Consider the following 57671-nt stretch of genomic DNA (forward strand, 5'->3'; position numbering starts at 1 on the left):
ACGCCGCGGCCATCCGTGTAGCGCGCGCCGATTTCGAACAGAGCGACGGGGTCGCCGGATTTGGCGGCGGAAACGAGGGTCGGCGGCTGGATGCCGTCAGGCACGGTGATCGCGGTGGCCGGCGGGGATGCCTCAGCCCCGGCAGGTGCCGGGGTTGCCGTGGTGTTGGCGGGAACGAAGGCTGCGGTTTGCTGAGCCGGTGCGGCGCTGCTGGCCGGCGTCAGGGTTTCGCTGGTGGAGTTGCCGTCGAGCGGTGCTGCGGCCGTCAGATGATCGTTCGTCGGCGCGACGACCGGATTTGCCGGCGTTGCGGAGGATTGCGCGGCTCCTCCGGCATCGGCGACCGAAGCCTGTGTCGCCGGTGCCTGTGTCGTGGACGTATTCGTTGCCGCCTGAGCCGCCGATGCCGGCATCTGAGCTGCATTGGCGGCTGTGCCGCTTGTCGTCGTACTTTCGGCAGCCGAGGTCAGCACCGAGACTTCGGCCGGTGGTGGCGCCTTCTGGCCGCGCGTCAGCGTGTTAACGAGCGGGAAGGCCATAATGGCGAGCAGGGCCGCACCGACCGCGAGCAGGATCGGCCGGCGGAAGCGCGAGAATGCGCCGCGTTTCTTCTCGCCGCTCTTGGGGGTGGGAGCCGAGCGCTGCGTCTGGTCCACTTCCATCGCGGCCGCCTGCGCGGCGCGGCGAGCGGCGGCGATATAGTCGGCGCGCTCGTTTTCGCTCGGTTGTTTGACGGTGCCATTGCGTGCGGCATTCTGGCTGGCGCGCACGCGTTCCAGGATCTTCTTGATATCAGGCGCGCCCGAGCCCGGCTCGAGCAGCTCATTCGCTTCCTCGGCGGGCATCATGTCGACCGGATCGATCGACGGCGCCTGCTCGATGACGGGCCGGTCGGGCAGGAAGATGGGTTCGGCCTTCTCGGGCATGAAGAAACGTCTGCCGAGGCTGGCGAGCAGGCTGGTTTTCCCCCCATCCTTCTTTGCCGCGGCCTTGATCTCCGCCTTGGTGACGGCATCGACCGCTTGCGCGACGACGGCTTCCGGCGATGCTGCGGTTTCGGCAGGCGCGACGGTACGGATGACCGGCCCGGCCTTCTGCGGTGCGGCCGAAGGCGGCTTCACCGCCGTCGTGTCGGAAGGGGCAAAAGCGTCGCTCTCGAAATTTGCGGCGGGCATGGCAGGCGCCGGCTGGCGATGTTCCATGTGGTCCAGCCGGTCGGCGATCTGCAGCAACGTGTCGTGCAGCGCCTCGAAGGTGCGGTGGGTGCGTTCGTCGCTGCTGCGGCTGAGGTCTTCGAGATGGCGAAGGTCTTCCGCAAGCGCGGTCATCGCCGACATGTCGGCGGACGCTACGCCGTGTCCGAGCATGCCTTCACGCGAGTAGGCCTCAACGACGGCTTCCGCCGCATGGCGGGCAGCCTCGATGATGTACTCGTCATTGGTCGCCATATAATCTTCGATCGCGCTCATGCGGCGGTCGAGATCGGCGGGAATTTGGTCGGCAACGGCGCGCGGCTCGTTCGTCAGCAGCGTCGACAGATGGGCGATCTGCTCTTCGAGATTGCGCAGCGCCTGTGTATCGGTCGGCGGTGCTGCCGTGCTCGCCTCCAGCCGCATGGCGATATCGGAGAGACGGCCTTCCAGCCGGCGGACGGCACCATCGTCGAGGTTTGCGGCCGGATGCGGCGGATGGAAGTCGATTTCGTCGATGCGCCGGGCCAGGTAATCCAGCCGTTCGGCCAGTGCATGGTCGACCGAGCCCTGTTCCAGCGCATCGATCTTGCGGGAGATATCGGCGAGGTGGTTGATCAGTTCCGGTTGCGGCGCCGACTTCTGCGAGCGCTCCATCAGGTAGGAAAGCTGATCCAAGCGCTCTTCCAGCCGGGCAGCCGCTTTGGCATTGCCGAGTTCATCGATGCGCATCGCCAGCGCCTCGAGGCGTCCGGAAAGATCGTCCGTCGGCTGGCGCCGCGCGGCGTCGCGGCTCATCATGTCGAGCTGATCGGCGAGGCCGCTGATGCGGCCTTCGAGCCGCTGCATCGCTTGATCCTGCGGCTGTATCATGCCGCCAAAGCTTTCAACGGCGGTGGCGATCGACAGCAGCTTGTTTTCCAACGCGTGCACGGCGGGGCTGTCGCTCATGCTGCCCAGATGCTGCTTGATATCGTCCAGGCGGTAGGCGAGCGATACCAGCTCGTCCTGAAGACCGGTCGTGTCGATCGCCTGGACCTGGCGTTCGACGTGGTGCAGCGAATCCTCGCGGGCGAGCCCGTCCATCAGCGAGCGCAGTTCTTCGAACTCTGCCTTCAGGCCGGCCGTTTCCGGCTGGCCGGGATGACCGGCGAGCTGGCTGATGCTGTCGGCAAGCCGCGCCATGTCCTCGCGCACATCGGCGGCGAAATGCTTGTCCTCGGCATTGTTGCGGATATCACGGATTTCAGCCCGCAGTGCGCTGACTTCGCGGGTAACGCTCTCGGCAATGTCCCGCTTGAGGTCCTGCCGCAGATTGACCAGCGCCTGGGCGATATCGACGGAGTTTTCGGGGGCGGAGCGCAGCGCCGAAGGCAGCGGCTGGCGCGAAGCCGGATTTTCGCCAACACGCGCGCCAAGCAGCGGCCGTTCGGCAATTGGAGCTTCCTCGCGGCGTGTGTGCAGGCGCTCGCGGCTTGCCTCGAGCGCACGTTGGCGCTGGCGGATTTCGGCAAGCGGGTCGGACCGTAGATCGGTTTCCGCACGTTCGGTGCGGAGCGGACGTTCATACGGGCGCGGGGCATAGGCTTCGCGCTCAGTGCGTGGTGTGCGGTCCGAAAGGGAAGCGCGTTCCGGCATTGGCGCCCGCTCAGGTGCCGCGGCATACCCGTTTGCCACACGCTGGTGCGTGTCCCGGGCTGCAGCCGTGCCCATCAGGCCTTCGATGCGCGCTTCCAGCCCCTCGATGGTGCGGCTCAACGCATCCAGCGACGTCCAGTCGCCCGTGCCGGTAGGATTTGATCGCGATCCGCTCATCTTCTTGCTCGCTTCGACATATGGACCACTCAAAGGCCATCTTGCTTGTGGAAAGGCAGCTTCGCGGATTCACGCGCAGACCGCATCCCACCGTTCGGAAAGAAATAGTTTATTAGGCTTTCCTCAGGCTGAACCGCGAAACGGCGCTCCATCAAGCAAAAGATGAAAGAAACGCAAAGCATCGCTGCTCATCCCGCACAATTCACGAAACGTAGTAAACAACCCGTTAAATTTTGCCGAAATCTTAACCTTTTATTTTGGTCTTGTTATTGAATATGCTCATGTTCTTATGAAATCGACGACGCTGTCGCGAGCGAGATGGGCGCATTGAGCGTCAATCATTCCTTGGCGTTGTCGTGGCTCGGTGGCCGCGGCGCAAATCCTTAAAATTGAGGGGTGTTATACTTTTCTCAATTGAGTTGTGAGACCGTGGAATGACTTGAATTTCCCTGGGAGCCGAACGCGTGCCGCCATCCATTGCCCGTGAATCGGATCCGGCACATTACATCCCGGCCCTGGATGGATGGCGCGGGCTGGCGGTCATCATGGTGTTGATGGGCCATTTCGGAGCCGACGTATATATGCCCGGCTTCAGCACTTTCGGCGTCGATCTGTTCTTCGTGCTGTCGGGGCGATTGATGGCGGACATTCTGTTTGTCAAACAGATGCCGCTTCCGATGTTCTTCGCCAGACGGTTTGCGCGCGTTTATCCGACATTGGTTGTTTTCGTATTGATCACCGGCCTGGCGTTTCACGGTACCATCGGTGAATTTGGCCTGAAAGTCGCCGCTTTTGCGCTGACCTTCACCTTGAACTATGCCACCATTTATGGGCTCCCCCTTTCCCTGCTGGATCATATCTGGTCCCTGTGCGTCGAGGAGCACAGCTACATCCTCCTGGGCCTGATCGCTTTCGCCAGTCGCTCGCGGAGCAAATCCATCACCTCGGGCCTCATTCTCACGGCCGGATTAATGGCCTTGGTCAACGGTGTGGTTCGGCTCCATACGACGGAGGGAGACCCGGGTTTGGTGATGTTGCGTACCGATGTTTCCATGGCAGGGATTTTCATCTCCGCAGCCTTCTACCTTATTCTCAGACCGAGACTGCATCGGGATAGTTGGACATGGATCGCGCCATGCGCTTTGGCGAGCGCGATCTTGGCGCGGATATTTGGTCTGGATGCTACGGTCTTTTTCGGCGTCAAGACGATCCTGTTGGCGATGGCGGTTATCGGGATCGAATATTCCGCGCCATGGTTCCGCAGGAGTTTTGAGGGCGATGTGCTCCGCTTTTTCGGGCAATGCTCCTTCTCGATCTACCTGTGGCAGGAGCCTTTTTTCAAGCTGACGGGCTTGCATCTGCTCCCTTCCGTTTTTCTGCTCATGATGGGTATCGCCTGCGGTGTGGCAAGCTACTACCTCATCGAACGCCCTCTGCGCACAACGCTGAATGCCATGTTCAGCCGCCGGGCTTTTAAACAAACTCTCGCCTGATCGCCGGCTTAGTCCGTTACCCTACCTAAAAATTCGCCTTGTCGCGCAAATTTGACGTTTACGCAAACGTCAATATTTTGTAAGGCTAGATCAGAGGCCGGAATGCGAGTCCGGCGGCGAATTGGAGGAATTCGAAAGATGCCAGTCTATAAGGCCCCGGTGAACGATACGCTTTTCGTCCTGAACGATGTGCTTGGGCTGGAACGCTATAGCAATCTGCCGGGTTTCGCCGAGGCCAGCCCCGACATGATCGAGGCGATTGTCGGCGAGGCGGCCAAGATGGCGGAAGAGGTGCTTTTCCCGCTGAATTATTCCGGTGATCAGGAAGGCTGCGTGCGTCACGGCGACGGCACGGTATCGACCCCGCAAGGCTTCAAGGAGGCCTACCGCGCCTATTACGAAGGCGGTTGGCTGGGCCTGGCGGTGCCGGAGGAATTCGGAGGGCAGGGGCTACCCTACACGCTGCATTGCGCTGTCGGCGAATATACCTCCGCTGCCAATATGTCGCTGATGATGTATCCGGGCCTGACGCAGGGCGCGATCGCCGCCATTCTCGTGCATGGCTCCGAGGAGCAGAAGCAGACCTATCTGCCGAAGATGGTCGCGGGCACCTGGTCCGGCACCATGAACCTCACCGAACCGCATTGCGGCACCGATCTCGGCCTGCTGCGCACCAAGGCAGTTCCACAAGCCGACGGCAGCTACAAGATTTCCGGCCAGAAGATATTCATCTCCGCCGGCGAGCACGACATGACGGACAATATCGTGCATATGGTACTCGCCCGTATCGAGGGCGCGCCGGAGGGCACCAAGGGCATCTCGCTGTTCATCGTGCCGAAAATCATGGTCGGGTCGGATGGTTCGCTGGGCGCGCGCAACGCGGTCTCCTGCGGCGCGATCGAGCATAAGATGGGCATTCATGGCAACGCCACCTGCGTCATGAACTATGACGAGGCCACCGGCTTCCTCATCGGCGCCGAGAACAAGGGCCTCAACGCCATGTTCGTAATGATGAACGAGGCGCGCCTCGGCGTCGGCCTGCAGGGGCTGTCGGTTGCCGAAATCGCCTACCAGAATGCCGTCGCTTATGCCCGTGAGCGCATCCAGGGCCGCTCGCTCTCCGGCCCGAAGGCGCCGGACAAAAAGGCCGACCCGATCATCGTCCATCCCGATATCCGCCGCTCGCTGATGACCATCCGTGCCTTCAACGAGGCCGGCCGCGCTTTCCTGCTGTGGACGGCACTGAAATCCGATATCGCCCATCGCTCCCCGGACGAGAAGGAGCGTCAGGCGGCCGATGATATCCTTGGTCTGGCGACGCCGATCCTCAAGGGCGTCATGACCGACAAGGGCTTCGAGCACGCCGTCATGGCGCAGCAGGTCTTTGGCGGTCACGGCTATATCGAAGAGCATGGTATGAGCCAGTATGTCCGCGATGCCCGCATCACCATGATCTATGAAGGCGCCAACGGCATCCAGGCGCTCGATCTCGTCGGGCGTAAATTGGCTCTGAACGGCGGTCGTGCCGTCATGGCGCTGTTCAAGGAGATCGGCGATTTCTGCGAGGAGAACCGCAATGACGAGCAAATGGCTTTCTACACCAAGCAACTGAAGAAGGGCTTGAACGACGTCCAGGCCGCGACCATGTGGTTCATGCAGAACGCCATGGCGAAGCCCGACAATGCCGGCGCCGGCTCCACGGATTACATGCACCTCTTCGGCCTCGTCGTCCTCGGCTACATGTGGGCGAAGATGGCGAAGGCGGCGCAAGCCGGTCTTTCGGGCGGCGAGAGCGAGCGCGAGGACTATTTGAAGAACAAGCTTGTCACGGCGCGGTTCTACATGGAGCGCATCATGCCGGAAACAGCGCTACGCAAGGCCCGCATCGAAACCGGCGCCGACACGATGATGGAACTGGCGGCGGAAGCATTTTGACAAGACTTACCTTCCCCCCGACGGGGAGAAGGTGGGTATGAATAAAAGGGCGGCTTGCCGCCGCAGGGAGATGAGACATGACCGAGGTTTTCATTTACGACCATGTGCGCACGCCGCGTGGACGCGGCAAGAAGGATGGGGCGCTGCATGAAGTGCCGTCCGTCCGCCTTGCCGCCAAGACGTTGGAGGCGATCCGCGACCGCAACGGTCTCGATACGAAGACGGTCGACGATATCATCATGGGCTGCGTCGATCCGGTGATGGATGCTGGCGCTGTCATTCCGAAGGCGGCTGCCTTCGAAGCGGGTTATTCGACCACGGCGCCCGGCATGCAGATCTCCCGCTTCTGCGCCTCCGGCCTCGATGCCGTGAATTTCGGCGCGGCCAAGATCGCGCAAGGGGCTGACGATATCGTCATTGCCGGCGGTGTCGAGAGCATGTCGCGCGTCGGCCTCGGCATGTCCGGCGGCGCCTGGTTCATGGACCCCTCGGTGAACTTCCCGGCCTATTTCATGCCGCAGGGCGTCTCGGCTGATCTCATCGCCACCAAATACGGCTTCTCCCGCGATGACGTCGACGCCTATGCCGTCGAAAGCCAGAAGCGCGCGGCCAACGCCTGGGAGAAGGGCTACTTCAAGAATTCCGTCGTACCGGTGAAGGATATCAACGGCCTGACGATCCTCGACAGGGACGAGCATATGCGTCCCGGCACCGATATGCAGGCGCTGGCCTCGCTCAATCCGTCCTTCCAGATGCCGGGCGAAATGGGTGGCTTCGAAGCGGTCGCCATTCAGGCGCATCCGGAAATCGAGCGCATCAACTATGTGCACCATGCCGGCAATTCCTCCGGCATCGTCGATGGCGCCGCCGCCGTGCTGCTCGGCTCCAAGGCGGGCGGCGAGAGCATGGGGCTGAAGCCGCGCGGCCGCATCAAGGCTTTCGCCAATATCGGCTCCGACCCGGCGCTGATGCTAACCGGCCCCGTCGATGTCACTGAAAAGCTGTTGAAGCGAACCGGCATGTCGCTCGCCGATATCGATCTCTTCGAGCTGAACGAGGCGTTTGCCGCCGTCGTGCTGCGCTACATGCAGGCTTTCGATATCGAGCATGACAAGATCAACGTCAACGGTGGCGCCATCGCCATGGGCCATCCGCTGGGGGCCACCGGCGCGATGATCCTCGGCACGGTGCTGGACGAACTGGAGCGCCGCGACCTCAATGCGGCGCTGGTGACACTCTGCATCGGCGCCGGCATGGGCACGGCCACGATCGTCGAACGCGTCTGAGGGGAGGAAACCAATGGCTTACACGAATTTCACCGTCGAGACCGACGCGGACGGCATCGCACTCGTCACCTGGGACATGCCCGGCAAGTCCATGAACGTCTTCACCGGCGAGGTGTTGGAGGAACTGAACGCCATCATCGATGCGACCGTCGCCGACAAGGCGACCAAGGGCGTGGTCATTACCTCGGGAAAATCCTCCTTCTCCGGGGGCGCCGACCTGTCGATGATCAAATCGCTCTTCTCTGTCTATCAGGACGAGAAGGCGAAGAATCCGGCGACAGCGGCACAAAAGCTGTTCGATCTCGTTGGCCGGATGACCGGCTTGTTCCGCAAGCTCGAAACCTGCGGCAAGCCCTGGGTATCGGCCATCAACGGCACTTGCATGGGCGGTGCGCTGGAGATGTCTCTCGCCTGCCACGGCCGCGTCGCCTCCAATGCCAAGAGCGTCAAGCTGGCATTGCCGGAGGTTAAGGTTGGCATCTTCCCCGGCGCCGGCGGCACGCAGCGCATCGCGCGCCTGACGGACGCGCAGTCCGCCCTGCAGATGATGACGACGGGCCAGTCGCTGACTGCAGCACGGGCCAAAGCGATGAACCTGGTCCATCATGTGGTCGAGCCGGATCAATTGATCCCTGCCGCCAAGCAGATGATCAAGGACGGTCTGAAGCCTATCGCGCCCTGGGATGAAAAGGGCTTCAAGGTGCCCGGAGGCGGCATCTGGACGCCGGCTGCCGCGCAGCTCTGGCCGGCAGCCCCGGCAATCCTTCGCCGCGAGACATCGGGCAACTATCCGGCCGCACTCGCCATCCTCAAATGCGTCTACGAAGGCCTGCAGGTGCCTTTCGATACCGGCCTCAAGATCGAGCAGCGCTATTTCACGCAGGTGCTGCAGACGACCGAAGCCTATGCGATGATCCGCTCGCTGTTCATCTCCATGCAGGAGCTCGGCAAGGGCGCCCGGCGTCCGGCAGGCCAGCCGAAGACGGAGCTGAAGAAGGTCGGCGTCGTCGGCGCCGGTTTCATGGGAGCCTCGATCGCCTATGTCACCGCAGCCGCCGGTATCGCCGTTACCCTCATCGACCGCGACATGGAAGCGGCCGGCAAGGGCAAGGCGGTTTCGGAAGGCCTGGTCAAGGAATCCATCGGTAAGGGGCGATTTACGCAAGACGAAGCGGCGGCACTCCTTGCCCGCATTACGCCGTCAGCCGATTACGCCGATCTGAAGGACGCCGACTTAGTCATCGAGGCAGTGTTCGAGGATCGCGACGTCAAGAAAGCCGTCATCGAGGCTGTTGAAGCGGTGCTGCCCGCGGGCGCCGTCTTCGCCTCCAATACCTCGACCCTGCCTATATCAGGGCTTGCGAAGGATTCCAAACGGCCCGCCGATTTCATCGGCATCCATTTCTTCTCGCCGGTCGAGAAGATGATGCTGACCGAAGTCATCCTCGGCAAGGAAACGGGCGACCGCGCCCTTGCCGTCGCGCTCGATTACGTCGCCGCCATCAAGAAGACGCCGATCGTTGTCAACGACACCCGCGGCTTCTTCGTCAATCGCTGCGTGCTGCGCTACATGTCGGAAGCCTATGACATGCTGATCGAAGGCGTGCCACCGGCGATGATCGAGAATGCCGCCAAGATGGCCGGCATGCCGGTCGGGCCTCTGGCGCTCAACGACGAGGTCGCCCTCGACCTGTCGCTGAAGATCCTCAAGGCTGCTGTGGCCGATCTTGGCGACAAGGCCGTTAATCCCGAGCACATGCAGTTGGTCACGCGTTTGGTGGAAGACGAGGGCCGCTTCGGTCGCAAGAATTCCAAGGGCTTTTACGACTATCCGCCAAAACCGGCCAAGAAGTCGCTTTGGCCGGGCTTGAAGGAAATGTACCCGCAGAAGAAGGCCGAGGAGATCGACGTTAACGTCCTGAAGCAACGCTTCCTCGTCACCATCGCGCTGGAGGCCGCCCGCACCATGGAAGAGGGCATCGTCACCGACCCGCGCGAAGCCGATGTCGGCTCTATCCTTGGCTTCGGCTTTGCTCCCTACACCGGCGGCGCGCTGTCCTACATCGACGGCATGGGCGTCAAAGCCTTCGTGGATGTTTGTGAATCGTTAGCTTCAGCTTACGGTAAGCAGTTCAAGCCGACGGCGCTGCTGAAGGACATGGCGGCGAAGGGCGAGACGTTTTATGGGCGGTTTGATCCGTATCGCGTAAAGGCGGCGGCCTGAATTTGAAAGAACTGCGTTAAAATTAGGGGTGGCGATAGCCGCCCCTGTTCTGTAGGGCCGTACTTTCTTTCTATTTTATGTGCTCAAGATCAGACGAATTGAATCTTGTGCTTGAACGATCTCGCTGTATAGTTGCACATGGCTTACGAGGGGGCTCATGTGTATCTGACAACTAAATTTGAAGGTGGATTGGCGGAAGAGCACAAAATTCCAGCTTATGAAGGTACTAAGTCGCTAGAAGGCTTAACTCGTTCCATCCTTATAGTTTCGAATTTTCTGGTTGAAGGTAAAGTTCGTTATAAAAAATTTGGGACTGTGCCTCTTACATTTAATCTAGTTTCTCAGCAGCCAGGAAGTTTTGAGTCGATATATGAAATTGCTTACCAGGCAGCCGTAATAGGGGCTCCCGTCCTTGGTGATTTAGCTGGCGGTGTTGCTGGTAATTTGCTGACGGACCTAATCAAAACAGTATATCGTCGAGTTTGTGGAAATGTAGACGATGTTAGTGACCAAGTTGCAGCTTTGGAAGACGCGAGACCTGGCGATATAGGTGCTTTAGTGGATGCCGCGGAGCCATCAATTAGATTGGCACACAATGTTATAAACCACGGTGTAATGAATATAAACATACAGCAGTTAACGATCAATGCCCCTAATCAATTGGCAGCGTTAACACCCGCAACCAAACAATATGTATGGCAAAATGTTATTAATAATGCCGTTCGATTGAAGCTCTTCAGTATCGCCAGTTTCAACGCAAATCAAGGTACTGGTCGAGCATTTGATCTGGAGCAAGGGCGATCTATTCCTTTTGAGCTTTCATCTGACGTTGACCGAGTGAGCGTGGATACGCTATTAAGCAGTATTGGTTCCTATACAAGAAGGCGGCGCCTCGGCGACAATTTGAGCTCTGCTGTCGCGGTAAAATACACTTCTGTAGACGCGCTGGATAATCGCATGAAGAAAATCCGCATTCTGAAGGTCAGAAACGAAATTATAGATTTATAATCTTGATACGATCACAATTCGTATTCGTCTCGTATCTCTCTCCGCTTTTGCGTAATACGAAGATGAACTTTCTCAAGGGACACGACGATTCCTCCACAACAAGAATCGCATAAGTTGTTATTTAATTCACCGCAACAACAATAATAGATAGAATTTTCGGATTATTGTCGGGAGCGGCCCTTTCCATTCGTCCTCTGCTTAGTTCCATCAAACAGAGGAGACGAACGATGGCCGAGATTATTGGAAACCGCGAAGAAGCCGACGCCATCTTTGCCATGCTTGTCGCTTGGGCAACGGCGATCGGAGAAAAGAACGTCGCCGGCGTCATGTCGCATGTGACCGACGACATCGTGGAATTCACCCTGGCGCCACCGCTGCAATACAAGGGCAAGGATCAGCCTGGCCTGCAGAGCTGGTTCGATACCTGGCAGGGGCCGATCGAAGGCGATGTCGAAGACCAGAAGCTGACGATCGGCGGGGATGTCGCTTTCTGGAGCGGCCTGACGCACATGCTGGGCACCAAGACCGACGGCACCAAGGTCGACCTCTGGTTCCGCGAGACGCTCGGCCTCAGAAAGGAAGCCGGTGTCTGGAAGATCGCTCACGATCACGCATCGGTCCCCTTCGCCATGGACGGCAGTGGGTTGGCGGAGCTTAGGTTAAAGCCGTAGTCTCAGGTGCACGCCGACACCGTGACCTTCTCCCGGCCGGTCCTCAATGCCAGCACGCCGCTGACGACCAGAACCAGAATGGAGGCAGCATAGATATCCGTCGTTGCGGTGAACCCAACCGCCTTCGACAGGAACCCAGCCAAAATGGCGGGCAGGCTGAAGGCCAGATAGCTCTGGATGTAGAATGCCGAAAGCAGGCCGGCGCGTTCGTCGGCCTTGGCCAATGGCATGATGCTGCGCACGGCCCCGAGGAAATTGGCGCCGAAGCCGGTGCCCGCGATCATCGTGCCGGCGATGAGGAGCGGCACCTCCGCCAAATGCACGCCGGCGACCACGGCGAGAAGGCCGAGCGTCATGGTGGATATGCCGAAGGCCAGCGCGGTTGCCGCAGGTCTTTTGCGCAGCAAAAACACGGAGGCAGCTCCACTGATAGTCAATGTGCCGACGACCGAACCGCCGACGAGGGGCAAGGTGCTGCCCGTCGTGGCGCTGACCAATGACGGGACCAGCGAAAGATAGAAGCCGCCAAGCGCCCAGACCGCGACATTGATCGGAGTCAGCGCCAGCAATGTCCGGCGTGCCTGCGGCGGTATGGCCACCTCGGGCCTGAGCGAGGCGATAAGGCCCGGTCTACGCCGGGTGGTTTCAGGCGTTATCCAAATCAGCACGGCCTGTATGACGAGAAGAGCAAGCACGATTGCATAGACGAGAAGTGTCGGCGCCGGCGCATATTGCACAAGGGCGCTGGTTCCGAACGCGCCGATCGCCATGCCGATAAGCGGCGCGATGCTGTTGGTCACCGAACCCCTGGCCGGATCGAGATCGACGAGTGCGGCGCCGAGCGAGGCTGCCGCGGCACCCGTCGCGAAGCCTTGCACGATGCGCGCGGCAATCAACCAATTCGGGCCGTCGGCCGTTAAAAACAGCGCCATCGCCACCATATTGAGGATAAGCGAGGCAAAGATCACCGGCCGTCGTCCCAGATGATCGGAGATCGAACCGACGATCAGAAGCGAAATGAGGAGCGCGAAGGCATAGACGGCGAAGATCACCGTGATCAGCACCGGCGAGAAGGCGAAGACTTGCTGATAGATTCGATAGAGCGGCGTCGGCGCAGACGAGGCGGCAAAGAAAGTGGCGCTGGTGGCGGCATGGAAAAATGGCGCCAACCGGCGGCCACGTCGCAGCAGTGAATTGTCGGTGGATTCGATCGCGGTCATCGACTATATCCTGGCTTAAAGCAAAAAAATTGCGTTAAGCACATGTAGTGCACCGTATCGCTAAAAGCAAATAATTTGCGTTAGTGGCGCGCTATTACCGGTGATGCGAGAGACGCAGTAAAGGGAAGATTGGCATAAGATAATGAATTCAAAGGAAAACCCGCGCCCCGGCGGGCGCAGCGCAAGGGTGCAGGCCGCTGTGCATCAGGCGGTTCGCGAGATGTTGGCCGGGATGGAACGCGCCGATGTGACGATCCCGCTTATTGCGCAGCGCGCCAATGTGACGCCATCGACGATCTATCGCCGCTGGGGCGACTTGCAGGAATTGCTGGCAGATGTCGCCGCTTCGCGGCTGCAGCCGGAAACGGAGCCGCTCAAAACCGGCAGCGCCAGGATGGACCTGCAGGCCTGGGCCGAGCAATATGCTGACGAAATGTCCTCCGGCGCCGGCCGGCAGATGATCCGCGATATCTTGGCGGTGTCCGGCACGGCGAATGCGGAGAAGTGCTCGGGCTACACGCAGCAGCAAGTACGTATGATCGTCGCCCGGGCGAAAGAGCAGGGCGCGGCCTTTCCGACGCTCACCGAAGTGATGGACTTCGTCATCTCACCGATCATGTACCGCATTCTCTTCGATCAGGTGCCGAGCAGCGACTATATTCATGGCCTGATCTCGCGGGTCATGCCCAAGGATGCGGCCAAATCCAAAACTGCGGAAATAACCCCCGATGTGTCCGGCGCCTGACAAGGCCCTCGACGGGCTTGTTTCTTCCGCAGGTTTAGGCCGCGTTACGCCGCAACCGGACAACAAGTAAGCCGGCGATCACACTTGGAAAATGCTGCGGCCACTGATTCCCTTGGGATATGCAGCATCGATGTCTCTATCGCGCCATTTCGCTATTGAAGAACAGAGCTAAAGATGATGCTAATGGTTGCTGAATAGATTCAACGGCAACGCAAAGGGGACATTCGATGCTGAATGAATTCAAGGCATTTATCGCCCGCGGCAACGTCATGGATCTCGCGGTCGGCGTGATCATCGGTGGCGCCTTTGGCGGTATCGTCAAGTCGCTGGTTGACGATATCATCATGCCGATCGTCGGCGCCATTTTCGGCGGCTTCGATTTTTCGAACTACTTCGTCGGCCTTTCCTCGGCGGTCAACGCGCCGACGCTCGCCGCCGCCCGCGCCCAGGGCGCGGTTTTCGCCTACGGCAATTTCATCACCGTCCTCATCAATTTCCTCATCCTGGCCTGGATCATCTTCCTGATGGTCAAGGGCGTGAACACGCTGCAAAAGCAGGTCGCGCGCAAGGAAGAGAAGGCCGCGGAAGCTGCACCGCCGCCGGCTGACGTGCAATTGCTCACTGAAATCCGCGATCTCCTGGCCAGGCGTCCCGCCGTCTGAGGTCCGTTTTCCGCCTTTGTTTTCCGCCCCCGGCCTATCAACGGTCGGGGGTCATTCATCACGAAAATCGATTGGTCGCTCAGTCAAAGTCATGGGATTTGCCCGCCGAATTGCTCTAAGAAAGCAAAAACCGGAGACTTTGCATGTCGATATTGGATAGCCTCAGCCCGCGTGCGCTGGCCGCGCCCGAAAGCGGGATTGTGGAAGTGGTGAACTATGCCCGTGGCCGTGATGGCCTGCTGCCGCTCTGGGTCGGCGAGGGCGACCTGCCGACGCCGGATTTCATCAACCGCGCGACCATGGCCTCGCTCAATGCCGGCGAAACCTTCTATACGTGGCAGCGCGGCATACCGGAGTTGCGCCAGGCACTTTCCGACTATTATGGGCGACATTTCGGCGTCTCTCTGCCGATGGAGCATTTTTACGTCACCGGTTCAGGCATGCAGGCGATCCAGCTCTCGGTGCAGGCGATCACCTCGCCCGGCGATGAGATGATCTATCTCTCGCCGGCCTGGCCGAATATTGCGGCCGCGCTCGAGATCGCCGGCGCCCGCTCGGTCGCCGTGCCGCTGCAGTTCGAAAACGGCAAGTGGACGCTCGATCTTGAGCTTTTGAAAGCGGCGATCACGCCGAAAACCAAAGGCCTCTTCATCAATACGCCGTCGAACCCGACCGGCTGGACGGCGACGCATCAAGACCTCCGCGATATCCTGGCGCTTGCCAGGGAATACGGCCTCTGGATCATGGCCGACGAGATCTACGCGCTCTATTACTATGCCGGCGGCCGGGCGCCCTCCTTCCTTGACGTCCGGCAAGCCGACGACAGGATCATGTTCGTCAACTCCTTCTCGAAGAATTGGTCGATGACCGGCTGGCGCGTCGGCTGGATCGTGGCGCCTGCGGAGCTTGGCCAGGTCATCGAAAATCTCGTGCAGTACTCGACCTCCGGTGTGGCGCAGTTTATGCAAAAGGGCGCCGTTGCCGCTTTGAACGAAGGCGATGATTTCGTCCGCTCCAACATCGCCAAGGCGGCCCGTTCGCGCGATATCCTTTGCGACGCGCTGATCGCGACCAATCGCGTCCACACGCTGAAGCCGGATGGCGCACTCTATGCCTTCCTGAAGATCGACGGCGTCACCGACAGCCGCAAGGCCGCCCTCGATATCGTCGACAAGACCGGTGTTGGCCTGGCACCCGGAACGGCCTTCGGCAAGGGCGGCGAACTCTTCATGCGGGCCTGTTTCCTGCGTGATCCCGCGCAGGTAGCGGATACCGCTGAACGCCTAAGCCGCTATATCCTGAGTTTGTAAGGGCAGGACTCCTTGCTGATATATTGACTGAACCCGGCCTCTGCGCCGGGTTTTTCGTCCGTGAGACTAGGATCGATAAAATTCGAGCAATCCCTGAAAACTCCGCCTAACCATAGGAACAATCTTCCCTGCGCGGTACCCCGCTCAACCCCTGCTTTTAATCAAATCCGTAAGAAAGCGGGCTTCATATGCTTCTCATATTACTTTGCAGAGGCGCGAAGAATGACAGTGTTGGTGACGGGCGGCGCGGGATATATCGGCAGCCATATGGTCTGGAAATTGCTCGACGCTGGCGAGGATGTGGTGGTTATCGACCGTCTTTCCACCGGCTTTCGCTGGGCAGTCGCGCCGGCTGCACGCTTCTATCTCGGCGATGTCGCCGATGAAGTGTTGCTGCAAAAGATCTTCGCGGAAAATGATATCGACGCCGTCGTTCACTTCGCCGGCTCCGCCGTCGTGCCGGCGTCGATCGAAGATCCGCTAGCCTATTACGACAACAACGCCGGCAAAACCCGCATCCTGATGAGCGCGGCGATCAAGGCCGGTATTCGCCACTTCGTCTTTTCCTCCACCGCCGCCGTCTACGGCCCGCAGCCCTCCGACGAACCGGTGCGGGAAAACGCGCCGCTGCGGCCGGAAACACCCTATGGGCAATCCAAGCTGATGTCGGAATTGATGCTGCGCGATGCCGCCGCCGCTTACGATTTCAGCTATGTGGCGCTGCGTTATTTCAACGTCGCCGGCGCCGATCCGAACGGCAGGACCGGCCAATCGACCGACGGCGCCACGCACCTTATCAAGGTCGCCTGCGAAGCGGCCCTCGGCCGGCGCCGCCAGGTGGATATCTACGGCACGGACTATCCGACACACGACGGCACCGGCGTGCGCGACTACATTCACGTTTCCGATCTCGTCGAAGCCCATATGATGGCGCTGCAGCATCTGAGACGCGGCGGCCGGCCGCTGGTTGCCAATTGCGGTTATGGCATGGGCTATTCGGTGCTCGATGTCCTGAACATGGTCATGCGCGTCTACGGCCAAGCGTTTCGCATTCACATGGCGCCGCGCCGGCCCGGCGATGCCGCCAGCGTCGTCGCCGATGCCACGCTCGCCCATCGCGAACTAGGCTGGGAGCCGAAATACAATTGCATGGAGACGATCGTGCGCTCGTCACTGGAGTGGGAAAACTACCTCGCGCACAGATCCGGTTTCGATGTCAGTGGCCTGCATAAGGTGTTCGCAGCACCCAGCATCTGATGCTGGAATGCATGAATATATTTCGATGTTTGGGTGAAACTCAAAGTATACAACAATCATCGGTAATATTTCCCAATAAAAATAACTGAAAATCAAGTTTTTTGTGGTTTTGTGTGGGTGGGGGAAGGAAGCCATGAGGAACTTGCTTTCAGGCTTGCGCCTGCAGAAAGAGAATCCGACGTTTCTGGTGGCGCAATACAAGGCGCTGGCGTCACAGATACCGGTCCTTTATATTCTTTTGATCATCAACGCCCTGGCCGTGGTGATCACCCATATCCACACCGCGCCGATGTGGCTGGCGGTTTATGTGCCGGTCAGCCTGAGCATCCTCTGCGTTTTCCGCATCGTCTGGTGGCAGTTGCATGGGCAGGATCCCATCGATGCGGATCGAGCCTATGGTGTGATGCGCCGGACCGTCGTGCTCGCCGGCGTGCTGACCCTTGCTTTCGGCATCTGGGCAGTCGCACTTTATCAATACGGCAATGCCTATCAGCAGGGGCAAATTTCCTATTTCCTTGTGGTGACGGGCATTTCCTGCGTCTTCTGTCTGATGCATCTGCCGGCCGCAGCCCTTCTGACGACGGCCATTACCTTTTCCTTCATGGTCGTCACCTTCATGTTCTCGGGCAATTCCGTGTTCGTGGCGACCGCGACCAGCGTCATCTTCCTGTCGTTTCCCTTCGTTCGTGTCATCAATAGCTATTTCCGGAATTTTGCCGGGCTGGTGCGGCTGACGGAAGAACTCGGCGACAAGCAGGCGGAAGCCGAACGGTTGAACCTCGTCAACAGCCGCAACGCGCTACAGGATCAACTGACCGGTCTTGCCAACCGCCGCAGTTTCTTTCGCGAATTGCAGGATCTCTTGCAGCAACGGCCGGAGACGCCACCAATCATCGGCCTTGTCGATCTCGACGGCTTCAAGCCGGTCAACGACGTCTTTGGCCATGCCGCCGGTGATTTCGTGTTGAAACAGACTGCCGAACGTTTTGTGGCTTTGATGGGCGGCAAGGGCACAATTGCGCGCCTTGGGGGCGACGAGTTCGGCGTGATTTTTCCAAGCGATCTCAGCCGTGATTGTGTCTCCGAGATGGGGCAGGCTTTCTGTGCGGCGCTCCGCGAACCCTATGATGTGCCCGGCGGCTCCATCCGCATTTCCGGGTCCTGCGGTATCGTCGTTCCGGAGGGCGGCGGCCACACCGCCGAGCAGCTCTATGAAAAGGCGGACTTCGCCCTCTATCAGGTCAAGAGCCGCCGCAGCGGCAATGTCGAGTTCTTCTCCCACGATCTCGAAGAAATCCTCCAGCAACGGCACCTGATCGAGTTGGAATTGCAGGGCGATAATTTCGCCAGGGAGTTGTCGCTGGAATATCAGCCGATCATCGATCTCGATGATGGCCATGTCGTCGGTTTCGAAGCTTTGGCGCGCTGGAACAGCGCCCGCCTCGGCCGCGTCAGCCCCGATGCCTTCATCCCCGCCGCCGAACGCACCGCGATGATCGGCAAGATGACCCGCATCCTCTTCGCGGAGGCGCTGCAGGCGTTGTCGATCATGCCGCCGCCGCTGCGCATGTCCTTTAACCTCTCGGCCCGCGATATCTGCGACCATGAAACGTCGATGGCTCTTCTTGCCATGATCCATGCCGCCAGGATCGACCCGCGCCGCATCGAATTCGAGATCACCGAGACGGCCTTATTGTCGGATTTCAACACCGCCTATGAGGTCATCGGCCTGCTGCGCGGCGCAGGTATTACCATCGCGCTCGACGATTTCGGCACCGGCTTTTCCAGCCTCAGCCATATCCACCGGTTGGAATTCGACAAGATCAAGATCGACAAGAGCTTCGTCATGCGGTTTGATCGTGATGTCCGCTGCATGAATATCACCCGCTCGGTTGCCAGTCTCTGCCGCAATCTCGGCATCACATCGGTCGCCGAAGGCGTCGAAAGTGCTGCAATTGCCGAGGCGCTGCATGCTTTCGGCGTGCGGTTGGCGCAGGGCTATCATTTTTCCAGGCCGTTGCGTCTGCATGATGCGATCGCCTTTGCCGAGGCGAGCGAGAGCGGCATCGCGGCGGGGCGCGTGGCAAGCGCCTAGAGCAATTCCAGGAAAAGTGCGTAGCGGTTTTCCGTCCGGAATTGCGTAAAACAATAAGATAGAGCGGTTCTGAACCGCTCTAAGCTGACGCATGCCCCAGAAAGGCCGGTGCGTTGCGATGCACGGCCTCTACCAGAAAGTCGATGACGGTGCGCACGCGCGGCGACTGCCTGAGGTCGCGGTGGCAGGTGATCCAGTAGTGCCGTTTCAGGTCGACTTCATCGGGCAGCACCATCTGCAGGTCCGGATGCCGGCAGGCGATAAAGAAGGGCAGCACGCAGAGCCCCAGCCCGCTTTTGGTCGCCGTCAACTGCGCAAAGATGCTGGAACTCTGGAATTGCGGCTTGATGCGCGGATGGATGTCGCCGAGATAATCGAGACCAGGCGCAAAGATCATGTCCTCGATGTAGCCGACGAACGCGTGCTCCGGCAGATCGTCGCGGCTCTCCACCGGCGGGTGGCTGGCGAGGTAATCCCGCGATCCATAGACCTGCAGGTGGTAGTCGGTCAATTTCTCGGTGAAATAGGGGCCGGCCTTCGGCGGGTCGAGCACGATGACGATATCGGCTTCCTTGCGCGACAGCGACATGATCTGCTGGATCGTCACCAATTCCAGCGAGATGTTCGGATACCGCGCGGTGAACTCCGAAAGCATGGTGGTGAAGAAGAAATTGGAAAAGCCCTCCGGCGCGCTGATACGCACCACGCCGCGTTGTGCCGCCGAGCCGACCCTCAGGTCTGACCGCAGCCGCTCGGTTTCCTGCTCCATTCGCTCGGCTGTGTCGATGAAGCGCTGGCCCATGCCGGTCAGCATATAGCCCCGCGGATTGCGCTCGAAGAGCTTGACCTGAAGCGAAAATTCCAGCCGGTCGATACGGCGCGAGACGGTGGCGTGGCTGGTGCGCAATTGCCGCGCAGCGGTTGAAAGCTGCCCGGTCCGGGCCACCGCCAGGAAGAACTGCAGGTCGTCCCAGGTGAAGTGCGGCGCGGTCTTCATGCCTCCCTTTCTGTTCAAAAATGAACAGACACTGTTTGGAATTAGTTGCAAACTTCACTTGCGTCAATGCGCGATTTCAATGATCTTGAGGGATAGCAAAGTCGTTTTGAGGATAACGACTGGCCAATTTTGAACAGATTCATTTTTGCCAAATCTCTGGGAGGAGAGGATATGCGAAAGAGTCTCATTGCGTCCCTGGCACTTCTGCTTGCAAGCAGCACCGCAGCATTCGCCGCTGGCGCGTCCGACGGTGTGGTGAAGATCGGCATCCTGAATGACCAGTCGGGCGTCTATGCCGACTTTGGTGGCAAGTCCTCGGTGGAGGCGGCGAAGATGGCTGTCGAGGATTTTGGCGGCAAGGTGCTGGGCGTGCCGATCGAGATCGTAGATGCCGACCATCAGAATAAACCCGATATCGCCTCTAATATCGCTCGCCAATGGTATGACACCGACAAGGTCGACGCCATCATGGAGCTGACGACCTCGTCGGTGGCGCTGGCCGTGCAGGCGATCGCCAAGGAAAAGAAGAAGATCGATATCGTCACCGGCGCGGCAACGACCGATCTCACCGGCAAGCAATGCTCGCCCTACGGCTTCCATTGGGCCTATGACACGCATGCGCTGGCCGTCGGCACCGGCGGCGCACTGGTCAAGCAGGGCGGCGAGACCTGGTTCTTCCTGACCGCCGATTATGCCTTCGGCTATTCGCTGGAGCAGCAGACATCTGATTTCGTCAAGGCAAACGGCGGCAAGGTTCTCGGTTCCGTCCGCCATCCGCTGTCGACCAACGACTTCTCGTCCTTCCTGCTGCAGGCGCAATCGTCCGGTGCCAAGGTCATCGGCCTTGCCAATGCCGGCCTCGATACTTCCAACGCCATTAAGCAAGCGTCGGAATTCGGTATCACCCAGGGCGGCCAGCATCTGGCGGCGCTGCTCTTCACGCTCGCCGAAGTTCATGGCCTCGGCCTGCAGGCGGCCCAGGGTCTGACGCTGACCGAAGGCTACTATTGGAACCGCGACGACGAAAGCCGCAAATTCGGCAAACGCTTCTTCGATCGCACCGGCAAGATGCCGAACATGATCCACACCGGTACCTATTCCGCCGTGCTGCAATATCTGAAGGCCGTGCAGAAGGCCGGCACCGACGATACCGAAGCGGTCGCCAAGGAACTGCATGAAATGCCGGTCGACGACGTTTTTGGCCGCGGCGGCACTGTCGGCCCCAACGGCCGCATGATCCACGACATGTACCTGCTCCAGGTCAAGAAACCGGAGGAGAGCAAGGGCGACTGGGACTACTACAACGTGCTGGCAACGATTCCCGGTAAGGAAGCCTATATCGATCCGGCCAAGAGTGGCTGCGATCTCGTCAAGCAGTAAGGTTGCGATCAGCCGATGGCGATCTCTGCGGCAGAGAAACAAGAAGAGCCACGGGTGGTGTTATCCGCCCGCGGCCTCCGGCGCGATTTTGGCGGCTTCACGGCCGTCAAGAATGTTGATCTCGATGTGCGCCATGCCTGCGTGCACGCGCTGATCGGCCCGAACGGCGCCGGCAAGACGACTGTGTTCAATCTTCTGACCAAGTTCCTGCAGCCGACGCATGGCACGATCACGCTTCTCGGCACCGATATCACTAGGACGAAGCCGGACAAGGTCGCGCGCATGGGGCTGGTGCGCTCGTTCCAGATTTCGGCGGTCTTTCCGCATCTCTCCGTGCTGGACAATGTCCGTGTCGCCCTGCAGCGGCCGAACAATCTGGCGCATCAATTCTGGCGGCCGATCTCGGCGCTGGCGAGCCTGGACGATCGTGCCGAACAATTGCTGGCAGCAGTCGGTCTGACGAAGGAGCGCAATGCCATCGCTGCCGATCTTTCCTATGGCCGCAAGCGGGTGCTGGAGATAGCGACGACCTTGGCGCTTGATCCCAAGGTGCTGCTGCTCGACGAGCCAATGGCCGGCATGGGGCTCGAGGATGTCAACACCGTCTCCGCCATCATTCGCGACGTGGCGCGCGACCGGGCGGTGCTAATGGTGGAACACAATCTCTCCGTCGTCGCCGATATCTGCCACCATGTCACCGTCCTCCAGCGCGGCGAAATCCTCGCCGAAGGCGACTATGCCACGGTCAGCCGCGACCCGCGCGTCCGCGAGGCCTATATGGGCACGGAGGAGGCGTAGGATGGCAGCGCTACTGGAGGTACAGGGTCTCAATGCCTGGTATGGCGAAAGCCACATATTGCATGGCGTCGACATGAACGTTGGCGAGGGCGAGACCATCACCATTCTCGGCCGCAACGGCGTCGGCAAGACGACGACGCTGCGCACCATCGTCGGCATCGTCCGGGCGCGCAAGGGCAGGATCGCCTTTGCCGGCGCCGACATGATGCAGGTGCCGCTGCACAAGACGGCGCACAGGGGCATTGGCTTCGTGCCGGAGGAGCGCGGCATCTTCTCGACACTCAATGTTCATGAAAACCTGATGCTGCCGCCGGTGGTCGCGCAGGGCGGGATGACGGTTGACGAGATTTTCGAGCTGTTTCCCAATCTGTACGAGCGCCGCAACAGCCTGGGCACGAAACTCTCCGGCGGTGAGCAGCAAATGCTCGCCATGGCCCGCATTCTGCGCACCGGCGTGCGAATGTTGCTGCTCGACGAACCGACCGAGGGACTGGCACCCGTCATCGTCCAGCGTATCGGCGAGGTGCTGAAGAAGCTGAAGGAGCGCGGCATGACCATTCTGTTGGTTGAGCAGAATTTCCGCTTCGCTAGCCGTATTGCCGATCGTTTCTATCTGATGGATCATGGCCAGATGGTCTCGGAATTTCCGGTCGGCGAATTGCCGGAGCGGATGGGCATGCTGCACAAGGTTCTGGGGGTCTGACGCCATGACCATGATATTCGGCATCCCGCTGCAGGCGCTTCTCGGACAATTGCTGATCGGGCTGATCAACGGCTCCTTCTATGCGCTTCTGAGCCTCGGGCTCGCGATCATCTTCGGCATGCTGCGGGTGATCAATTTCGCCCATGGCGCGCTCTACATGCTCGGCGCCTTCACCGCCTATTTGCTGCTTGCCTATGCCGGCATCGGCTATTGGCCATCATTGGTGCTCGCGCCGTTGATTGTCGGCCTGTTCGGCGCGGTCGTGGAGCGCCTGTGCTTGCGCCGGCTCTACAAAGTCGATCCGCTTTACGGCCTGCTCTTTACCTTCGGCATGGCGCTGACCATCGAAGGCACGTTCCGCTATCTCTATGGTTCGTCCGGTCAGCCCTACGCCGTACCGACGGCGCTGGTGGGCGGTGTCAATCTCGGCTTCATGTTCCTGCCGATCTATCGCGGCTGGGTGATCGTCGTGTCGCTTATCGTCTGTATTGGCACCTGGCTGCTGATCGAGAAGACCAAGCTCGGCGCCTATCTGCGTGCCGCAACGGAAAATTCGGTGCTTGTACAGGTCTTCGGCGTCAACGTGCCGGTGCTTCTGACGCTGACCTATGCTTTCGGCGTCGCGCTTGCCGCCCTTGCCGGGGTGCTGGCCGCGCCGATCTATCAGGTCTCGCCGTTGATGGGATCGAACATGATCATCATCGTCTTTGCCGTGGTGGTCGTCGGCGGCATGGGCTCGATCATGGGTGCGATCATCACCGGCTATGTGCTTGGCGTCGCGGAAGGCTTGACGAAGGTGTTCTATCCGGAAGCATCCAATATCGTCATCTTCGTGATCATGGCGATCGTACTGCTTCTCAGGCCCGCGGGCCTCTTTGGCCGGGATGCGTGACATGGCTGATATGACCGATACGCTGAAGTCCGAAAGCCGCCGCCCGTCATCATCAGTTCAGAAGGGCTTCCTGGTCGTCGGCCTGGTGCTGCTGATCTGGGCACCGTTTTTCATCTACCCCATCTTTGTCATGAAGGTGCTCTGCTTCGCGCTGTTCGCCTGCGCCTTCAATCTGCTGCTTGGCTATACCGGTCTTCTGTCCTTCGGCCATGCCACCTTCTTCGGCGGCGCGGCCTATTTCACCGCGCATGCGGTAAAGGTATGGGGCGTGCCGCCGGAACTCGGCATCCTGATCGGCGTTGCGGGCGCAGCCTTGCTCGGCCTGATCATGGGCTTCGTCGCCATTCGCCGGCAGGGCATCTATTTCGCCATGATCACCCTGGCGCTGTCCTACATGTTCTATTTCTTCTGCCTGCAGGCGAAGTTCACCCAGGGCGAAGACGGCATTCAGTCGGTGCCGCGAGGTTACCTCTTCGGCGTCATCGATCTCAGCAACTCCTTTAACATGTACTATTTCGTGCTGGCGGTGTTCATCATCGGCGTGCTGATCATCTGGCGCTTCATCAATTCGCCCTTCGGCATGATCCTGAAATCGATCCGGGAAAACGAGCAGCGGGCCATTTCGCTCGGCTATTCCGTGGCCCATTACAAGCTCGGTGCTTTCGTCATGTCGGCGGCGCTTGCCGGGCTTGCGGGTGCGGTCAAGGCGCTGGTCTTCCAGTTCGCAACGCTCACCGATGTCGCCTGGCAGATGTCGGGCGAGGTGATCCTGATGACCTTGCTTGGTGGCATCGGCACCTTGGTCGGCCCGCTTTTCGGCGCCGGCTTCGTGGCAACGCTGGAAAACTATCTCGCAACCTCGGAATTCCCAGTGACGATCATCACCGGCATCGTCTTCATGGTCTGCGTCCTGCTCTTCCGTCGCGGCATTATCGGCGAATTCTATGCTTCGCGGCTGGGGCGCAAGCTGGGGTTCGAGTATCGGCGCTGACTGCTTGACTTTCCTTCTCCCCGTCCTGAGCTTGTCGAAGGGGCGGGGAGAAGGTGCCCGAAGGGCGGATGAGGGGCTGCACGGACTTCCAGCGAATACGGAATTTGCCGAACCTTCGAGCCCCTCACCCTAACCCTCTCCCCGCAGGCGCGGAGAGGGGACGATAGAGTCTCTGGAATGGATCGCTTCGACTACATCATCATCGGTGCCGGCAGTGCCGGCTGTGTGCTTGCCAACCGGCTGTCGGCGGATCGCAACAACAGGGTGCTGCTGTTGGAGGCAGGTGGCAGCGACAATTACCACTGGATCCACATCCCGGTCGGCTATCTCTATTGCATCAACAATCCCCGCACCGACTGGTGCTTCACCACAGCGCCGGAAGCGGGGCTGAACGGCCGCTCGCTGAACTATCCGCGCGGCAAGGTGCTCGGCGGCAGCTCTTCGATCAACGGCATGATCTATATGCGCGGTCAGGCACGGGATTACGATCTCTGGCGGCAACTCGGCTGTGCCGGCTGGGGCTGGGACGACGTGCTGCCCTATTTCGTGAAGTCCGAGGACCATTATAGGGGCAAGGATGAAATGCACGGCGCGGGCGGCGAATGGCGAGTCGAGAAAGCCCGCGTGCGCTGGGCCGTGCTCGACGCCTTCCAGGCGGCCGCCCGCGAAGCCGGCATTCCGGAGACTGCGGATTTCAATCGCGGCAACAATGAAGGTTCCGGCTATTTCGATGTCAACCAGCGCTCGGGCATCCGCTGGAACACCGCGAAGGCCTTCCTGCGACCGGCGCTGAAGCAGGGCAATCTCACAGTGCTTACCAAGGCACAGGTTCGTCGCTTGCTCATCCAGGACGATGCCGTCACCGGTGTCGAGTTCCAGCATGACGGCGTGACCAAACGCGCTTATGCCGACAAGGAGACTGTGCTTTCCGCCGGCGCGATCGGCTCGCCGCAGATTCTCGAACTCTCCGGCATCGGTCGCGGCGAGGTGTTGAGCCAGGCCGGCATTGAAGTGGTGCGGGAAGTCAAGGCGGTCGGCGAAAACCTGCAGGATCACTTGCAACTGCGCATGGCCTATAAAGTCACCGGCGTGCCGACGCTGAACGAAAAGGCGACGAAATTCTTCGGCAAAGCGGCGATCGGGCTGGAATATCTCGTGCGCCGCTCCGGGCCGATGGCGATGGCGCCGAGCCAGCTCGGCATTTTCACCCGCTCCGGCCCCGACAAGGAAACGCCGGATCTGCAATATCATGTGCAGCCGGTCTCGCTCGACAAATTCGGCGATCCCGTCCATCCCTTTCCGGCGATCACGGCAAGCGTCTGCAATCTGAGGCCGGAAAGTCGCGGTTCGGTGCACATCCAGAGCCCTGATTTTGCCATGCAGCCGGCAATCAGCCCAAACTATCTTTCGGCACCGCGCGACCGAGAGATTGCCGTGCGCTCCATCCGGCTGACCCGGCGGATTGTTGAGCAGCCGTCTTTCGCCAAGTTCAAGCCGGAAGAATTCAAGCCAGGCCCGTCCTATCAGACGGATGCCGACCTCGAGCGCGCCGCCGGCGATATCGGCACGACGATCTTTCACCCGGTCGGCACCTGCCGCATGGGCGGCGATCCGCAAAGCGTGGTCGATCCGCGCCTGCGGTTTCGGGCGCTGGCAAGGCTTCGGATCGCCGACGCCTCAGTCATGCCGTCGATCACCTCGGGTAATACCAATTCGCCGACCATCATGATTGCCGAGAAAGCCGCCGAGATGATCCTTGCCGACAACCGCTGAGCGCCTATTGATTGAGGAAGGCGGGTATGGGGAGTTTTCGAATGCAGAGCATAGACGAGGTCATCATTGGGCGTCAGGGATCGGCGGGGCTTATCCGCCTCAACCGGCCGCAGGCGCTGAACAGCCTGACGCTGCCAATGATCCGGGCAATTGCAGCGGCGCTTGCTGATTTCGCCGCCGATCCATCCATCGCCAGTGTGATCGTCAAGGGCGAGGGTGACCGCGCCTTCTGTGCCGGCGGCGACATCCGCCTGTTGCATGAGAGCGGCAAACAGGGTTCTTCAGACGCCGAAACCTTCTGGCGCGAGGAATTCCGCCTCAACCACGCCATTGCCGATTATCCCAAACCCTATGTGGCGCTGATGGACGGCATCACCATGGGCGGCGGCGTCGGGCTCTCTTCCCATGGCAGCCATCGCGTCGTCACCGAACGCACCCGCTTCGCCATGCCGGAAACCGGCATAGGTTATTTTCCCGATGTCGGCGCTACTTGGCTTTTACCACGCGCGCCCGGCGAAGCTGGCACCTGGATGGGCCTGACCGGCCTCGCCATCAACGCCGCCGATGCGATTCACGCGCGGCTGGCCGATCATCGTGTTGCTTCTTCCGATCTATCGGCGCTGATCGAAGCGATCGGCGCGCTGCCGGTTGCTGCATCGCCGGCCGATGTGCATACGGTAATCGCGGGCATGGCGGTTGCTGCCGGCGAAAGCCGCCTGGTCGCTAACCGCGATACGATCGATCGGGCGCTGGCATATGATACCGTCGGGGAGATTCAGGAGGCGCTAGCGCAAGAGGCAGGCGATTTCGCCGCAGAAACGCGGCAGATAATCAGCACGCGCTCGCCGACCAGCCTGAAACTGACGTTGCGGCTGCTGCGCGCCGGACGCAGCAGTGCAAGCCTCGCCGAATGCTTGAACCGCGAACTCGGCGCCTGCATGCGGATCTTGTATAATCCCGACTTCTATGAAGGCGTCCGCGCCGCCGTCATCGATAAGGACCGCAATCCGAAATGGTCGCCGGCAAGCCTTGCCGAGGTCGCGGCAAGCGATATCGACCGCTTCTTCGTGCCGGCGCGACCGCCGCTTTTCGAGACGTAAATGATCATGGGAGGAGAGCATCATGACACGGATCGCATTCATCGGGCTCGGCAATATGGGCGGTCCCATGGCCGCCAATCTGGTCAAGGTCGGCCATGAGGTCATCGGCTTCGATCTCTCGCATGATATGCTGAAGGCCGCCGAGGCGACGGGCGTCAAGGCCGCAAACGTGCTGAGCGAAGCGCTTGCGGATGCCGAAGCCGTCATCACCATGTTGCCGAAGGGGCAGCATGTTCTAACGGTTTGGACCGATATTCTGCGCTCCGTGCCGAAGGGCACTCTGCTGATCGACAGCTCGACCATAGATGTCGACAGCGCTCGCAAGGCCCATGCCATGGCAGGCGATGCCGGCTGCCTGTCGCTCGACGCGCCGGTCTCCGGCGGCACCGGCGGTGCGGCAGCCGGAACGCTCACCTTCATGGCTGGTGGCTCGGCGGAAAGTTTTGCAGGCGCCAAACCGCTGCTGGAAGTCATGGGCCGGAAGATCGTCCATTGCGGCGACGCAGGCGCCGGGCAGGCGGCGAAGATCTGCAACAACATGATCCTCGGCATTTCCATGATCGGCGTCTGCGAGGCCTTCGTGCTCGGCGAAAAGCTCGGCCTCTCGCATCAGGCGCTCTTCGACGTCGCCTCAACCTCTTCGGGGCAATGCTGGTCGATCAATACCTATTGCCCGGTGCCCGGCCCTGTGCCGACCTCGCCGGCCAATAACGACTACAAACCGGGCTTCATGGCAGCACTGATGCTGAAGGATCTGCGGCTGGCACAGGAGGCAGCGCTGTCAACTGGCGCATCGACGCCTCTGGGTGCCGAAGCGGCGCAGCTCTACGCACTCTTTGAAAAGCTCGGTAATGGCGGCCGCGATTTTTCGGCCATTATTGAGATGTTTCGGGAGGCGGACTGAATATTACTCGTGATGATCGAGTGAGTTGAAGCTCCGACGCCGGAAAAGCGGCCTCGACAAATGGGCCCCAATTCACCGCCACATGCCGCGCATGCGCGCACCCACATCGACTCTTACCTGCCGCGCCCTGATGGCGGCGGCGCTTTCGGCGCGGGCCTGTGGCCAGCCGCAAACCTCGAAAAACTGCAGCAATGTCGCCGGAATGAAGCGCGTTCGCGAGGCAAAGACATGCCGGTCGCCCTGCGCATGCTGGCCATGGATGAAGAAGCGCTGCGGGATGACGAGATCGAGGCTGTCTTTGGCACGTGTCATGGCAACATAGAGCAACCGCCGCTCCTCCTCGATCTCGGAGGAGGAGCCGACCGCGAGATCTGCCGGAATGCAGCCATCGACGGCATTGAGGACAAACACCTTCGTCCATTCCTGGCCCTTGGCGGAATGGATGGTCGAGAGGATGAGATAATCCTCGTCAAGCAGCGGCGTGCCGGCCTGGTCGCTGGTGGCATCGGGCGGATCGAGCGTCAGTTCGGTGAGGAAGCGCTCGCGCGAGCCATAGCCGCTGGCGATCTGTTCGAGCTGGATCAGGTCCGCCTGGCGCGTCGCTGCGTCCTCGTGCGCCCGCTCCAGATGCGGTTCGTACCATTGCCGTACGAGGCCGATTTCCGCCGGCCATCCCGCCTTGCCGGCCTTCAACTCCTGCATGGTTGCAACGAAAGCCGTCCAGTCCTCTCCCGAGCGCGGCGGCGCCGGAAAATCGGCCAGGGCCGCCATTGGACTGGCCTGTTCGCCGATATGATCGAGCACGCGCTGGGCAGTCGAAGGGCCGACGCCCGGCAAAAGCTGCATCAGCCGGAAGCCGGCGACACGGTCGCGCGGGTTCTGGGCAAAGCGAAGGGTAGCGAGCATGTCCTTCACATGGGCGCTGTCGAGAAACTTCAGCCCGCCGAATTTGACGAAGGGAATGTTGCGGCGGGTGAGCTCGACTTCCAGCGGTCCGCTATGGCTTGAGGTACGGAAGAGCACGGCCTGCTGCTTGAGCTTGGCGCCGCTCTCCCGATTTTCCAGCACCTGATCGGCGATATAACGCGCCTGATCGCTTTCGTCGCGCACCGTGACCAGCCGCGGACGCTCAGCGCTCTGGCGTTCGGTGCGCAGGTTCTTGGTGAAACGCTCGGAGGCAAGATCGATCACCGCATTGGCGGCGGCGAGAATGGGTTGCGTCGAGCGGTAGTTGCGGTCGAGCGTGACGATATTGGCGGCGGGCGTAAAAGAGGTCGGAAAGTCGAGAATGTTGCGCACGGTCGCGGCGCGAAAGGAATAGATCGACTGCGCATCGTCGCCGACAACGGTCAGCCCGTGGCCGTCAGGTTTCAGCGCCAGCAGGATCGATGACTGCAGCCGGTTGGTATCCTGATATTCGTCGACCAGCACATGGTCGAAGCGGCCGCCAATATCCTCGGCGATCAGCGGTTCGTGCAGCATATGCGCCCAGTAGAGCAGCAGATCGTCGTAATCGAGCACGTTTTGCGCCTGCTTGGCGTCGACATAGGCCGCGAAAAGGTCGCGCAACTGCTTGTCCCAGGCGGCGCACCAGGGGAAGAAATCGCGCAGCACCTCTTCGAGCGGCGCTTCCGAATTGACGGCGCGGGAATAGATCGCGAGGCAGGTCGCCTTGGTCGGAAAGCGGTTTTCCAGCTTGGAGAAGCCGAGTTCGTGGCGAATGAGGTTCATCAGATCGGCGCTGTCTTCGCGGTCGTGGATCGTGAAGGCCGGGTCGAGGCCGATCTGTTCGGCGTAATCGCGCAGGAGCCGCGCGCCGATGCCATGAAACGTGCCGGTCCAGGCAAGTGCATCGGCCATGATGCCGGCATTGGCGCCAAGCACTTCCCGGCAGATGCGTTCGACGCGGCGGCCCATTTCGGCCGCCGCACGGCGGGAGAAGGTCATCAGCAGGATGCGGCGGGGATCGGCGCCTTTGACGATGAGATGCGCGACGCGGTGGGCCAGCGTATTCGTCTTGCCGGAGCCCGCGCCTGCGATCACCAGCAGCGGCCCGGCAATATGGCTGCCTTCGACCGTCGTGCCGTGCTCCACCGCCTGCCGCTGCTCCGGGTTCAGCTTTTCCAGATAGGCGGCGGTCATGGGCTCTCCTGAAGGCTTCGGACGGCGGGCGCACGAACATGGAATCGGCGACGAATCATGTTCGCAATAATATCCGAATGTTCGATGAATGTTCTGAATTGGCTAAAACTGTCAAGATCGGGCGGATCTGCACAAAGATGTGACCCTCCCGTCATGAATTTGGTTCAGATTTAACGAATACCCGGCTCGAAAAAGCTTTTGGGGTACTTATTTACCATCTGTGACACACGATTTTTGGGGTTTCGGTGCGCTGGGTAGGGTTCCCGAATATGAACGAGACGATGGCCACCGGATTGCGTCTGCCGGAGGGGCCTGTTGCCCTGACCGATGGTCGCATCGCGCTTGTGGAGACTGACGACAGTCGTCGTTGCCTGACGATGATTGTGGGCGGCATCCGCCGTGAAATCTGCCGTACCGGCGGCCGGCCGACCGGGCTCGCCGTCGATGGCGACAATTGTTTCTGGGTGGCGGGCGGCCCGGAAAACTCCCTTGTCCGGCTGTCTCCGGAAGGCCGCACCTTGCAGGTGATAGAAGGCGGCAATGACGGCGCGTTTCTCTACCCGAACGATCTGGCCTTTGGCCCTGACGGCCTGCTCTACATGACCGATTCCGGCGTCCGTATCTCCGATCTGCTCGACGGCGCTGATATCAATCCCGATTTTTTCCAGGCGCCCTATAACGGCCGTGTCTATCAGATCGATCCGGCGGAAGGCCGGGTGCAGCGCGTGCTGGCGACCGGTCTGCTCTATGCCAACGGCATAGCCTTCGGGCCGGACGGATTGCTCTATTACAGCGAGACATTGACCGGGAAAATCTATCGCCAGATCGTCGGCGGGCGGCAGGAACTATTTGCGCAGGTGATGCCGGCGCCTGCTGTGAAGGCGCTATGTGGACCGGCAGGCATGGCCTTTGATCGCAACGGCACGCTCTATTGCACGATTTATGGGCAAGGCGAGATTTGCATGGTTGATCCCGCGGGAAAGATCGCCGGCCGTATCCGCACCAATGGCACGCGGCCGGGCAACATCGCTTTCACCCTCGATGGCAAATATGCGCTGATTACCGAGCAGGAAAATGGTGTTTTGGAGAGAATAGTGGCGCCGCGGCCAGGACTGGCGCTGCACATGCCCGCCTTCGGATCTTGAGGCGGAAGGACATGCCCGGAAGCCGGGCATGTCCTCATTCATGTCTATCCGCCGTTTATTCGGCAGCAGGAATCTGCTTGTTGTCCTTGCCGGACTTGTCGTCCGACTCGGCGTCGTTGGCGACCGCCTTGGCATGGCGGCGGCGCCAATCGCCGAGGAACAGCAGGATCGGAGCGGCGATGAAGACCGACGAGGCGCCAGCGACGAGTATGCCGAACACCATCGGGATTGCGAAGCTGGAGACGGCGCTGCCGCCCCAGATCGCCATCGGCACCAGCGCCAGGAAGGCGGTGGCGTTGGTATAGAGGCTTCGCGCCAGGGTCTCGTTGATCGACTTGTCGATGATGTCGCGCAGTGGCATCGACTTATAGAGCCGCATGTTTTCACGCATACGGTCATAGACCACGACCTTGTCGTTCACCGAATATCCGACGAGCGTCAGGATCGCGGCGATGGCCGTCAGGTTGAAATCGAGGCCGGTGATCGCGAAGAAGCCGATCGCCTTGGTGACGTCGAGTACCAGCGTGACAATGGCTCCGACCGCGAACGGCCATTCGAAACGAAACCAGATGTAGAACAGCATCGCCAGGCTGGCGATCACGACCGACAGAATGCCGGCCCAGGCAAGTTCGCCCGAAACCTTCGGACCGATGACATCCGTCCCTTCGATGGTCGCGGTTGGGTCGATCTTGACGATTTCTGCCTTGAGCTTGGTGACCGCGGCTGTCTGTGCCTCTTCGCCGCCGTCCTGGCGTTGGGCGCGGACAAGGAGGCTGCTGTTGTCGCCGAAGGACTGCAGTGCGATTTCGCCGAGGCCGAGCGTGTTCAGGCCCTCGCGGAACGTCGCCAGATCGGCCGCGTCCTTGGTCTTGACCGACATCTGGATGCCGCCGCGGAAATCGACGCCGTAGTTGAGGCCTGGATGAATGAACAGGACCACCGAGGCGATCGACAGGATTGCCGAGACGGTGACGCCAAAGAAGCGGGCCTTCATGAACTGGATGTGCTTGTCATAGGGGCTGAAGGGGATCAGCGGCCTGATGTTGAGCACCTTCAGCTTGCGGCGACGGGTGATGGCGATCATCACGACGCGCACGAAGGCGACGGAGGTGAACATCGAGATAATGAGGCCGAGACCCATGGTCACGGCAAAGCCGCGAACCGGGCCGGAGCCGAAGTAGAACAGGATGGCGGCGGCGATCAGGGCCGTCATGTTGCCGTCGATAATCGTAGAATAAGCCTTCTTGAAGCCGTTATCGATGGCGGCGAAGGCGCCGCGGCCCTTGCGGGTTTCTTCGCGGATGCGCTCGTTGATGAGAACGTTGGCATCCACCGCAAGGCCGATACCAAGGACGACGCCGGCGATGCCGGGCAGCGTCAGCGTGGCGCCGACCAGCGTCAGGGCCGAGAAGGTCAGGACCGTGTGGATGAGCAGGGCAACATTCGCAAGAATCCCCCAGGCGCCGTAGAGCACGAAGATGAAGGCGGCAACCAAGACGAAGCCGATCAGGCCGCTATAGATGCCCTTCTGGATCGCGTCGCTGCCGAGGTCGGCGCCAACAGTGCGTTCTTCGATGACGGTGAGCTTGGCCGGCAGGGCGCCGGCGCGCAGCAGGGCTGCGAGCGTCGTCGCGCTGTCAGCGGTGAAGTTGCCGGAGATCTGGCCCGAACCGCCGGTGATCGGCTCACGAATGTTCGGCGCGCTCAGCACTTTGTTGTCGAGCACGATAGCGAAAGGCTTGCCGACGTTTTCGCGGGTGATTTCCGCAAAGCGGTTGGCGCCGGCGCTGTCGAAGCGGAAGGTGACGAGTGGCTCGTGCGTATTCGGATCGAAGCTGACGCGGGCGTCTGTGAGGCGGTCGCCGGCAAGCTCGATGCGATCGAGAACCGGATAGCTGTTGCCCTTGTCATCCTTCAGGATGGTAACACCGGGGCCGGGATTGTTCGGATCGACATTGTCGGCAAGCAGATGGAAGGACATCTTCGCGGTCGAGCCGAGCAGTTCGCGCAGACGCGACGGATCCTGTGCGCCCGGAAGCTGCACGAGGACGCGGTTGGGACCGACGCGCTGGATGGTCGGTTCGGCGACGCCCACCTGGTCGACGCGCTTGCGGATGACTTCCAGGCTCTGCTGGACGGCGGAATCGACGTTGGCGGCGATGCCGGCCGGCGAGAAGGACATGGCAATCGCGCTGCCGTTCGGCGTAATCGTCAGATCGGACTGGCCGGCGGAAAGGCCGGACGCGATCGTATTGGCGAGGGTCCGCAACTGAGTCACCGCATCGCCGCTCTGCGACGGATCAGTCAGAGTGACGACGATCTGATCACCATTGCGAACGATCGAACGGGTCAGGATGTTCTTGTCGCGCAGGACACGGCGCGAGTCTTGCAGCAGCGATTGCAGCCGGCCATTGGTCAGGTCCTTCTCGTCGACTTCGAGGACGAGATAGGAACCGCCACGAAGGTCGAGGCCGAGGGAAACCTGGCTGTGCGGAAGCCAGGACGGCATTTTGCTTAAGACCGACTGCGGCAGCACGTTCGGCAGGGCGATGAGAAAGCCAAGCACGATGATCACCGTATAGGTGAGCACCAGCCATCGTGAGGTGCGCATGAATATTATCCTTGAATACGCTAATGCCAGCGGAGCTTGCCGCTGGTGAACTTGGGGTCATGTCGGAGATGCGCCGTTAAGCGCGGGAACCGGTCAGACGAATGCAGCCGGCGGCGCGCGGGCGAGATAGGCGCGGAAAGGAAGCGATTCGTGCCGTGCGGCTGTGCCGCGTTCGCGCGGCTGCCGCGGATTGCTCAGAAGTCCGAGCGAGGGAAGGGTCGCAAGCGTTGCCGATCCGATATCGTGCCAGGTGGCTTTCGGCGTGACCGTGCGGTCGGCGACGACTATGCCGCGCACCGGATCGCGCAGGGCGACATAAAGCGGTTGGTTGTCCTTGCCGGAGGAGAAGGCCTCCGCATCCGCCCGCGCGGCGAGATTGATGCCGCCGCCGAGCGCCAGTCCGAGGTAGGCGAAAAAAGCGACAAACAGCGAGGCGATCACACGCGCTCCGGCGCGTCGCGTCATCCTGCTATCGTTCTCTTCGCTGTCGGCAGCGCCGAATTCGAACGGGTTCAACGGTTCAAAAGGCCTTCATTCCTTTGCCGGAGCGGATTCCGACGGTTCGGTGATGATATCAGGACGCTGCGCGTCTTCATAGTACGGCCTGTCATGATGCACTTGCGCAAGCCGGTCAACCATGCCCAGCGCGATTTCCCGCTCTCCCATGATCACCGTATCGGCTCCATATTGCTTGAGCACATCAACCTCGGCGTCGGAATGAGCGCGGGCGACGATCAGGATCGATGGATTGGCCGCGCGTGCCTGCTCGGCGGCACTGCAAGCTTCAAAGGTATTCGGAATAGCAATGACCAGGCTGCTGGCGCCGGAAATATTGGCATATGCCAGAACCTCCGCGGAGGCCGCATTGCCGTAGATCGCCTCGATTCCCTGCCGGGTGAGGTCGCCGATCCGCTTGTCGGAATCTTCGATGACCACAAAGGGCGTACCGGACGATTTAAGGCTCTCCCCGACGATGCTGCCGACGCGGCCATAGCCGATCAGCACCGCATGGCCCGTCAGTGTAACGGCGTGCAGCTCCTCACCGACCTCGTGGGCCATTGGCTGATCCGCGGAGGCAGGCGAGACTTCGCCCGCTGTCGACCGTTCTGCTTGCACCGCCGGCTCCGTGCTTTCCGGCATCTCGCTTTGCGGCCTGGTTTCCTGCGTCTTGCGCAGCCAGTCGCAGGCTATGAAGACAAGCGGGTTGAGAATGATCGAGATGATCGCGCCGCCAAGGATCAGATCGCGGCCTTCGCCAGGCAGCAGGCCGAGATCGAAGCCGAGCGCGGCGAGGATGAAGGAGAATTCGCCGATCTGCGCCAGGCTGGCGGAGATGGTCAGCGCCGTGCTCATCGGCTTGCGGAAGGCGAGCACGATGAAGAAGGCGGCAACCGACTTGCCGATCACGATGATGAACACGGTCGCCAGCAGCGGCAGCGGATTGTCGATCAGGATGTTCGGATCGAACAGCATGCCGACCGAGACGAAGAACAGCACGGCAAAGGCATCGCGCAGCGGCAGGCTTTCCTGCGCGGCTCGGTGGCTGAGCTCGCTTTCCGACAGGATCATGCCGGCGAAGAAGGCGCCGAGTGCCAGCGACACGCCGAAGAGTTTCGCGGCCCCGAAGGCGACGCCGAGCGCAATCGCGAGGACACCGAGGCGGAAGAGTTCACGCGAGCCGGTATGGGCGATGCGGTGTAGGATCCAGGGAATGATCCGCCGGCCGACGACCAGCATCAACCCGACGAAGGCGGCGACCTTCAGCAACGTCATGCCGATAATGCCGGTGATGCCGAGATCGAGGCCAAGCAAGCGGCTGAGGCCGGCCGATAGCGGCTCGGCCGTGCCATGACCGTCGGCCGAGATGCTGGCTGCAGCCGGGATGAGGACGAGCGCCAGCACCATGGCCAGGTCCTCGACGATCAGCCAGCCGACCGCGATCTTGCCGCGCTCGCTTTCGACCAGCCGCCGCTCCTGCAAGGCTTTCAGAAGGACGACCGTCGAGGCGACGGAGAGCGCGAGGCCGAAGACCAGGCTGCCACCCAGCGGCCAACCCATCAAGGCGCCAAGCCCCCAGCCGAGCAGGGTGGCGAAGGCGATCTGGACGATCGCGCCGGGAACTGCGATGCCGCGCACCGACAGCAGGTCCTTCAGTGAAAAATGCAGGCCGACGCCGAACATCAACAGGATGACGCCAATTTCGGCGAGTTCCGGCGCAAGGCTCTGGTCGGCCACGAAGCCGGGCGTATGCGGACCTGCAAGCACGCCCGCGATGAGATAGCCGACGAGCGGCGGCAGCTTGAATCGATTGGCGATGGCGCCGAAGATGAATGCCAGCACAAGGCCCATGACGATGGTCGAAATCAAGGGCGTGTCGTGCGGCATCGCTGTCTCCTTCGATACTGGAAATCCCGTGCGGTTTATGACATATTTGGCTTATGTTGACCAATATGGGTGAATTTTGATCGTGAATCAAGGCCGCTACCCGATGATTCTTACACCCGCACTCTGCCGCGCGGCACGCGGGCTGCTCGACTGGACACAGTTGGATATAGCCGAGAGAGCCGGCGTGTCGCGGAGTACGATCCGCGATTACGAGGGCGGGCGCCACGACATTCACCGGGCGACCGAGGCGCAACTGCGTCTGGCCTTCGAAGATGGCGGGGTCGTCTTCGTGGAAATGCCGGAACTTGGTTGGGGCGTCTGCCTCCGTCCGGCTTCCGACCGCGGTTAGAGCGGTTTCGCGTTTCACGGAATCGCTTTCCCGCTCTATCCCTTTGTTTTTACGCATTCCGGACGGAAAACCGCTTCGCACTTTTCCTGGAATTGCTCTAAGGCTTGGGCGCCAGGCAGCTTGGCGAGAGACGGTAGGCGTAGAGCGCCCTGCCTTTCATATTGCCGAAATCCGGCGACCAATTCTTGATGAGTTCCGAGCGCCCCGCGGTGCAATCGAACGGTTCGTCGTCGATATAAAGCACCTCGTCCGTCACGGTGGGTGGCAGCGAAAAATTCTGCTCGTAATAGCTCTTCGGGAAACCGCCGGAATTGCGGGCGTAGATATGATAGGGCTTGCCCTTCAGCGTATAGAACAGATCGGCAAGAATATCGCGGTTATCGGCGACGATGGTTGAGGTATTCGCCTGCGCGGCGATATCGGCGATCTCTAGGCTGATGGCGCTGCGGCCGACATATCGTTTCATGACCAGATCGCCGTTCGGCAGCTTGATGTCATAGGCAAACACGGTCAGGACCGGCAACAGGAAGGCAACGACCGAGCCGATGACCAGCGAAACGACGAGACCCTTCTTCGTCAGGCGGTGGAGGAGCCAGACGGCGAGGATCGTGCCGGCGGCATAGGCGGTAACCGCCCAATTGGCATAGGCCTTGGCAAACAGCGCCTGCAGCGTGATCAACGCCACGACCGGAACTGACAGCCAGACGAGCAGCTTTTCCCTGTCGTCGCTTTGCCCGCGGATCATCCGCCAGGCGGCCCAGAGCATGCCATAGAAGATGACGGGACCGACGACGCCGAACTGCGCGCCGACGAATCCGAGCGCGGCGAGCAGGTGCTTCACCAATCCGCCGCCTTTTCCATCGCCATTCCAATGGGCAATACTTTCGGTGTGGCGCACCGTTGCTGCATCATGAGCGAAATTCCACCAGAGATTCGGGGAAACGACGATCGCGCCAGCGATGGCGGCGATGAGCACGTCCCGCCAGGCAATGCGTGCCGAACGCAGTGTCAGCATGGCGATGCCGACGCCCGGCAGCAGAAACAGCACCGAATATTTCGTCAGGAAGGCGATCCCGAGGCTCACGCCGAGGATCAGCGCCTCGGTGATCGAAGAGCGCTTGGTGAGGCCGAGAAAGGCCCAGATGGCAATGGTGACGAACAGGATCTGGATCGTGTCCGTCGACATCAGCACGGCCGAAAGCGAGGCCGCCGGCAGGGTGACGAAGATGACACCGACCCAGGGCTCGATCTCCCGCCCGGCATCCCCCTCGATCAGCCGCCGCGTCGTGCGCATCAGCATCAGGGCGGTGGCGAGATGGAAGAGAGGCGCCGAAACGCGGATCCAGAAAGTCGAGTCCGATCCCGATATCGCATTGAAAAAGCGAATGACCCAGGCGATGACCGGCGGCTTCGAATAATAGCCGAAGTCGAGGTTCTGGCCCCAGAACCAATATTGAGCCTCGTCGACGAAAAGGTCCGTTCTATTGAAGAACAGCATCACCACACGCCAAAGCGTGACGCCGAAGATGATTGTAAGACCAAGCCGCAGTGAAAGTGTCTTGTGGCTCGTTTCGGTATAGGTGGTGTCGGACATCAACAGGTCGATCTCGGTGCCGGGTCGTCAGGCTTCATACGGAAGTATCGAGCCCGACGCTAGTTCTCGCAGAGAGAACGACGGTAAAAGCGCGGCCGATACCACGCGTTCAAGTATCTTCACAAGATATTTGGTCGTCTGTAGACGGCTGAAGCGGGATGCTCAGAGTACGCGCGGAGCGATTTTGCTGCGGGCCTCGTTGATGAGGCTCAGGAACACGAAGGCAGCAAGCGTCATGCCGGCCGTCAACGAAGCAGTCAAACCAAGAACAATCATTGCTCTCTCCGTATCGACATCGAAGGTGTCTCTACTTACCGGATTAGAGCATGAAGCTTGCCTGTGACTTGCGGCTACTTCGCTTTTTACTCAAAACGGCCGCCGACAGAATTCGAACCCGAAATAGTTTAAATCAAAACGGGATAGCGGACGGGGCTTATTAACCTTCAAGCAAGGAATTAACCATAAACATTGAACTAGCACGTCGGAATGGGAAAACTGTCACTCGTTCTCACCAGGCATGAAGCCGCCCCGTCGTACCGGGTCAGATCCGGTATCCATGTCATCAAACGGTCCGAACACAGACTGTGATGAACGAGCGAGCTTCAGCGTCCCGGTCAATAGCGGACCGGCGGCGGCGTGCGCCTTTCCTCGTCTCCTCATCGCATCTGAACCGGATCATTCAGTGGTTTCGCCGGCGTTGTCTACGCCCGGCAGTTCGGTGGGGACGATTTTGGCGCAGGATTCGCCATCAGATCAGGCAGGACGGGCGCAGGCGGGCAGCCTTCGCGACCGCTTGCGTTTTGCTGGTCTCGATGCCGAGCAGTGCGAAATCGTGCGCCGCAACCGGCCGATGCTGGACGCGCATCTGAAAGCCGGCCTGCGCGATCTCTTCCACCGTCTCCAGACTTTTCCGGACGCCGCCCGCAATTTTACGAGCGAAAGCCAGCTCGAACGGCTGCAAGACCTGCAATCCTCGCATTGGGGTGTGCTGACGGACGCCCGTTTCGACAGCCTCTATGCCGAACGCGTCAAGGTTCTCTCCGACAGCGAAAGCAAGATGGGGCTTGACCCGCGCTGGCACGTCGCCGGTCATGGCGTGGTTCTGGAGCATGTCCTTGCCGGTATCGTCGGTGAGATGGGCGGCCGCGCCATCCTGCCAAGCGCCAAGCGCCGAGCCCGCGAGCTGAGCGAGCTTATCACCGCCGCCGTCCGCCTCGTCATGGTCGATGTCGAAATCGCCGTATCGCTGCGCTTCAACGAGCTGCGGCTCAACCATCAGCGGGCGCTTGCCGAACAGCGCAGCGCCGATCATGCCGAAGCCGCCGGCCTCTTCGCCGATGTTATCAGCAGCCTCGCGGAACGCGATCTGACCTCCCGCTTGCCTGCCGATGGTCCGGAAGCCTATGCCGAACTGGCGCAGACGCTGAATGCCGCCCTGGACGATATCCACCAGCAATTTGCGGCATTGTCCGGCAGAGTGCAGGCGGCCGATGCGGCGACGGATGCCATCGCACGCGATTCCCGCTCCCTCGCTCAGAATTCGATGGAGCAATCCCAGGGGCTTGCCGCCTCGGCAAGGCAGCTTGCCGAACTGGCTGATCAGGTTCGCAGCAATGCCGCGAGCACCCGGAAAGCAGAGCGCGCCGCCGCCTCCACCCGTGTTGCAGCCGAAGACAGTGGCCGGGTCGTCGGCCAGGCGATTTCCGCCATGGCCGATATCGAAACTTCGGCGGAAAAGATCGGCCAGATCATCGGTGTCATCGACGAGATCGCCTTCCAGACCAATCTTTTGGCGCTCAACGCCGGTATCGAAGCCGCGCGCGCCGGTGATAGCGGCCGCGGCTTTGCCGTCGTCGCCCAGGAAGTCCGCGCGCTCGCCCAACGCTCCGCCGATGCGGCCCGGGAGATCAAGGTGCTGGTGACAGGCACCAAGGCGCAGGTCGATGCCGGCGTGCAGATGGTCGGCCGCACGCAGGAAGCGATCGGCGGCATCGTCCGCCAGGTGACCGATATTAACGACGCTATCTCCGGCATCGCAGCCGCCACCGATGAACAGGCAGCCGGTCTGCGTACGGTGACGACGGATATCGGTGGCTTCGGCGAACGCGCCGCTGCCACCGAAAGCCTCGCCCGTCGCTCGAACGAAGGCGCCGATCATCTTCATACCGTCATCCTCGAACTTGGTCAGACGATCCGCGAGTTCCGCCTCGAGCGCGAGCGCCGCCACGCGGCTGTGCCGCGGCCGGTGACCGCAGCGCAACGCTTGCCGATCGCCTGGCGCGACGAAGGGGCTGCCGGGCGTGACGAGGGCAGTGCTGCCGAATTCGAATTTCCGCTTCGCAGGGCCGGGCTTGGAGGCGAACGGAATGTTTACTGACATCTCTATTTTATGCGCATGCGGGCTGTGGGACCCGATTTTAGGCAACAAGGAATAAAGCGATGCCGAGCAGGAAGGGCGAAAAGACAATCAGTCTGGCTGCGGTGCTGGACCTCAATGAAGCCTCGACGCTTCGCGGCAAGTTGGTGGGGCTGCGCGGCAGCAATGTCGTGATCGACGCATCCGGCGTCGAGAGGATCGGCGCCTTGTGCGTCCAGGTCATCATGGCAGCCGCCAAGACTTGGGATGAAGACAAGCTGTCCTTCACCTTTTCGAAGGTGTCGGATGCATTTCAAAAAACGATGCAGTTGATCGGCGTCGACATCGATCACCTGCTTGCCAAGGAGATCCGGCAATGAAGAAAAAAGTACTGACCGTGGATGATTCACGGACCATTCGAAACATGCTTCTCGTCACCCTCAACAATGCCGGCTTCGAGACCATTCAGGCCGAAGACGGCGTCGAGGGTCTCGAGGTTTTGGAAGAAGCCAATCCCGACGTCATCGTCACGGACATCAACATGCCGCGCCTCGATGGTTTCGGCTTCATTGAGGGCGTCCGTCGCAACGACCGGTACCGGGCCATCCCGATCCTGGTGCTGACGACCGAAAGCGACGCCGAAAAGAAGAACCGTGCCCGTCAGGCCGGGGCGACGGGCTGGATCGTCAAGCCCTTCGATCCCGCCAAGCTGATCGATGCCATCGAGCGTGTAACCGCTTAAACAGGATCTGTTCCTATGGATATGAACGAAATCAAAGAGATTTTCTTCCAGGAGTGCGAAGAGCAGCTCGCCGAACTGGAATCCGGTCTCCTGAAAATGAATGATGGCGACCGGGATCCGGAAACCGTCAACGCTGTCTTCCGTGCCGTTCATTCCATCAAGGGTGGGGCAGGGGCCTTTGGTCTGGATGACCTTGTCGCCTTTGCCCATGTCTTCGAGACCACGCTCGATTGCGTTCGATCCAACAAGCTGGAGCCGACCCAGGATGTCCTGAAGGTCATGCTCAAGGCCGCCGACGTTCTGGCGGACCTGACCAACGCCGCCCGTGACGGCGGCAGTGTCGATCAGGCCCGTAGCAGGGGCCTGGTCAAGGAACTGGAAGCGTTGGCCCATGGCGAATTGCCCTCGGCACCGTCAGCCGCTGAAGCTGCGCCGAAGCCCGTGAAGGCGGCAGCGCCCGCACCGGCGCCTGCTCCTGTCAAAGCCGCACCCGCTCCCACGGATGACAGCGGTTTTCAGCCGATCCCCTTCAGCTTCGACGATGATTTCGGTGGCGACGAAGCGTCTGCGGGCATGCCGGAATACGAAGTCAGCTTCAAGCCGCGCTCCGACCTCTACGCCAAGGGCAACGATGCCACGCTGCTGCTGCGCGATCTCACGCGCGTCGGCGAAATGAGCATTCATTGCAATATGGACGCCCTGCCGGGCCTCGATCAGCTCGACCCCGAAGGCGCGTATTTCAAGTGGACGATCTCGGTCAAGACGGACAAGGGCGAAGACGCTATCCGCACGGTCTTCGAATTCGCCGAATGGGATTGCGAGCTGGATATCCGGCTGATCGAAGACGCTGCCTCGCCTGTCGGCGGTGATGAAGAGCTGCCGATGATCCCCGTGCCCTTCGATCTCTCCGCTCTGGACGGTGACGAGCCGGCTGTGGAAACTGCCGAAGCGCCGAAACCGAAAAGCGATGCCGCTGCCGCTGTTGCCGCCGCTGAAACGGCCAGCAATGTCACGCAGCTTGCCGCTGCCGCCGCTCGTGTCGAAAAGAAGGAAGCAGCGGCAGCCGCCGCCGCTGCCGCTGCCAACGCCGCCGCGCAGAACAATGCCGCCGCTGGCGCCGGGCAGACCATCCGCGTCGATCTCGATCGCGTCGACCGGCTGATCAACCTCGTCGGCGAGCTTGTCATCAACCAGGCGATGCTCTCGCAGAGCGTCATCGAGAACGATAACAATGGCGCGTCCTCCATCAATATGGGCCTCGAGGAGCTGCAGCAGCTCACACGCGAGATCCAGGACAGCGTCATGGCGATCCGCGCCCAGCCGGTGAAGCCGGTCTTCCAGCGCATGTCGCGTATCGTCCGTGAAATCGCCGACATGACCGGCAAGTCGATCCGCCTGATCACCGAGGGTGAAAACACCGAAGTCGACAAGACGGTCATCGACAAGCTGGCCGAGCCGCTGACCCATATGATCCGCAATGCCGTCGACCACGGCGTTGAAACGCCGGAAAAGCGCACGGCGCTCGGCAAGAACCGGGAAGGCACGGTTCGCCTGACGGCAAAACATCGTTCCGGCCGCATCCTGATCGAACTCGCCGACGACGGCGCCGGCATCAACCGCGAAAAGGTGCGTCAGAAGGCGATCGACAACGATCTCATCCCCGCCGATGCCAACCTTTCGGACGAAGAGATCGACAACCTGATCTTCCTGCCGGGCTTCTCGACGGCCGATAAGATCTCCGACATTTCCGGCCGCGGCGTCGGCATGGACGTGGTCAAGCGCTCGATCCAGGCGCTCGGCGGCCGCATCAATATCAGCTCCAAGCCCGGACACGGCTCGGTCTTCACCATGAGCCTGCCGCTGACGCTGGCCGTCCTCGACGGCATGGTGGTGACGGTCGCCGGCCAGACCCTGGTCGTGCCGCTGACGGCGATCGTCGAAACCTTGCAGCCCGAGGCTTCCGCCATCCACTCCTTCGGCGCCAACCACCGCCTGATCTCGATCCGCAACAGCTTCTGCCCGCTGGTCGATGTCGGCCGCATCCTGAACTTCCGCGCCACGCAGGCCAATCCGGTCGACGGTGTTGCGCTGCTGGTGGAATCGGAAGGCGGCGGACAGCGTGCTCTGATGGTCGATGCCATCCAGGGCCAGCGCCAGGTGGTCATCAAGAGCCTCGAAGCGAACTACACGCACGTGCCCGGCATTGCCGCAGCAACGATCCTTGGCGATGGGCGCGTTGCTCTCATCCTCGACGTTGATGCCGTGGTCGGCGCCTCCCGCGGGCAGTCGCTGAAGGCTGAAATATCGTACGCAGCGGCGGGTTGAGCCTATGTCATATGCCGTCAAGAACCTGACCCAGGGTGCCCGTGAGCTGATCGCCTTTCGCATCGGCGATCAGGAATTCTGCGTCGATATCATGTCGGTCCGTGAAATCCGCGGCTGGACGCCGGCGACGGCCATGCCGCATGCGCCAGCCCATGTCCTTGGCATTATCAACCTGCGCGGCGCTGTCTTGCCGATCGTCGATCTCTCGGCCCGCCTCGGCATGAAGCGCGCCGAGCCGACCGCGCGTCATGTGATCATCGTGGCGCAGGTCAAGCGTAAGGTCGTCGGCCTGCTGGTCGACGCCGTGTCCGATATTCTGACGGTCACCGACGACAATATTCAGCCGACACCGGAAATCTCTTCCGATTATGAGCGGCAGTTTGCACGCGGCATCCTGGCGATCGACCGCCGCATGATCTGCCTTATCGAACTCGAAACCCTGTTCCCGGACAGCGAAAGCGAAGCTGCATGAGCATTATGGGAGCGACAGATTTCAGGGCATCCCCGGACGAGGTGCTGGCCAGCGGCGAATATCCGCTGACACGGCGCGATCTCTCTGAAATTGCCGCCATGATCTACTCGGACGCCGGGATTTCTCTCAACGAGACCAAAGCCTCGCTGGTCTATTCGCGGCTGTCGAAACATATCCGCGCGCTGGGTTTGCCGGGCTTTCGCGATTATTGCCAACTGGTCTCCTCGCCGGCGGGCGCGGCGGCGCGGCGCGAGATGCTGTCGCATCTGACGACGAATTTCACCCGCTTCTTCCGCGAGAACCATCATTTCGATCATCTGCGCGACGAGGTTCTCCCCGGCCTTCTGGCGCGCGCCAAGAGTGGCGGTCGCGTTCGCATCTGGTCGGCTGCCTGTTCCGACGGACAGGAGCCCTATTCCATCGCGCTCACGGTTCTGTCACTGCTGCCGAACGTCGCCGAGCTCGATTTCAAGATTCTGGCAACGGACATTGATCCGAAGATCCTCGGCCTTGCTCGCGCGGGTGCCTATGACGAGACGTCGCTCGAGACGGTTTCGCCCGCCATGCGCAAGCAATGGTTCCAGGAAGTCGAGGTCCAGGGGCGCCGCAAGTTCCAGATCGACGATCGCGTCAAGCGGCTGATCACCTTCAACGAGCTGAACCTGATGGCGCAATGGCCGTTCAAGGGCCTGTTCGACGTCATCTTCTGCCGCAACGTCGTCATCTATTTCGACGAGCCGACGCAGACGAAGATCTGGTCGCGCTTCGCCGGCCTGCTGCCGGAGAACGGCCATCTCTATATCGGCCATTCCGAGCGCGTCTCCGGCGAGGCCAAGCACGTCTTCGACAATATTGGCATTACCACCTATCGCCGCATTGCCAATTCCACCGGGAGGAAAGCATGAGCGCTCCCGCCCGTGTTCTTGTTGTCGACGACTCCGCAACCATGCGCGGCCTGATTACCGCCGTTCTGAGCTCCGATCCGGAGGTCGACGTCATCGGTCAGGCCGGCGACGCGATGGAAGCGCGTGCGGCGATCAAGGCACTCAATCCGGACGTCGTGACGCTCGATATCGAGATGCCGAACATGAACGGCCTCGATTTTCTCGAAAAGATCATGACGCTGAGGCCCATGCCGGTCATCATGGTATCGACCATGACGCATCGCGGCGCCGAGGCGACCCTGACGGCCCTTGAAATCGGCGCGTTTGATTGCGTCGGCAAACCTGCTCCCGGCGAGCCGCGTCCTTTCGGCGATCTGGCGGAAAAGGTGAAGGCGGCCGCCCGTTCGCAGCGGCAATATAGCAAGCCTGCCGCCAACAATACACAGCCGCCGGCGACCGCGGATTTCCGCGTCGGCCGCAAGATTGTCGCGATCGGTTCGTCCACCGGCGGCGTCGAGGCATTGATCGCGGTCCTGCAGAAATTCCCGGCCAATTGCCCGCCGACCGTCATCACCCAACACATGCCGCCAAGCTTTACCCGCAGTTTTGCCGAACGGCTCAACCGCCTCTGCGCACCCGTGGTGCAGGAGGCGACCGATGGTGCGCGGCTGGAAATCGGCAAGATCTACCTGGCGCCCGGCGGCGATCGGCATTTGCAGGTCGCCAATACATCGGCACCCCATTGCCGCCTGGTCGACCGCGGACCTGTCAACGGCCATCGTCCATCCGTCGATGTGCTCTTCGATTCAGTCGCCGAGCTCGCCGGCCGCAACGCGGTCGGCGTGATCCTGACCGGCATGGGGCGCGACGGCGCCGCCGGCCTTCTGAAGATGCGCCATGCCGGCGCACGCACCATCGGTCAGAACGAAAAGACCTGCGTGGTCTACGGAATGCCGAGGGTTGCGTTCGAGTTGGGTGCAGTCGAGCAGCAGTTTCCGCTGAACGCCATTGGCGAGGAAATTTTGAAAGTAACAGCCGCCCGCAAGGAAGGGAGCGAATAATGTCTCTAGCGGAGAAAATCAAAGTTCTGATCGTCGACGATCAGGTCACCAGTCGTCTGTTGTTGAGCGACGCGCTGACGCAACTAGGTTTCAAGCAAATCACTGCTGCCGGTGACGGCGAGCAGGGCATGAAGATCATGGAGCAGCAACCACATCATCTGGTGATCTCCGACTTCAACATGCCGAAGATGGATGGTCTCGGCCTCTTGCAGGCCGTGCGCACCAATCCGACGACGAAGAAAGCGGCCTTCATCATCCTGACGGCGCAGGGCGACCGTGCGTTGGTGCAGAAGGCCGCCCAGCTCGGCGCCAACAACGTTCTCGCCAAGCCCTTCACCATTGAAAAGATGAAAGCGGCGATCGAGGCCGTGTTCGGAGCATTGAAATGATCGTCGAGGGTGCTGCCCGTCGCGTGCACATCATTCAGGGCGAGTACAAGGTCATCAACGACCCGGACGTGGTGCTGTCGACCATTCTCGGCTCGTGCGTGGCGGCATGCTTGCGTGATCCGATTGCGGGCGTCGGCGGCATGAATCATTTTCTGCTGCCGGGAACGGCTGCTTCGCCGACGAGTGGTGGTGATGCGACGCGTTACGGCGTGCACCTGATGGAGCTTCTGATCAACGGCCTCCTGAAGCAGGGCGCGCGTCGTGACCGGCTGGAGGCGAAGATCTTTGGCGGTGCGAAGACGATTGCCACCTTCTCCAATGTCGGCGAACAGAACGCTGCCTTCGCTATGCAGTTCCTGCGGGATGAAGGCATTCCGGTCGTCGGCTCCAGCACCGGCGGCGAGCATGGACGCAAGATCGAATATTGGCCGATCTCCGGCCGCGCCCGGCAATACCCGTTGACCGGCGCCGAAACGCAGAAGACCGTGGCTCTGGAACAGCGCCCCGTTGCCGCCCCGAAGCCGGTCGACAACACGATCGAATTTTTCTGATCAACGAGGACTACCTCATGACCACCATTCCGCGTCCCGAACCAATCGCCATGCAGGAAGCTCTCCCAGCCATCCTCATGCGCATAGTCTCGGAATTGCACGACGTCGCCTACCTGATCGAGCGCATCGAACCGCAACTGCTCGATCTCAGCGGCGTCAACGTGCTGGAATCGCCCGACTCTATGAAGGTCATGCAGGGCATCGATCTCGCCGTGCAGAAGACGCGGGGCATTGCCGAGTTCATCGACACCATCACCGGCGACATACCGGATGGCTGGATGGTCGATGTTGCGACGGCCCTGAGCCTGGTGAAGCTCGCCGAAATGCAGAAAGCTCTCGGCGGCGGCGGTCGCCATGGACATTCCCAACCCTTGGCCAAGGCCGCCGGCGACTTCGATTTCTTCTGATCGGAGCGCCGGCGCCTGATATTGTTTTTCTTATATTATCTCGGATAAATTTTTCGAGTTCTTCATTTTTCCTGCCCGGGACGAAACGCTCGCACAAGTTTCGATTTCTATCTTCGCTGCAGGGCACAAAGCCATCAGGTCTTTGACGAATCGTGCGAGAACAGAATGAATCTGTTAAATCAATTAGTTCCCTTGTTCAGGAATCTGCAGAACCTGGGGAGGACACGCCTGCTGATCATGGCGGGCGTCGGCGTCGTTTCCATGGCGCTGATTCTGTTTGCAGCCCTCTACGTCAATAAGCCTGCCCAGGAAACGCTCTATGTGGGCCTGGATGCAACCGATCTGAACCAGATCAGCATTGCGCTTGCCGAAGCCAACATCGGTTTCCAGGTGGGTACGGACGGCACCAGCCTCACCGTGCCGGCGGGCATGACCGGCAAGGCGCGCCTGCTTCTCGCCGAGCGCGGCCTGCCGAACAGCACCACCGCCGGCTACGAACTCTTCGACAATGTCGGCTCTCTCGGTCTGACCTCCTTCATGCAGGAAGTGACCCGCGTGCGTGCGCTCGAAGGCGAAATCTCCCGCACGATCACCTCGATCACCGGCATTAGCGCGGCACGCGTCCACATTGTCATGCAGGATGTCGGCAACTTCCGCAAAGCGGACCAGAAGCCGACGGCCTCGGTCATGATCCGGGCGAACGCCGAAGCGGGGCGCAAAGCGGCCCAGGCCATCCGCCATCTCGTTGCCTCTGCCGTTCCAGGCCTGGAAGTCGACGATGTTACGATCCTCGATTCCACCGGCCAATTGCTCGCCTCGGGTGACGATCCCGGCAATGGCGCGCTGAACCGCAATCTCGGCATCGTGCAGAATGTTCAGGACGAGGTCGAATCGAACATCAACAAGGCGCTTGCTCCATTTCTCGGCATGGACAATTTCCGCTCCAGCGTGACGGCGCAGCTCAATACCGATAGCCAGCAGGTGCAGGAAACCACCTACGATCCGGATTCGAAGGTCGAGCGCTCGGTTCGCACCACCAAGGAAGCGCAGAAATCGCAGCAGCGCCAGTCGGATACGGCAGCGACCGTTGAGCAAAACATTCCGCAGGCTGCCCCGCAGTCCGGTGGCAGCGGACCGACATCGAACGACCAGTCCGACAAGCGCGAAGAACAGACCAACTACGAAATCAACAGCAAGACGACCGCGACGACCCGCAACAGCTACAGGGTCGAGAAGCTCTCGGTGGCCGTGGTGGTCAACAAGGGCCGCATCGCCCAGATGGTCGGTCAGCCGGCCGATCAGGCGAAGGTCGACGCCTATATCGCCGAGATGCAGAAGATTGTCGCGACCGCTGCCGGCGTCGACACCACCCGCGGCGACGTGGTGACCGTCAATGCGATGGACTTCCTCGACAATCAACTGCTCGAGGACACCTCTTCCAGCTTCAACATCATGGATATGCTGAGCCGTAACATGGCTGGCATCATCAACTCGGCTGCCTTCGTCGCGGTTGCCTTCCTCATCGTCTGGATGGGCTTCCGTCCGCTGATCCGCTCGCTCGGCGGCGGTGTGGCCGGTGGCGCGGCTCTGCCGGAAGCGGCGGGCCTGGAACTGCCGGATTTCGCTCCCGCCGTCGGCGGGCCGGGTGCCGCCCTGATGGACGGCTTTGGCTCGGACTTCGGCTTCGACAGCACCGACGATCTGCTGACGATGGGCGAAGACGGCGGCACCTTCAACCGCCGCGTCAAGGAAGGGCCGGAACGCCGCCTCTCGCGCATGGTGGAAATCAGCGAGGAACGCGCCGCGAAGATCCTCAGAAAATGGGCCGTCGACAACGCTGCCTGATGAAAAGACCGGGAGATATTCCCGGTCTTTTCATGTCATCGGAAAGAACGCCGCTTGATCGTGCCAACTCTGGGTTTTCGCAAATATTTGCTTCACGTATGCGTACCGAAATCGAGTGACCGAACCTGTTGGCAAGACATTTCCTGGTCGGAAATTTCGTTGCTGGGTAGAAAGAATCGACTTACAATCATCATACCTATTCGGAGTTGCGTCGAAGCGGCGCGAATCAGACCATGAGATCCGTGTTTGGTGAATTCAGCGAATTTGGAGATGCCAGCACGCGGAGAAATCAGTCTATAGTTGGTTGATTGCGATTTGGGCGATTCGCATGCGCTTGCCGAAATCGAATTTATATATTAGCGCGCTTATCGCGTCATACGTCCGTATGGAATCGTATGGGGCGGAGTAATAAGTTGAGTTGGTGCAGATGCCTTTGCGAAGATCGATGCCGTCTTCGAGGTTATGCGCCGGGTCCAGACCGAGCAATGCTCTCGTTGGCGTTAGAGCGCCTAACAGCGGCAGGAAATGCAAAAAATGGACGTGCAGATATTGCAGGGGAGCAAAGGCGACAAGGATGTGCGATTGGCCGCGTCCGCCAATGCCATGTCGCGCGATCAACTCGTTCAGCAGTTGAGCGCCATTGCCGGCCCTGCCTATCTCCAATCTGGCCTGCGCGTGTTGACGGATTATGTCGGCGCCTCCCACTATCTTCTGGCCCGCTGCGACCTGATCCAGGAAAGCGGTCTCGACTTCGTCGTGTCCTCCGATTGGCCCTTCGATCTTGTTCGCCGTCTTGCTTCCGAGCTCACGAGCGGCTACGGCCGCACGGGCGAGCTTGAGAAATGCATGTCGCTGTTCCAGCCGAATTTTGCGTTCCTGCCGGATGATGTCGAGCTGCCGGAAGGCGTCAGCCGCCAATATTGCTCGCTGACCTTCAATGTTGGCCGCACGCGCTTCTCGCTGATGCTGCTTGCCCATGATGGTCTGTTGCTGTCGCCGGAGCGGCTGCGTGACGCCGGATTGCTGTCGGGTTACTTCGCGAGCTTCACGCGCTGCGTGGAAGGCAAGTCCGAGCGCGATTTCGATCTCACCGAGCGTGAGCTGGAATGCTTGTTCTGGATTGCCGAAGGCAAGACAAGCGACGAGATCGCCATGATCCTCGGCATCTCGCGCAACACCATCAACAACTATATCACCAGCGTCATGCGGAAGACCGCGACCAAGACGCGATCGGAAGCGATCGCCTTTGCTGTCAGAAACAACCTCGTTTGAAAGCCCGATGAATGCGATATCAGCCGGTTAGGACGACGGACACGCCAAGCGAAGGAAGGCTCGGCCGTTCGCATCGGATATCCAGCCGTTCTGATCTCTTCCCGAAGCTTGTGTCGATGCAGAAGCTGATCGACGCGCAGAATTTTGCAGTATATCGCCTCAGCGGCTCCGGCCTGCCGAGCAAGCAGCGCCTAGTCTGCGAGCTGGAAAATTGGGGCTCGACCAATACCGTCCTCAACAAGGCCTTTGTCGAAGCCTATGGCGAGGCGATGATCGAGCATATCGAAAAGTCGCTGCTGCCGCTGATGTGGAACGGCCGTGATAGCGACAGCACCGCCGAGACGCCCGATTTTGCCTCGTTCACCCAGCGCCTGAAACCGCATCTCCTGCCTTTTGCCGGCGTCGCCTTTCCGGTGCGCCTGGGATCGGTCGGCAACGGCTATGTCGTGTTCGCCGCAAAATTCATGGATCTGACGAGCGATATGATCGTCGAGCTGCATGGCCGTAGCTGCCAGATCATGATGGATCTCCTGTCGCTCGACGAGCGGCGGTCGCCGGCCGCCGAAGCGCTGAGCGAACGCGAGATCGCCTGCCTGCAGCTTGCAGGTGATGGCCGGATCAGCGAGGAAATAGCCGAAAAGCTGGGGCTGTCGGTGCACACCGTCAACGCCTATCTCGGTTCAGCGACGATCAAGCTCGACAGCGTCAACCGCATTCAGGCAATCGCAAAAGCTATCCGTTTCGGTTACATCAGCTAAAGCGCTTCTTTGGATCCAGAGCATCTTATCCGCTATCGGCTATTCCCAGCGGATAAGATCTTCCAGAAATTGTAGAAAGCAAAAGGCGAGCGGTTCCGCGCCTGACTGAAAGCCGAAGCGCGCACGAATGCCGAGATGCCTCAGCGGACCTTCATCATGAAAGTGGGGATGGTTTGAGCCTTGTTCAGGCTGCGCGCGTCGTTCCGCCGATCGCGTAGCGGGCGTCCCGCAGGCTGCGGGCGAGAAGCGCGGTGTTCTCGTCCGGATCGGCCGAGGCTTTGTCGAAGGCGATATGGTTGATTTCGATGCCGGCATGATGTTCGGCCAGCGCGAGCTTGGCATAGACGGTGACGCCGCGCGGTTTGATTTCGAGGTCGATGGTGACTTCCGCCGGCCCGCCCCATTCAAGCTTGTAGTCGCCCCCAAGGCCGAAATTGACGGTGCCCGGATGGAAATAAAGCTCGGCCGCCGACGCCACGAGGTCGGCAAGATTGCCATAGCGCTCGAAGCGCAGCAGCGAAATCAGATCGGCCGCGTCGAGGAGCCGCAATTCGCTGGCGACCGGGCTGATGGCTTCCGCGAGAATTTGTTCACGTTGGGCAGAGTAGGGGGATTTTTTCATTCGATTTATCGTACCCGTTTTCTGTTCGACTGCGTGGCATAGATCCTATGGATCAGCTCTGCGACGGCCTTGTAAAACACTGACGGGATGACACTATCTACCGAGACTTGCGCAAACATGGAGCGCGCGAGTGGCGGATCTTCGAAGACGGGGATGCCATTTGCCTCGGCGATCTCCCTGATTTTGAGGGCGATGAGGTCCTGCCCCTTGGCGACGACGATGGGTGCGTCGTTTTCCTCCCGGACATAACGCAGCGCCACGGCAAAATGGGTCGGATTGGCGATGACCAGCGTGGCACGCGGCACCTGCTTCATCATGCGCCGGCGGGCACGGTCGCGGGCGATCGAGCGCTGCCTCGATTTGACGATCGGGTCGCCCTGGGATTGCTTGTGCTCTTCCTTGACCTCCTGCTTCGTCATTTTCAACTGATCGACCCAGTGGTAGCGGGTCCAGAGCACGTCGCCGATGCCGACGACGGCTGTCGCCAGCAGCACGATGGTCAGAATTTTCTGGATGATGGTCGTCAGCCGCACGAAGATCGTCTGCGGATCGGAAACCAGCGAATCGATCGCATGGAAGAACTGCCCGCGCAGCACAAAGAACATGATGACGCCGACCAAGACGATCTTGGCAAGCGACTTGCCGAATTCCACCAGACCCGACGTGCTGAAGATGCGGCCCCAGCCCGCCACCGGCGAAATGCGGGAAAACTGTGGCGCGATGCGGTCGAGAACGGGTGTCGGCAGGTTCTGGAACATCGAGGACCCGATGCCGAAGGCGAAGAACAGCACGACCGCGGGCAGCAGCAGATTGCCGACTTCCCAGCCGATGCGGATGAACAAGGAAATGACGTCAGACCCCGTCTCGAGCTGCCACTGATCGGGTTTTTCGAAGAGGTCGCGCAGCACCTCGCCCATGCGCCCGACGCGCTCCGGCAGGAAGAAGGTGACGTAGATGACGGTCGCGAGCATCGACGCAAAGAGCGTCGCTTCCTTGGAGTGAGGCACATTGCCTTTCTCCATCGTGTCGCGGAGTTTTTTCTCCGTCGGTTTTTCTGTTTTACTGTCCTTGTCTTCGTCAGCCAAAGAAGCCGTCCTTCATGAAACGGAAAGAGGCCGTGCATCATGCACGGCCTTGTTCTGAACAGTCTAAGACGATTTAGGTGAGTCGCGCTGAGATCACGCGGCTTCTTCCACAGGCGTCTTGTCTTTTGCCTTGAGTTCGATCTGGCCGGAATTGGAAAGCCGGATGGCTTCCTGGGCGATGGCGCGCCGCGCGATGGCGATTTCGCGCGGATTGATGCCGGTGGTGATCTGCAGGTCGGATTCGATCATGCGGCGCTGGCGCGGGCTGATCGAACTGAGCACGATCTCGCGAATTTCGGACGAGGAACCACGCAGCGCCATGGTGAGAATGTCGGCCGCGATGTCGTTGAGCAGCATGACGCGGCTCGGCTGCGGCATGAGCGTGAGGTCGTCGAAGAGGAAGATCTTCGGACGCACCTTGTCGACCGATTCCTTGTTGAGCGTTTCCAGCGATGTGAGCAGCGTATCGACCTGCGGCTTGTCCAGCTCGTTCATCAGCTCCGCCACCTTCGTCGAGCCGGAAGCATTGCGTTCGGCATCGATTTCCGCCATCAGCCCCAGCACGCGGTTTTCGATGATCTGCGCCGCTTTCGGGCTGACATCCTTGAGATTGACGGTGCGGTTCATGATGTCGGCGCGTTGCGCCTCGGGCAGTTGCAGCAGAACCTTGGCGCCGAAGGAGGACGGCATCATCGACAGCACATAGGCGATGGTTTGCGGATGTTCGCGCAGGAAGAACTTGGCGACGAAAATCGGATCCGCCTCGCCGAGGCGATCCCAGATCGAAGTTTCGTAAGCCTGGAAGGCGGTGCGCCGGCCGAGAAGGCTGTCGACCTCGTCGGGTGTCAAGCCTTCCTCGAGAATGCTTTCGATTGCCTTGGCGTTGTCCATCAGACCCGCGCCTTCGGTGAAGAGATCCTCGAATTCCGCGACGAGCTGCGCCAGCTCGTCCGGCGGAATAACCCTCAGCGACTGCGCAGACGCGATGATGAGCTGCAATTCATGCTGCGTGAAATATTTCAGCAGCCGTCCCGCAACCTGTTTACCCATGGCAAGGAGAACAGCAGCAGCCTTCTCAGCCTGAGATAACGGTTGCTCGGCGAGGGCGCCGCCGCTGAAATCGTCAAAGTCCATCATGGTCTTCGTCTCCGTCCCGAACAGGGAGTGGGCTTATTCTGAACAGAGTTCAGTTTTTCTTCGTATTCGATACTTCGATGAGCTTGATACCGAACCTGGTGTCATCATGTTCCAGCACGGTAATTTCGCCCCGGCCGATTCTGCGGCCGTTCACGGTGATCTCGACGGGCTCGCCGATCTTCTTGTCGAGCGCGATAATTGCGCCTTCGGTCAGGTTCATCAGGCCGGAGACCTGCATGCGGCTGCTGCCGAGCACGATCTGAACGTCGATCGGGATGTCCATGATCAGGTCGAGATTGGCGGTCAGCGCGCTGCCCGGAGCTGACGGTTCGGCGAAGGAGGAGCCGCCGAAATCGCTGGCGCCGAAAGCGGAGCCTGCATTGTCGTCCCCGAAATCGCCGCCGAAGGCCGAAAGATCCGTGCCCGGCTCGGCCCCGAATGCATCGGCGCCGAAATCCGGCATGCCACCGTCGGTGTCTTTCTTCAGCACGCCGCGCAGGCCGTCGATGGCCTCATCCAATGCGGCGTCGCTGTTTTCAACTTCCAGCGATTCCTCGCCGCTTTTCTGTGTCGTCTTCCTAGCCATGAAATCACTATTCCAGTTGAAACTTGCCTCAAGCTGCCGTGGGTGCCCCAGGCACCCGCCAGCCGGTCAATTCATCAGGTGTCGAAGAAGCTCGTCGTCGGAATTCACATTGTCCTTGACGCGCACCGTGTAATTTTCGCCCGAACGGCCGAATTCGCAGATGTAGAGGTCCTTGCTGTTGGCGCTGACCTCGACGCGAACATCGCCTGCGTCCATGAAGGGAATGACATCGCCGACGGCGAGTCTCGAAATTGTGTTCAGCGTCAGCGATTCCAGCTGGATGCGGGCCTCGAGCGTCACCTGTGAGCGACGCACCTGTTCGCTGAGCTGCTCCGTCCATGCTTCCGACGCTGCGGACGGGTTCTTGGCTCGCGGTGGGCTGACGACGGTCCGCAGCAGAACCTGCTGCGGTATGATGACGACGATTTCCGAGACGGTCTTGCCGAGCGAAATCATCATGGTGATGGCAGCGGCGAATTCATCGACCTGGTCGGCAGCCGGCTTCGGGCGATTCTCGATATTATACGGCGGATCGAGATTGGGTTCGAAACCGCCAGCCGCATTGACCGCCGAGCGCAGCACGTTGGCGATCTTGTCGAACACCATGACGGCAAGGTCGAGCTCGATGATCGAAAGCGGCCGCGGAAGGGGTGCCTCGATGGTCTCGGGCAGCGCGCCCAGCATGTGCTCCATCAGGGTCATTATGAAGCCTGTGCCGCAGCCGAGAACGAATTGCGGTGCCCAGTTGCGTAGCGAACCGTTCACAAGCGCGCAGTTGCCGCCGAGGCCGGCGATAAGATCGTTCATCAGTCCCGACTGGCAGCCGGAATAGGCGACGGACACGTCGAGGCCCGTTTCGCTCTTGATGAAGTCGGGGAGGAATTCGCCGTAGACCTGGCCGAAGGCGGCGGCGAGCTTTCCGACGGTTGCCTGATCTCCGAGGCCGCCGGTCAGCTTGGCGAAGAGGGCGCGGTCCATCGTATGCGCCTTGGCGGATGATTGCTGGCTCATGGTCGTCAGGCCGCCTTGCTCTCACCGCCGGGATTCATCATTTCCTGCTCGACGGCATCGATCGACGGCCGTTCGTAGGAGGAGATGGTCTTGCGGCCGTATTCGAGTGCCACCTGCGGCACGGAGCCGTTCATGTAGGCCAGCAGCGTCTGCTTGACGATCACGTAGAGGCGATGCTGCTTGCTGCGTACGATCTTGATCTGCGACACGAGGGGCGCGCAGACGGAATAGGAAAGGAGAATGCCGAGGAAGGTGCCGACCAGCGCCGAGCCGATGAGGTGACCGAGCACTTCCGGCGAATCGTTGATGTGGCTCATGGCCTTGATGACGCCGAGAACGGCGGCGACGATACCGATGGCCGGGAAGGAATCGCCCATGATCGTGATGGCATGATAGGGCTTCATCTTGTCGTGCAGGATAGTGTTGATTTCCTCGTCCATCAGCGCCTCGATCTCGTGGGAGCGGGCGTTGCCGATGATGATGAGGCGGACATAGTCGCAGATGAAGGCCGTCAGTTCCTTGTTCTTCAGCACCGTCGGGGCGGCTTGGAAGATTACGGATTCGTCCGGGTTGTCGATATGGGCTTCGATTTCGTTGCGTGACTTGGTGCGCAGATCGCGCATCAGCGCGTAGAGCACGCCGAGCGTATCGAGATAATTGCGCTCCTTCGGAACCGAATGCTTGAAGGCCTCGCCCAGCGCCTTGCCGGAATCCTTCACGACCTTCATCGGATTGGCCATGATGAAGCCGCCGATGCCGGCGCCCGCGATGATGACAAATTCGAAGGGCTGGAACAGCGCGTCCACATGCCCGCCCATCGCCATGAAGCTGCCTATGATGCAGCCGCAGGTCACTACAAATCCGATAATAATATTCATCGCCAGTCCACACCTGAACGTTGCTTCCTCCGTTGAAGTAGGAGACCTGCCTTGCGTGAGGCTGTTCGGCGCGCTTCGAAGCGGCCTTTCGCCGTGTCAGCTTCGCACAAGCCAGTGCTGGCAGAGTATCGGGTAAGGGCATTCATGCCCGGCTAACGACATGTCGGAGCGCCGCGATATCTGGCGTTTCCTTTCCCGTTATTCTCCAATGTCCGGAGGGCTTGAAAAATGCAGTCTGGTATTTATGTGGCGCTGTCATCGCAGATGGCGCTCGAGCGGCGTCTGACGACGATCGCCGATAACATGGCCAACGTGAATACCACGGGTTTTCGTGGCACCGAGGTCAAGTTCAATCAAGTCCTCAGCAATACCGAAAACAAGCTCAACGCCAAAGTCGCCTTCGTCTCGCAAGGCAACGACTATCTCTCTACCGACAACGGCGAACTGGAAAACACCGGCAATCTCTTCGATTTTGCGGTCAAGGGCGATGCTTGGTTCGGTCTCAACACGCCGGCTGGCATGGTTCTGACGCGCGATGGCCGCTTTACCATGACCGAGAGCGGCGCCCTGGTCTCCACCAGAGGCTATCCGGTGCTTGATCCCGGCGGCGCACCG

General features: G+C 60.5%; 49 protein-coding genes (2 of these 49 cut by a window edge). 35 read left to right on the top strand and 14 right to left on the bottom strand.

Features of this window, described 5'->3' with window-relative positions; genetic code table 11:
- Window positions 1-3005, bottom strand: the 5' portion of a protein-coding gene (locus N2601_RS00855) for a peptidoglycan-binding protein (RefSeq protein WP_260303339.1). It extends 748 nt beyond the left edge of the window; only the first 3005 of its 3753 coding nucleotides appear in the window; the start codon lies at window positions 3003-3005; its stop codon lies off the left edge, out of view.
- Window positions 3006-3469: 464 nt separating this feature from the next.
- Between N2601_RS00855 and N2601_RS00860 the strand changes: the two genes are divergently transcribed.
- The 6 genes from N2601_RS00860 (at window position 3470) to N2601_RS00885 (ending at window position 11622) form a co-directional block, all read left to right on the top strand.
- Window positions 3470-4498 carry an acyltransferase family protein gene (locus N2601_RS00860; RefSeq protein WP_245463922.1) on the top strand — a complete coding sequence of 343 codons (1029 nt, stop codon included), beginning with the start codon at window positions 3470-3472 and terminating at the stop codon, window positions 4496-4498.
- Window positions 4499-4636: 138 nt separating this feature from the next.
- Window positions 4637-6433 (top strand): acyl-CoA dehydrogenase C-terminal domain-containing protein, encoded by a 1797-nt coding sequence (locus N2601_RS00865; protein ID WP_104821951.1) that lies wholly within the window; start codon window positions 4637-4639, stop codon window positions 6431-6433.
- Between the two features lie 77 nt (window positions 6434-6510).
- Entirely contained in the window at window positions 6511-7719 is a 1209-nt protein-coding gene (locus N2601_RS00870) for an acetyl-CoA C-acetyltransferase (protein WP_104821952.1), read from the top strand.
- 13 nt (window positions 7720-7732) lie between these two features.
- Window positions 7733-9943 (top strand): FAD-dependent oxidoreductase, encoded by a 2211-nt coding sequence (locus tag N2601_RS00875; RefSeq protein ID WP_104821953.1) that lies wholly within the window; start codon window positions 7733-7735, stop codon window positions 9941-9943.
- A 159-nt stretch (window positions 9944-10102) separates the two neighbouring features.
- Window positions 10103-10951 carry a DUF7946 domain-containing protein gene (locus tag N2601_RS00880; RefSeq protein ID WP_260303341.1) on the top strand — a complete coding sequence of 283 codons (849 nt, stop codon included), beginning with the start codon at window positions 10103-10105 and terminating at the stop codon, window positions 10949-10951.
- A 227-nt stretch (window positions 10952-11178) separates the two neighbouring features.
- Entirely contained in the window at window positions 11179-11622 is a 444-nt protein-coding gene (locus N2601_RS00885) for a YybH family protein (RefSeq protein ID WP_104821954.1), read from the top strand.
- A gap of 2 nt (window positions 11623-11624) precedes the next feature.
- Here N2601_RS00885 and N2601_RS00890 read toward each other — a convergent pair whose 3' ends face one another.
- Window positions 11625-12842, bottom strand: a complete 1218-nt coding sequence (locus N2601_RS00890; RefSeq protein ID WP_104821955.1) for an MFS transporter — start codon at window positions 12840-12842, stop codon at window positions 11625-11627.
- 142 nt (window positions 12843-12984) lie between these two features.
- Between N2601_RS00890 and N2601_RS00895 the strand changes: the two genes are divergently transcribed.
- The 5 genes from N2601_RS00895 to N2601_RS00915 all read left to right on the top strand — a co-directional run bounded on the left by N2601_RS00895 (window position 12985) and on the right by N2601_RS00915 (window position 18911).
- Window positions 12985-13587, top strand: coding sequence for a TetR/AcrR family transcriptional regulator (locus N2601_RS00895; protein WP_104821956.1), 603 nt, complete (start codon window positions 12985-12987; stop codon window positions 13585-13587).
- Between the two features lie 227 nt (window positions 13588-13814).
- Window positions 13815-14249 (top strand): large conductance mechanosensitive channel protein MscL, encoded by a 435-nt coding sequence (mscL, locus tag N2601_RS00900; protein WP_104821957.1) that lies wholly within the window; start codon window positions 13815-13817, stop codon window positions 14247-14249.
- Between the two features lie 143 nt (window positions 14250-14392).
- A complete protein-coding gene (locus N2601_RS00905) occupies window positions 14393-15559 on the top strand; it encodes a pyridoxal phosphate-dependent aminotransferase (RefSeq protein WP_104821958.1) in 1167 nt (388 codons plus the stop codon).
- 222 nt (window positions 15560-15781) lie between these two features.
- A complete protein-coding gene (gene galE, locus N2601_RS00910; protein ID WP_104821959.1) occupies window positions 15782-16816 on the top strand; it encodes a UDP-glucose 4-epimerase GalE in 1035 nt (344 codons plus the stop codon).
- Between the two features lie 133 nt (window positions 16817-16949).
- A complete protein-coding gene (locus tag N2601_RS00915; protein WP_104821960.1) occupies window positions 16950-18911 on the top strand; it encodes a putative bifunctional diguanylate cyclase/phosphodiesterase in 1962 nt (653 codons plus the stop codon).
- A 79-nt stretch (window positions 18912-18990) separates the two neighbouring features.
- Here N2601_RS00915 and N2601_RS00920 read toward each other — a convergent pair whose 3' ends face one another.
- On the bottom strand, window positions 18991-19908 hold the full coding sequence (locus N2601_RS00920) for a LysR family transcriptional regulator (protein ID WP_104821961.1): 918 nt from the start codon (window positions 19906-19908) through the stop codon (window positions 18991-18993).
- A gap of 171 nt (window positions 19909-20079) precedes the next feature.
- Here N2601_RS00920 and N2601_RS00925 point away from each other — a divergent pair, with 171 nt between their 5' ends.
- The 8 genes from N2601_RS00925 to mmsB all read left to right on the top strand — a co-directional run bounded on the left by N2601_RS00925 (window position 20080) and on the right by mmsB (window position 28449).
- Complete coding sequence (locus N2601_RS00925) at window positions 20080-21288, top strand: ABC transporter substrate-binding protein (RefSeq protein WP_104821962.1); 1209 nt, start codon at window positions 20080-20082, stop codon at window positions 21286-21288.
- Between the two features lie 15 nt (window positions 21289-21303).
- Entirely contained in the window at window positions 21304-22086 is a 783-nt protein-coding gene (locus N2601_RS00930) for an ABC transporter ATP-binding protein (RefSeq protein ID WP_104821963.1), read from the top strand.
- Window position 22087: 1 nt separating this feature from the next.
- Window positions 22088-22789, top strand: a complete 702-nt coding sequence (locus N2601_RS00935; RefSeq protein ID WP_104821964.1) for an ABC transporter ATP-binding protein — start codon at window positions 22088-22090, stop codon at window positions 22787-22789.
- 4 nt (window positions 22790-22793) lie between these two features.
- Window positions 22794-23681, top strand: a complete 888-nt coding sequence (locus N2601_RS00940) for a branched-chain amino acid ABC transporter permease (RefSeq protein WP_104821965.1) — start codon at window positions 22794-22796, stop codon at window positions 23679-23681.
- A 1-nt stretch (window position 23682) separates the two neighbouring features.
- Complete coding sequence (locus tag N2601_RS00945; RefSeq protein WP_104821966.1) at window positions 23683-24672, top strand: branched-chain amino acid ABC transporter permease; 990 nt, start codon at window positions 23683-23685, stop codon at window positions 24670-24672.
- A gap of 177 nt (window positions 24673-24849) precedes the next feature.
- Window positions 24850-26445 (top strand): GMC family oxidoreductase, encoded by a 1596-nt coding sequence (locus N2601_RS00950; RefSeq protein ID WP_104821967.1) that lies wholly within the window; start codon window positions 24850-24852, stop codon window positions 26443-26445.
- A gap of 41 nt (window positions 26446-26486) precedes the next feature.
- Window positions 26487-27545: an enoyl-CoA hydratase/isomerase family protein gene (locus N2601_RS00955; RefSeq protein ID WP_104821968.1), complete on the top strand. Its 1059-nt coding sequence runs from the start codon at window positions 26487-26489 to the stop codon at window positions 27543-27545.
- 22 nt (window positions 27546-27567) lie between these two features.
- Window positions 27568-28449 (top strand): 3-hydroxyisobutyrate dehydrogenase, encoded by an 882-nt coding sequence (gene mmsB, locus N2601_RS00960; RefSeq protein WP_104821969.1) that lies wholly within the window; start codon window positions 27568-27570, stop codon window positions 28447-28449.
- Window positions 28450-28521: 72 nt separating this feature from the next.
- Here the strand turns inward: mmsB and N2601_RS00965 are convergent, their stop codons facing one another.
- Complete coding sequence (locus N2601_RS00965; RefSeq protein WP_104821970.1) at window positions 28522-30591, bottom strand: ATP-dependent helicase; 2070 nt, start codon at window positions 30589-30591, stop codon at window positions 28522-28524.
- Between the two features lie 269 nt (window positions 30592-30860).
- Between N2601_RS00965 and N2601_RS00970 the strand changes: the two genes are divergently transcribed.
- On the top strand, window positions 30861-31736 hold the full coding sequence (locus N2601_RS00970; protein WP_104821971.1) for an SMP-30/gluconolactonase/LRE family protein: 876 nt from the start codon (window positions 30861-30863) through the stop codon (window positions 31734-31736).
- Window positions 31737-31791: 55 nt separating this feature from the next.
- On the opposite strand, the gene secD is transcribed toward N2601_RS00970, so the two are convergent.
- From secD to N2601_RS00985, 3 genes are all read right to left on the bottom strand, one after another.
- Window positions 31792-34347: a protein translocase subunit SecD gene (gene secD, locus N2601_RS00975; RefSeq protein WP_104821972.1), complete on the bottom strand. Its 2556-nt coding sequence runs from the start codon at window positions 34345-34347 to the stop codon at window positions 31792-31794.
- A 93-nt stretch (window positions 34348-34440) separates the two neighbouring features.
- Window positions 34441-34812, bottom strand: coding sequence for a hypothetical protein (locus N2601_RS00980; protein ID WP_260303344.1), 372 nt, complete (start codon window positions 34810-34812; stop codon window positions 34441-34443).
- Window positions 34813-34878: 66 nt separating this feature from the next.
- Window positions 34879-36732, bottom strand: coding sequence for a cation:proton antiporter domain-containing protein (locus tag N2601_RS00985; protein WP_104821974.1), 1854 nt, complete (start codon window positions 36730-36732; stop codon window positions 34879-34881).
- Window positions 36733-36835: 103 nt separating this feature from the next.
- Here N2601_RS00985 and N2601_RS00990 point away from each other — a divergent pair, with 103 nt between their 5' ends.
- Window positions 36836-37081, top strand: coding sequence for a helix-turn-helix domain-containing protein (locus N2601_RS00990; protein ID WP_104824980.1), 246 nt, complete (start codon window positions 36836-36838; stop codon window positions 37079-37081).
- Window positions 37082-37178: 97 nt separating this feature from the next.
- On the opposite strand, the gene N2601_RS00995 is transcribed toward N2601_RS00990, so the two are convergent.
- Window positions 37179-38675 carry an ArnT family glycosyltransferase gene (locus N2601_RS00995; protein WP_104821975.1) on the bottom strand — a complete coding sequence of 499 codons (1497 nt, stop codon included), beginning with the start codon at window positions 38673-38675 and terminating at the stop codon, window positions 37179-37181.
- A 730-nt stretch (window positions 38676-39405) separates the two neighbouring features.
- Here N2601_RS00995 and N2601_RS01000 point away from each other — a divergent pair.
- The 13 genes from N2601_RS01000 to visR all read left to right on the top strand — a co-directional run bounded on the left by N2601_RS01000 (window position 39406) and on the right by visR (window position 51737).
- Complete coding sequence (locus N2601_RS01000; RefSeq protein ID WP_260303345.1) at window positions 39406-41052, top strand: globin-coupled sensor protein; 1647 nt, start codon at window positions 39406-39408, stop codon at window positions 41050-41052.
- Between the two features lie 62 nt (window positions 41053-41114).
- A complete protein-coding gene (locus N2601_RS01005) occupies window positions 41115-41411 on the top strand; it encodes an STAS domain-containing protein (RefSeq protein WP_028751176.1) in 297 nt (98 codons plus the stop codon).
- The gene (cheY1, locus tag N2601_RS01010) at window positions 41408-41773 is read left to right on the top strand and encodes a chemotaxis response regulator CheY1 (protein WP_104821976.1); all 366 of its coding nucleotides are present in this window, start codon (window positions 41408-41410) and stop codon (window positions 41771-41773) included. Before N2601_RS01005 ends, cheY1 begins: the two co-directional genes overlap by 4 nt.
- 15 nt (window positions 41774-41788) lie before the next feature.
- Entirely contained in the window at window positions 41789-44098 is a 2310-nt protein-coding gene (locus N2601_RS01015) for a chemotaxis protein CheA (protein ID WP_104821977.1), read from the top strand.
- 4 nt (window positions 44099-44102) lie between these two features.
- The gene (locus N2601_RS01020) at window positions 44103-44570 is read left to right on the top strand and encodes a chemotaxis protein CheW (RefSeq protein WP_104821978.1); all 468 of its coding nucleotides are present in this window, start codon (window positions 44103-44105) and stop codon (window positions 44568-44570) included.
- Window positions 44567-45475, top strand: a complete 909-nt coding sequence (gene cheR, locus N2601_RS01025) for a protein-glutamate O-methyltransferase CheR (protein ID WP_104821979.1) — start codon at window positions 44567-44569, stop codon at window positions 45473-45475. The genes N2601_RS01020 and cheR overlap by 4 nt, the downstream gene beginning before the upstream one ends.
- Window positions 45472-46515, top strand: coding sequence for a protein-glutamate O-methylesterase CheB (gene cheB / locus N2601_RS01030; protein ID WP_104821980.1), 1044 nt, complete (start codon window positions 45472-45474; stop codon window positions 46513-46515). The genes cheR and cheB overlap by 4 nt, the downstream gene beginning before the upstream one ends.
- Window positions 46515-46904, top strand: coding sequence for a response regulator (locus N2601_RS01035; protein ID WP_004128537.1), 390 nt, complete (start codon window positions 46515-46517; stop codon window positions 46902-46904). Before cheB ends, N2601_RS01035 begins: the two co-directional genes overlap by 1 nt.
- Window positions 46901-47455, top strand: a complete 555-nt coding sequence (cheD, locus tag N2601_RS01040; protein WP_104821981.1) for a chemoreceptor glutamine deamidase CheD — start codon at window positions 46901-46903, stop codon at window positions 47453-47455. Before N2601_RS01035 ends, cheD begins: the two co-directional genes overlap by 4 nt.
- A 17-nt stretch (window positions 47456-47472) precedes the next feature.
- Complete coding sequence (gene cheT / locus N2601_RS01045) at window positions 47473-47862, top strand: chemotaxis protein CheT (protein ID WP_104821982.1); 390 nt, start codon at window positions 47473-47475, stop codon at window positions 47860-47862.
- Between the two features lie 165 nt (window positions 47863-48027).
- A complete protein-coding gene (gene fliF, locus N2601_RS01050; protein WP_104821983.1) occupies window positions 48028-49707 on the top strand; it encodes a flagellar basal-body MS-ring/collar protein FliF in 1680 nt (559 codons plus the stop codon).
- A 534-nt stretch (window positions 49708-50241) separates the two neighbouring features.
- Window positions 50242-50979, top strand: a complete 738-nt coding sequence (gene visN, locus N2601_RS01055) for a transcriptional regulator VisN (protein WP_104821985.1) — start codon at window positions 50242-50244, stop codon at window positions 50977-50979.
- An 11-nt stretch (window positions 50980-50990) separates the two neighbouring features.
- Window positions 50991-51737 carry a transcriptional regulator VisR gene (gene visR, locus N2601_RS01060; protein WP_104821986.1) on the top strand — a complete coding sequence of 249 codons (747 nt, stop codon included), beginning with the start codon at window positions 50991-50993 and terminating at the stop codon, window positions 51735-51737.
- Between the two features lie 184 nt (window positions 51738-51921).
- On the opposite strand, the gene N2601_RS01065 is transcribed toward visR, so the two are convergent.
- From N2601_RS01065 to motA, 6 genes are all read right to left on the bottom strand, one after another.
- Window positions 51922-52359 carry a hypothetical protein gene (locus N2601_RS01065; protein ID WP_104821987.1) on the bottom strand — a complete coding sequence of 146 codons (438 nt, stop codon included), beginning with the start codon at window positions 52357-52359 and terminating at the stop codon, window positions 51922-51924.
- Between the two features lie 5 nt (window positions 52360-52364).
- Window positions 52365-53444, bottom strand: a complete 1080-nt coding sequence (gene flhB / locus N2601_RS01070; protein ID WP_104821988.1) for a flagellar biosynthesis protein FlhB — start codon at window positions 53442-53444, stop codon at window positions 52365-52367.
- A gap of 93 nt (window positions 53445-53537) precedes the next feature.
- Window positions 53538-54581: a flagellar motor switch protein FliG gene (fliG, locus tag N2601_RS01075; RefSeq protein WP_104821989.1), complete on the bottom strand. Its 1044-nt coding sequence runs from the start codon at window positions 54579-54581 to the stop codon at window positions 53538-53540.
- A gap of 49 nt (window positions 54582-54630) precedes the next feature.
- Window positions 54631-55167 (bottom strand): flagellar motor switch protein FliN, encoded by a 537-nt coding sequence (gene fliN, locus N2601_RS01080; protein ID WP_104821990.1) that lies wholly within the window; start codon window positions 55165-55167, stop codon window positions 54631-54633.
- Between the two features lie 66 nt (window positions 55168-55233).
- On the bottom strand, window positions 55234-56178 hold the full coding sequence (locus N2601_RS01085; RefSeq protein WP_104821991.1) for a FliM/FliN family flagellar motor switch protein: 945 nt from the start codon (window positions 56176-56178) through the stop codon (window positions 55234-55236).
- A 5-nt stretch (window positions 56179-56183) separates the two neighbouring features.
- A complete protein-coding gene (gene motA / locus N2601_RS01090) occupies window positions 56184-57056 on the bottom strand; it encodes a flagellar motor stator protein MotA (protein WP_104821992.1) in 873 nt (290 codons plus the stop codon).
- Between the two features lie 228 nt (window positions 57057-57284).
- Between motA and flgF the strand changes: the two genes are divergently transcribed.
- Window positions 57285-57671 carry the 5' portion of a flagellar basal-body rod protein FlgF gene (flgF, locus tag N2601_RS01095; protein WP_104821993.1) on the top strand. Its footprint extends 348 nt past the window's final position, so 387 of the gene's 735 nt are visible here — the first part of the coding sequence; the start codon lies at window positions 57285-57287; its stop codon lies beyond the right edge, outside the window.

The sequence above is a fragment of the Rhizobium sp. CB3060 genome, assembly GCF_025200735.1.
GTDB lineage: Bacteria > Pseudomonadota > Alphaproteobacteria > Rhizobiales > Rhizobiaceae > Rhizobium.

What these genes read in the sequence shown, in the direction of transcription:
- N2601_RS00945 (WP_104821966.1), top strand. Translation starts at nt 23,683, where the DNA reads ATGGCTGATATGACCGATACGCTGAAGTCCGAAAGCCGCCGCCCGTCA.
- N2601_RS00935 (WP_104821964.1), top strand. Translation starts at nt 22,088, where the DNA reads ATGGCAGCGCTACTGGAGGTACAGGGTCTCAATGCCTGGTATGGCGAA.
- N2601_RS00885 (WP_104821954.1), top strand. Translation starts at nt 11,179, where the DNA reads ATGGCCGAGATTATTGGAAACCGCGAAGAAGCCGACGCCATCTTTGCC.
- N2601_RS00990 (WP_104824980.1), top strand. Translation starts at nt 36,836, where the DNA reads ATGATTCTTACACCCGCACTCTGCCGCGCGGCACGCGGGCTGCTCGAC.
- N2601_RS00865 (WP_104821951.1), top strand. Translation starts at nt 4,637, where the DNA reads ATGCCAGTCTATAAGGCCCCGGTGAACGATACGCTTTTCGTCCTGAAC.
- N2601_RS01085 (WP_104821991.1), bottom strand. Translation starts at nt 56,178, where the DNA reads ATGAGCCAGCAATCATCCGCCAAGGCGCATACGATGGACCGCGCCCTC.
- N2601_RS00890 (WP_104821955.1), bottom strand. Translation starts at nt 12,842, where the DNA reads ATGACCGCGATCGAATCCACCGACAATTCACTGCTGCGACGTGGCCGC.
- N2601_RS00875 (WP_104821953.1), top strand. Translation starts at nt 7,733, where the DNA reads ATGGCTTACACGAATTTCACCGTCGAGACCGACGCGGACGGCATCGCA.
- N2601_RS01005 (WP_028751176.1), top strand. Translation starts at nt 41,115, where the DNA reads ATGCCGAGCAGGAAGGGCGAAAAGACAATCAGTCTGGCTGCGGTGCTG.
- fliF (WP_104821983.1), top strand. Translation starts at nt 48,028, where the DNA reads ATGAATCTGTTAAATCAATTAGTTCCCTTGTTCAGGAATCTGCAGAAC.
- N2601_RS00995 (WP_104821975.1), bottom strand. Translation starts at nt 38,675, where the DNA reads ATGTCCGACACCACCTATACCGAAACGAGCCACAAGACACTTTCACTG.
- N2601_RS00925 (WP_104821962.1), top strand. Translation starts at nt 20,080, where the DNA reads ATGCGAAAGAGTCTCATTGCGTCCCTGGCACTTCTGCTTGCAAGCAGC.
- N2601_RS00980 (WP_260303344.1), bottom strand. Translation starts at nt 34,812, where the DNA reads ATGACGCGACGCGCCGGAGCGCGTGTGATCGCCTCGCTGTTTGTCGCT.
- N2601_RS00965 (WP_104821970.1), bottom strand. Translation starts at nt 30,591, where the DNA reads ATGACCGCCGCCTATCTGGAAAAGCTGAACCCGGAGCAGCGGCAGGCG.
- N2601_RS00985 (WP_104821974.1), bottom strand. Translation starts at nt 36,732, where the DNA reads ATGCCGCACGACACGCCCTTGATTTCGACCATCGTCATGGGCCTTGTG.
- cheR (WP_104821979.1), top strand. Translation starts at nt 44,567, where the DNA reads ATGAGCATTATGGGAGCGACAGATTTCAGGGCATCCCCGGACGAGGTG.
- cheB (WP_104821980.1), top strand. Translation starts at nt 45,472, where the DNA reads ATGAGCGCTCCCGCCCGTGTTCTTGTTGTCGACGACTCCGCAACCATG.
- visR (WP_104821986.1), top strand. Translation starts at nt 50,991, where the DNA reads ATGCGATATCAGCCGGTTAGGACGACGGACACGCCAAGCGAAGGAAGG.
- N2601_RS00955 (WP_104821968.1), top strand. Translation starts at nt 26,487, where the DNA reads ATGCAGAGCATAGACGAGGTCATCATTGGGCGTCAGGGATCGGCGGGG.
- mmsB (WP_104821969.1), top strand. Translation starts at nt 27,568, where the DNA reads ATGACACGGATCGCATTCATCGGGCTCGGCAATATGGGCGGTCCCATG.
- N2601_RS00870 (WP_104821952.1), top strand. Translation starts at nt 6,511, where the DNA reads ATGACCGAGGTTTTCATTTACGACCATGTGCGCACGCCGCGTGGACGC.
- fliG (WP_104821989.1), bottom strand. Translation starts at nt 54,581, where the DNA reads ATGATGGACTTTGACGATTTCAGCGGCGGCGCCCTCGCCGAGCAACCG.
- secD (WP_104821972.1), bottom strand. Translation starts at nt 34,347, where the DNA reads ATGCGCACCTCACGATGGCTGGTGCTCACCTATACGGTGATCATCGTG.
- N2601_RS00905 (WP_104821958.1), top strand. Translation starts at nt 14,393, where the DNA reads ATGTCGATATTGGATAGCCTCAGCCCGCGTGCGCTGGCCGCGCCCGAA.
- mscL (WP_104821957.1), top strand. Translation starts at nt 13,815, where the DNA reads ATGCTGAATGAATTCAAGGCATTTATCGCCCGCGGCAACGTCATGGAT.
- N2601_RS00930 (WP_104821963.1), top strand. Translation starts at nt 21,304, where the DNA reads ATGGCGATCTCTGCGGCAGAGAAACAAGAAGAGCCACGGGTGGTGTTA.
- N2601_RS00970 (WP_104821971.1), top strand. Translation starts at nt 30,861, where the DNA reads ATGAACGAGACGATGGCCACCGGATTGCGTCTGCCGGAGGGGCCTGTT.
- cheY1 (WP_104821976.1), top strand. Translation starts at nt 41,408, where the DNA reads ATGAAGAAAAAAGTACTGACCGTGGATGATTCACGGACCATTCGAAAC.
- cheD (WP_104821981.1), top strand. Translation starts at nt 46,901, where the DNA reads ATGATCGTCGAGGGTGCTGCCCGTCGCGTGCACATCATTCAGGGCGAG.
- visN (WP_104821985.1), top strand. Translation starts at nt 50,242, where the DNA reads ATGGACGTGCAGATATTGCAGGGGAGCAAAGGCGACAAGGATGTGCGA.
- fliN (WP_104821990.1), bottom strand. Translation starts at nt 55,167, where the DNA reads ATGGCTAGGAAGACGACACAGAAAAGCGGCGAGGAATCGCTGGAAGTT.
- N2601_RS00895 (WP_104821956.1), top strand. Translation starts at nt 12,985, where the DNA reads ATGAATTCAAAGGAAAACCCGCGCCCCGGCGGGCGCAGCGCAAGGGTG.
- cheT (WP_104821982.1), top strand. Translation starts at nt 47,473, where the DNA reads ATGACCACCATTCCGCGTCCCGAACCAATCGCCATGCAGGAAGCTCTC.
- N2601_RS00920 (WP_104821961.1), bottom strand. Translation starts at nt 19,908, where the DNA reads ATGAAGACCGCGCCGCACTTCACCTGGGACGACCTGCAGTTCTTCCTG.
- N2601_RS01015 (WP_104821977.1), top strand. Translation starts at nt 41,789, where the DNA reads ATGGATATGAACGAAATCAAAGAGATTTTCTTCCAGGAGTGCGAAGAG.
- motA (WP_104821992.1), bottom strand. Translation starts at nt 57,056, where the DNA reads ATGAATATTATTATCGGATTTGTAGTGACCTGCGGCTGCATCATAGGC.
- galE (WP_104821959.1), top strand. Translation starts at nt 15,782, where the DNA reads ATGACAGTGTTGGTGACGGGCGGCGCGGGATATATCGGCAGCCATATG.
- N2601_RS01020 (WP_104821978.1), top strand. Translation starts at nt 44,103, where the DNA reads ATGTCATATGCCGTCAAGAACCTGACCCAGGGTGCCCGTGAGCTGATC.
- N2601_RS00915 (WP_104821960.1), top strand. Translation starts at nt 16,950, where the DNA reads ATGAGGAACTTGCTTTCAGGCTTGCGCCTGCAGAAAGAGAATCCGACG.
- N2601_RS00940 (WP_104821965.1), top strand. Translation starts at nt 22,794, where the DNA reads ATGACCATGATATTCGGCATCCCGCTGCAGGCGCTTCTCGGACAATTG.
- N2601_RS01035 (WP_004128537.1), top strand. Translation starts at nt 46,515, where the DNA reads ATGTCTCTAGCGGAGAAAATCAAAGTTCTGATCGTCGACGATCAGGTC.
- N2601_RS01065 (WP_104821987.1), bottom strand. Translation starts at nt 52,359, where the DNA reads ATGAAAAAATCCCCCTACTCTGCCCAACGTGAACAAATTCTCGCGGAA.
- N2601_RS00950 (WP_104821967.1), top strand. Translation starts at nt 24,850, where the DNA reads ATGGATCGCTTCGACTACATCATCATCGGTGCCGGCAGTGCCGGCTGT.